Origin of the sequence: uncultured Brachyspira sp. (assembly GCF_944388875.1) — a bacterium.
In the GTDB taxonomy this organism is placed as follows: Bacteria; Spirochaetota; Brachyspiria; order Brachyspirales; family Brachyspiraceae; genus Brachyspira.
Genome location: NZ_CALXKQ010000023.1, coordinates 1 through 43897, shown reverse-complemented (window position 1 = coordinate 43897; position 43897 = coordinate 1). Strand labels below are relative to the sequence as shown.

General features: G+C 27.6%; 62 protein-coding genes. 56 read left to right on the top strand and 6 right to left on the bottom strand.

Annotated elements, in window-relative coordinates; genetic code table 11:
- The first annotated feature begins 301 nt into the window (after positions 1-301).
- The 19 genes from Q0J69_RS11680 to Q0J69_RS11590 all read left to right on the top strand — a co-directional run bounded on the left by Q0J69_RS11680 (position 302) and on the right by Q0J69_RS11590 (position 8178).
- Complete coding sequence (locus Q0J69_RS11680; RefSeq protein ID WP_297207785.1) at positions 302-1246, top strand: hypothetical protein; 945 nt, start codon at positions 302-304, stop codon at positions 1244-1246.
- Complete coding sequence (locus tag Q0J69_RS11675; RefSeq protein WP_297207782.1) at positions 1212-2069, top strand: DnaA/Hda family protein; 858 nt, start codon at positions 1212-1214, stop codon at positions 2067-2069. The genes Q0J69_RS11680 and Q0J69_RS11675 overlap by 35 nt, the downstream gene beginning before the upstream one ends.
- A gap of 22 nt (positions 2070-2091) precedes the next feature.
- Complete coding sequence (locus tag Q0J69_RS11670; RefSeq protein ID WP_297207780.1) at positions 2092-2442, top strand: hypothetical protein; 351 nt, start codon at positions 2092-2094, stop codon at positions 2440-2442.
- Between the two features lie 45 nt (positions 2443-2487).
- The gene (locus Q0J69_RS11665) at positions 2488-2814 is read left to right on the top strand and encodes a hypothetical protein (RefSeq protein ID WP_297207776.1); all 327 of its coding nucleotides are present in this window, start codon (positions 2488-2490) and stop codon (positions 2812-2814) included.
- Positions 2815-2862: 48 nt separating this feature from the next.
- Complete coding sequence (locus tag Q0J69_RS11660) at positions 2863-3114, top strand: hypothetical protein (RefSeq protein ID WP_297207774.1); 252 nt, start codon at positions 2863-2865, stop codon at positions 3112-3114.
- A 13-nt stretch (positions 3115-3127) separates the two neighbouring features.
- Positions 3128-3535: a DUF4406 domain-containing protein gene (locus Q0J69_RS11655; protein WP_297207771.1), complete on the top strand. Its 408-nt coding sequence runs from the start codon at positions 3128-3130 to the stop codon at positions 3533-3535.
- The gene (locus Q0J69_RS11650) at positions 3528-3818 is read left to right on the top strand and encodes a nucleotide modification associated domain-containing protein (protein ID WP_297207768.1); all 291 of its coding nucleotides are present in this window, start codon (positions 3528-3530) and stop codon (positions 3816-3818) included. The genes Q0J69_RS11655 and Q0J69_RS11650 overlap by 8 nt, the downstream gene beginning before the upstream one ends.
- A gap of 62 nt (positions 3819-3880) precedes the next feature.
- A complete protein-coding gene (locus Q0J69_RS11645) occupies positions 3881-4150 on the top strand; it encodes an HNH endonuclease signature motif containing protein (protein WP_270003610.1) in 270 nt (89 codons plus the stop codon).
- A gap of 238 nt (positions 4151-4388) precedes the next feature.
- Positions 4389-4556, top strand: a complete 168-nt coding sequence (locus Q0J69_RS11640; RefSeq protein WP_297207760.1) for a hypothetical protein — start codon at positions 4389-4391, stop codon at positions 4554-4556.
- A 13-nt stretch (positions 4557-4569) separates the two neighbouring features.
- Positions 4570-4968, top strand: coding sequence for a hypothetical protein (locus Q0J69_RS11635; RefSeq protein ID WP_297207753.1), 399 nt, complete (start codon positions 4570-4572; stop codon positions 4966-4968).
- A gap of 123 nt (positions 4969-5091) precedes the next feature.
- Positions 5092-5268, top strand: a complete 177-nt coding sequence (locus Q0J69_RS11630; RefSeq protein WP_297207752.1) for a hypothetical protein — start codon at positions 5092-5094, stop codon at positions 5266-5268.
- Positions 5269-5283: 15 nt separating this feature from the next.
- Positions 5284-5514, top strand: coding sequence for a hypothetical protein (locus tag Q0J69_RS11625; protein ID WP_297207750.1), 231 nt, complete (start codon positions 5284-5286; stop codon positions 5512-5514).
- Positions 5511-6248 (top strand): SAM-dependent DNA methyltransferase, encoded by a 738-nt coding sequence (locus Q0J69_RS11620; RefSeq protein ID WP_297207747.1) that lies wholly within the window; start codon positions 5511-5513, stop codon positions 6246-6248. The genes Q0J69_RS11625 and Q0J69_RS11620 overlap by 4 nt, the downstream gene beginning before the upstream one ends.
- Before the next feature lie 10 nt (positions 6249-6258).
- Positions 6259-6447, top strand: coding sequence for a hypothetical protein (locus Q0J69_RS11615; protein WP_297207745.1), 189 nt, complete (start codon positions 6259-6261; stop codon positions 6445-6447).
- Between the two features lie 3 nt (positions 6448-6450).
- The gene (locus Q0J69_RS11610; protein ID WP_297207742.1) at positions 6451-6654 is read left to right on the top strand and encodes a hypothetical protein; all 204 of its coding nucleotides are present in this window, start codon (positions 6451-6453) and stop codon (positions 6652-6654) included.
- 4 nt (positions 6655-6658) lie between these two features.
- A complete protein-coding gene (locus Q0J69_RS11605) occupies positions 6659-6889 on the top strand; it encodes a hypothetical protein (RefSeq protein ID WP_297207739.1) in 231 nt (76 codons plus the stop codon).
- Entirely contained in the window at positions 6886-7053 is a 168-nt protein-coding gene (locus Q0J69_RS11600) for a group-specific protein (protein ID WP_297207735.1), read from the top strand. The genes Q0J69_RS11605 and Q0J69_RS11600 overlap by 4 nt, the downstream gene beginning before the upstream one ends.
- Before the next feature lie 70 nt (positions 7054-7123).
- Positions 7124-8050 carry a site-specific integrase gene (locus Q0J69_RS11595; protein WP_297207733.1) on the top strand — a complete coding sequence of 309 codons (927 nt, stop codon included), beginning with the start codon at positions 7124-7126 and terminating at the stop codon, positions 8048-8050.
- On the top strand, positions 8050-8178 hold the full coding sequence (locus Q0J69_RS11590; protein ID WP_297207730.1) for a hypothetical protein: 129 nt from the start codon (positions 8050-8052) through the stop codon (positions 8176-8178). The genes Q0J69_RS11595 and Q0J69_RS11590 overlap by 1 nt, the downstream gene beginning before the upstream one ends.
- Positions 8179-8232: 54 nt before the next feature.
- On the opposite strand, the gene Q0J69_RS11585 is transcribed toward Q0J69_RS11590, so the two are convergent.
- Positions 8233-9315 carry a DUF3800 domain-containing protein gene (locus Q0J69_RS11585; protein ID WP_297207727.1) on the bottom strand — a complete coding sequence of 361 codons (1083 nt, stop codon included), beginning with the start codon at positions 9313-9315 and terminating at the stop codon, positions 8233-8235.
- 183 nt (positions 9316-9498) lie between these two features.
- Between Q0J69_RS11585 and Q0J69_RS11580 the strand changes: the two genes are divergently transcribed.
- From Q0J69_RS11580 to Q0J69_RS11565, 4 genes are read left to right on the top strand one after another with little or no spacing between them, the layout of a single operon-like run.
- Entirely contained in the window at positions 9499-9687 is a 189-nt protein-coding gene (locus tag Q0J69_RS11580; protein ID WP_297207726.1) for a hypothetical protein, read from the top strand.
- Positions 9688-9690: 3 nt separating this feature from the next.
- On the top strand, positions 9691-10503 hold the full coding sequence (locus tag Q0J69_RS11575) for an ABC-three component system protein (RefSeq protein ID WP_297207723.1): 813 nt from the start codon (positions 9691-9693) through the stop codon (positions 10501-10503).
- Positions 10503-10733: an ABC-three component system middle component 6 gene (locus tag Q0J69_RS11570; RefSeq protein ID WP_297207721.1), complete on the top strand. Its 231-nt coding sequence runs from the start codon at positions 10503-10505 to the stop codon at positions 10731-10733. The genes Q0J69_RS11575 and Q0J69_RS11570 overlap by 1 nt, the downstream gene beginning before the upstream one ends.
- On the top strand, positions 10724-12466 hold the full coding sequence (locus tag Q0J69_RS11565) for a DUF2326 domain-containing protein (protein ID WP_297207719.1): 1743 nt from the start codon (positions 10724-10726) through the stop codon (positions 12464-12466). Before Q0J69_RS11570 ends, Q0J69_RS11565 begins: the two co-directional genes overlap by 10 nt.
- Positions 12467-12518: 52 nt before the next feature.
- Here the strand turns inward: Q0J69_RS11565 and Q0J69_RS11560 are convergent, their stop codons facing one another.
- Positions 12519-12743, bottom strand: a complete 225-nt coding sequence (locus tag Q0J69_RS11560; RefSeq protein WP_297207717.1) for a DUF6290 family protein — start codon at positions 12741-12743, stop codon at positions 12519-12521.
- Positions 12744-13242: 499 nt separating this feature from the next.
- A complete protein-coding gene (locus Q0J69_RS11555; protein WP_297207715.1) occupies positions 13243-13512 on the bottom strand; it encodes a hypothetical protein in 270 nt (89 codons plus the stop codon).
- Positions 13513-13688: 176 nt separating this feature from the next.
- Here Q0J69_RS11555 and Q0J69_RS11550 point away from each other — a divergent pair, with 176 nt between their 5' ends.
- The 4 genes from Q0J69_RS11550 to Q0J69_RS11535 all read left to right on the top strand — a co-directional run bounded on the left by Q0J69_RS11550 (position 13689) and on the right by Q0J69_RS11535 (position 15380).
- Positions 13689-13991 (top strand): hypothetical protein, encoded by a 303-nt coding sequence (locus Q0J69_RS11550; RefSeq protein ID WP_297207713.1) that lies wholly within the window; start codon positions 13689-13691, stop codon positions 13989-13991.
- 163 nt (positions 13992-14154) lie between these two features.
- Positions 14155-14469 carry a hypothetical protein gene (locus Q0J69_RS11545; RefSeq protein WP_297207710.1) on the top strand — a complete coding sequence of 105 codons (315 nt, stop codon included), beginning with the start codon at positions 14155-14157 and terminating at the stop codon, positions 14467-14469.
- Positions 14470-14623: 154 nt separating this feature from the next.
- Positions 14624-14830 carry a hypothetical protein gene (locus Q0J69_RS11540; protein ID WP_297207707.1) on the top strand — a complete coding sequence of 69 codons (207 nt, stop codon included), beginning with the start codon at positions 14624-14626 and terminating at the stop codon, positions 14828-14830.
- A 151-nt stretch (positions 14831-14981) separates the two neighbouring features.
- Positions 14982-15380, top strand: coding sequence for a hypothetical protein (locus Q0J69_RS11535; RefSeq protein ID WP_297207704.1), 399 nt, complete (start codon positions 14982-14984; stop codon positions 15378-15380).
- Positions 15381-15437: 57 nt separating this feature from the next.
- Here the strand turns inward: Q0J69_RS11535 and Q0J69_RS11530 are convergent, their stop codons facing one another.
- Together Q0J69_RS11530 and Q0J69_RS11525 are read right to left on the bottom strand one after the other, a co-directional pair.
- Positions 15438-17210: a terminase large subunit gene (locus tag Q0J69_RS11530; RefSeq protein WP_297207701.1), complete on the bottom strand. Its 1773-nt coding sequence runs from the start codon at positions 17208-17210 to the stop codon at positions 15438-15440.
- 6 nt (positions 17211-17216) lie between these two features.
- Complete coding sequence (locus Q0J69_RS11525; protein WP_297207698.1) at positions 17217-17645, bottom strand: phage terminase small subunit P27 family; 429 nt, start codon at positions 17643-17645, stop codon at positions 17217-17219.
- Positions 17646-17762: 117 nt separating this feature from the next.
- Between Q0J69_RS11525 and Q0J69_RS11520 the strand changes: the two genes are divergently transcribed.
- The 28 genes from Q0J69_RS11520 (at position 17763) to Q0J69_RS11385 (ending at position 40680) form a co-directional block, all read left to right on the top strand.
- The gene (locus Q0J69_RS11520) at positions 17763-18674 is read left to right on the top strand and encodes a site-specific DNA-methyltransferase (protein WP_297207695.1); all 912 of its coding nucleotides are present in this window, start codon (positions 17763-17765) and stop codon (positions 18672-18674) included.
- The gene (locus Q0J69_RS11515; RefSeq protein ID WP_297207692.1) at positions 18658-19647 is read left to right on the top strand and encodes a DNA adenine methylase; all 990 of its coding nucleotides are present in this window, start codon (positions 18658-18660) and stop codon (positions 19645-19647) included. The genes Q0J69_RS11520 and Q0J69_RS11515 overlap by 17 nt, the downstream gene beginning before the upstream one ends.
- A 33-nt stretch (positions 19648-19680) precedes the next feature.
- Positions 19681-20994, top strand: a complete 1314-nt coding sequence (locus tag Q0J69_RS11510; RefSeq protein WP_297207689.1) for a phage portal protein — start codon at positions 19681-19683, stop codon at positions 20992-20994.
- On the top strand, positions 20975-21616 hold the full coding sequence (locus tag Q0J69_RS11505) for an HK97 family phage prohead protease (RefSeq protein ID WP_297207687.1): 642 nt from the start codon (positions 20975-20977) through the stop codon (positions 21614-21616). The genes Q0J69_RS11510 and Q0J69_RS11505 overlap by 20 nt, the downstream gene beginning before the upstream one ends.
- A gap of 19 nt (positions 21617-21635) precedes the next feature.
- Positions 21636-22919: a phage major capsid protein gene (locus tag Q0J69_RS11500; protein ID WP_297207684.1), complete on the top strand. Its 1284-nt coding sequence runs from the start codon at positions 21636-21638 to the stop codon at positions 22917-22919.
- 11 nt (positions 22920-22930) lie between these two features.
- A complete protein-coding gene (locus tag Q0J69_RS11495; protein WP_297207682.1) occupies positions 22931-23293 on the top strand; it encodes a head-tail connector protein in 363 nt (120 codons plus the stop codon).
- On the top strand, positions 23290-23631 hold the full coding sequence (locus Q0J69_RS11490; protein ID WP_297207679.1) for a head-tail adaptor protein: 342 nt from the start codon (positions 23290-23292) through the stop codon (positions 23629-23631). Before Q0J69_RS11495 ends, Q0J69_RS11490 begins: the two co-directional genes overlap by 4 nt.
- Position 23632: 1 nt before the next feature.
- Positions 23633-24103, top strand: coding sequence for an HK97-gp10 family putative phage morphogenesis protein (locus Q0J69_RS11485; RefSeq protein ID WP_297207677.1), 471 nt, complete (start codon positions 23633-23635; stop codon positions 24101-24103).
- Positions 24100-24468: a hypothetical protein gene (locus Q0J69_RS11480; protein WP_297207674.1), complete on the top strand. Its 369-nt coding sequence runs from the start codon at positions 24100-24102 to the stop codon at positions 24466-24468. The genes Q0J69_RS11485 and Q0J69_RS11480 overlap by 4 nt, the downstream gene beginning before the upstream one ends.
- Positions 24469-24481: 13 nt before the next feature.
- Positions 24482-25615 carry a hypothetical protein gene (locus Q0J69_RS11475; RefSeq protein ID WP_297207671.1) on the top strand — a complete coding sequence of 378 codons (1134 nt, stop codon included), beginning with the start codon at positions 24482-24484 and terminating at the stop codon, positions 25613-25615.
- 17 nt (positions 25616-25632) lie between these two features.
- Positions 25633-25995: a hypothetical protein gene (locus Q0J69_RS11470; RefSeq protein WP_297207669.1), complete on the top strand. Its 363-nt coding sequence runs from the start codon at positions 25633-25635 to the stop codon at positions 25993-25995.
- A gap of 23 nt (positions 25996-26018) precedes the next feature.
- Entirely contained in the window at positions 26019-26249 is a 231-nt protein-coding gene (locus Q0J69_RS11465; RefSeq protein WP_297207667.1) for a hypothetical protein, read from the top strand.
- Positions 26250-26253: 4 nt separating this feature from the next.
- Positions 26254-29712 (top strand): phage tail tape measure protein, encoded by a 3459-nt coding sequence (locus Q0J69_RS11460; protein WP_297207664.1) that lies wholly within the window; start codon positions 26254-26256, stop codon positions 29710-29712.
- A complete protein-coding gene (locus tag Q0J69_RS11455) occupies positions 29709-30614 on the top strand; it encodes a hypothetical protein (RefSeq protein WP_297207661.1) in 906 nt (301 codons plus the stop codon). The genes Q0J69_RS11460 and Q0J69_RS11455 overlap by 4 nt, the downstream gene beginning before the upstream one ends.
- Complete coding sequence (locus tag Q0J69_RS11450; RefSeq protein ID WP_297207659.1) at positions 30614-31078, top strand: hypothetical protein; 465 nt, start codon at positions 30614-30616, stop codon at positions 31076-31078. Before Q0J69_RS11455 ends, Q0J69_RS11450 begins: the two co-directional genes overlap by 1 nt.
- Positions 31079-31210: 132 nt before the next feature.
- Positions 31211-32311, top strand: coding sequence for a hypothetical protein (locus Q0J69_RS11445; protein WP_297207656.1), 1101 nt, complete (start codon positions 31211-31213; stop codon positions 32309-32311).
- Positions 32312-32384: 73 nt separating this feature from the next.
- Positions 32385-34328 carry a hypothetical protein gene (locus Q0J69_RS11440; protein ID WP_297207652.1) on the top strand — a complete coding sequence of 648 codons (1944 nt, stop codon included), beginning with the start codon at positions 32385-32387 and terminating at the stop codon, positions 34326-34328.
- Between the two features lie 18 nt (positions 34329-34346).
- The gene (locus Q0J69_RS11435; protein WP_297207649.1) at positions 34347-34541 is read left to right on the top strand and encodes a hypothetical protein; all 195 of its coding nucleotides are present in this window, start codon (positions 34347-34349) and stop codon (positions 34539-34541) included.
- 3 nt (positions 34542-34544) lie between these two features.
- The gene (locus tag Q0J69_RS11430; RefSeq protein WP_297207646.1) at positions 34545-34934 is read left to right on the top strand and encodes a LuxR C-terminal-related transcriptional regulator; all 390 of its coding nucleotides are present in this window, start codon (positions 34545-34547) and stop codon (positions 34932-34934) included.
- A gap of 73 nt (positions 34935-35007) precedes the next feature.
- Positions 35008-35352: a hypothetical protein gene (locus tag Q0J69_RS11425; protein WP_297207644.1), complete on the top strand. Its 345-nt coding sequence runs from the start codon at positions 35008-35010 to the stop codon at positions 35350-35352.
- 3 nt (positions 35353-35355) lie between these two features.
- Complete coding sequence (locus Q0J69_RS11420) at positions 35356-35946, top strand: glycoside hydrolase family 19 protein (protein WP_297207643.1); 591 nt, start codon at positions 35356-35358, stop codon at positions 35944-35946.
- Complete coding sequence (locus Q0J69_RS11415; protein ID WP_297207640.1) at positions 35946-36791, top strand: hypothetical protein; 846 nt, start codon at positions 35946-35948, stop codon at positions 36789-36791. The genes Q0J69_RS11420 and Q0J69_RS11415 overlap by 1 nt, the downstream gene beginning before the upstream one ends.
- A gap of 8 nt (positions 36792-36799) precedes the next feature.
- Entirely contained in the window at positions 36800-37060 is a 261-nt protein-coding gene (locus Q0J69_RS11410; protein WP_297207637.1) for an endonuclease, read from the top strand.
- Positions 37061-37062: 2 nt separating this feature from the next.
- Positions 37063-37611 carry a hypothetical protein gene (locus Q0J69_RS11405; protein ID WP_297207635.1) on the top strand — a complete coding sequence of 183 codons (549 nt, stop codon included), beginning with the start codon at positions 37063-37065 and terminating at the stop codon, positions 37609-37611.
- A gap of 145 nt (positions 37612-37756) precedes the next feature.
- Complete coding sequence (locus Q0J69_RS11400) at positions 37757-39649, top strand: hypothetical protein (protein ID WP_297207632.1); 1893 nt, start codon at positions 37757-37759, stop codon at positions 39647-39649.
- A 10-nt stretch (positions 39650-39659) separates the two neighbouring features.
- Complete coding sequence (locus Q0J69_RS11395) at positions 39660-40169, top strand: hypothetical protein (RefSeq protein ID WP_297207630.1); 510 nt, start codon at positions 39660-39662, stop codon at positions 40167-40169.
- Positions 40162-40371, top strand: a complete 210-nt coding sequence (locus Q0J69_RS11390) for a hypothetical protein (RefSeq protein WP_297207628.1) — start codon at positions 40162-40164, stop codon at positions 40369-40371. Before Q0J69_RS11395 ends, Q0J69_RS11390 begins: the two co-directional genes overlap by 8 nt.
- A gap of 12 nt (positions 40372-40383) precedes the next feature.
- A complete protein-coding gene (locus Q0J69_RS11385) occupies positions 40384-40680 on the top strand; it encodes a hypothetical protein (RefSeq protein WP_297207625.1) in 297 nt (98 codons plus the stop codon).
- A gap of 145 nt (positions 40681-40825) precedes the next feature.
- Here Q0J69_RS11385 and Q0J69_RS11380 read toward each other — a convergent pair whose 3' ends face one another.
- The gene (locus tag Q0J69_RS11380; RefSeq protein WP_297207622.1) at positions 40826-41608 is read right to left on the bottom strand and encodes a 3'-5' exonuclease; all 783 of its coding nucleotides are present in this window, start codon (positions 41606-41608) and stop codon (positions 40826-40828) included.
- A 208-nt stretch (positions 41609-41816) separates the two neighbouring features.
- Between Q0J69_RS11380 and Q0J69_RS11375 the strand changes: the two genes are divergently transcribed.
- Positions 41817-42935, top strand: coding sequence for a tyrosine-type recombinase/integrase (locus tag Q0J69_RS11375; RefSeq protein WP_297207620.1), 1119 nt, complete (start codon positions 41817-41819; stop codon positions 42933-42935).
- Positions 42936-43897 lie beyond the last annotated feature (962 nt).

The following is a 43897-nucleotide window of genomic DNA, read 5'->3' as shown; positions in this document are numbered from 1 at the left end:
AAATAATAATTTTAACGAATTTCAAAAGAATATGGAAAGCGGTACGAGTTTCAAAATTTCCACTAATCGACATAATAAAAAATCTAGTATGCGTAAAAAACATACTAGATTTAAAGCAAAATCAATTTCCAAAAATATCGAAAATAAAAGCAAATAAAAAGTTTTTTCATAACTTTTTTAATATAAATCTGAGCATATCTTTTAACTATCCATCAGTTAAAAAAATAACAAATCAATACATCAAAAATTTATTTAAATCATTTGAAAACAAATCAAAAAAATATTTATGCGGAGCAGTGCTATGACTACAGAAACACCAGAAGTAAAAAGCGAATACTTAATAGCAACGTACGGCGATGCTATGCTTGACAGAGGCTTTACCTCTATACCGAATACATTAATTTATTACAGAAAAAGATTAGGACTTACTGCAAGCGAGTTTGAGTTTATAATTGCTGTAATGAGTTTGAGCTGGAAAAGAGATAAAGAAATCAGAGATAAAGAAATCAATCCTGCAGAAAAAAATTATTACAGACAAAGACAAAGTCTGTATGCTAAAGGCTATTTAACTTTCTCAAGCAAGAATGTTTATATAGGCGACAGATTTGCAGGAACAGGAACGGTATATAATTTCTCAGGATTAAAAAAAGCTATAGAGATGCTTGTTGAAGAAGACAGAGCAATACAAAATATGGATGCACCTGTAGAGCAGAAATATGATGAGCCTAGCTTGTTTAATGAAGACATAAACACAGAACCTTTACAGCCTCCGAAATTAATCAAAGATGAAAAAGAAAAAAGCGAAGAAGAAAAAACTCCTGAGGAAAAAGAAGAGGATAAAAAACAGGAAGAGTTTTTAGAAAAATATAATGAGCTTCATAAAGAACTAATAGGCGTTAAAATAAATCATAAATATCATCAAGTATATACTAGCTTTTTAATTGATATATTCAAAAAACGTGTGCATGATAATTTTGATGAAGCATTGTCTATAGTAAAGTTTAATTTCTTAAAATTATCACTAAATAAAAGATATTCGTTAAAACTTCAGGATTTATTAAAAATGGCTTTATGCCAAAAAAATGAAAATCCAAAAAATAATGATAACAAAGAAAATAAAACACAGGAAGATAACAAAAAATACTCAATACCTCGAGGGCTTGATAAATTAGACTTCTTATTAAATGAATTAGAAAAAGGAGGAAACATAAATGAAGCGTATGCTAAAATTGCAAATTGCGGATAGCAGTTACTGTCTGCAAAGTTATAAAAATCATTTAGAAGAATTGAAAAAAACAGCAAGAGAAGGCAAAGATCCTCTATGCACAAGATGCGATGAGTTTGGATTTGTTATAGGTACTGATTCTAAAACATCTTCTAAAGAAAATCTAATTCCTATTATGTGTCATTGTGTGAGTGATGAAAAAAGTAAGATAGAAAGAAAAATAGAGGACTTAGAAATAATAATAAAAAGATACAATAATGTATTTAATAAATTAGACAATGATATGACATTAAATATTTTTGCAGAAAGGTTTAATAATCAAAAGCTAGTAAGCAGTATAAAAAAATATTTAGAATTAGGAAGTATGAACTCACTGTATATTGAAGGAGAAAGCGGAACAGGTAAAACTACAATGCTTAAAATGTTATGGCAGATATATGCTATTAATAACATTAAAGCATTGTATATGAAGGCATCTAGTTTTGAAGATATGCATAAAAACTTATTTAATAAAAATGCACAGGACAGAGATTTGAAATCAAGTATAGATGCTAAAATAGATAATATAAAATTTGCAGATATTATTATGATAGACGACATTGACAGCGTAGGTTTTCATTATGCAGCCGAAGGCTATTATAAACTATTTGATAAAATCAGAGAATTAGAAAAAACAGTTATTCTTACATCAAATAAAAGCTACAGCGGTTTAATGAACAGCTTAAATATAAAAACAAGAAAAGATAATATTGAGGAAATTAAGGGCAGGCTTACAAGCAGATTAAAGAACTTAAATATTATAGAACTTGAAATGCATAAGTCTAAAGAGCTTATAACAGCATAGTAATAATAGAGGTATCAATAATATGATAAAAACAAAATTATTAAAAAAATCTGCAGTTATGTCAGACGGTAAAAACTATATAAAAATATATGATGAAGGTTTCGGACATTATAAAAAAAGTTATTTAGGTTTTACTGATAATGACATTGTTAATTTAGATTCAGGCAAAAATGAGCTTCATATCTCAAATATAGAAATTACAGACAGGAAAGAAATAACTGATTACGGAAGAAAATCAAGAGAGTGTTTTATAGAAGTGAGACAAGAAAACGGAAGCATATTTGGATATATTCATTTATTAAATGATTATATTGAGATATCACATGATTTTGAATATTCATTAAATGGAGAAATAAAGAAAATAGATTTTTAATAGTCAAAATATTATTTTGATTATTAAAAATATAGGAGAATTAAAATGCTAAAAATGATGGTATTCAGTATTAATACTAAAACCTACTTTGAATTAGGTTGTTTAGAATTAGAAAAGTTTATTAAACATCTTGGTGAGCCTTCTTATGCTAATTTAATAACAAATGAATTAAAAGAATTATTAAATACTTATGAACCTGATTATAAAAGAGATGATTGGAATATACATTTTTCTAATTGGTTAAAAAGTTTGCATAAAGGTGATTATTTATGTATGTATGACGGTTGGATAACTGATTATAAAACTATGAATGAATTAAAAGAAAAGTATATAACACAATTAAAAGATAAAGGCATGTTAATAAACTGTTAACAATGTTGATAACTTGTAAATAAGATGTTGAGAAATTAGGAGGAAGATATGACTATTTTAATAAGAAATAAAGAGGAAATAAATTATATAACTGACTTTGAAGGTATGTATATAAAAGAACCAAGCAAAGATGATAATTTTTATTCTTTATATGTAGATACAAAAAATACAGGATTTTATATTTATAAAAATGAAGATAGAAAAGAAGTGATGGAAGTATTTAATTATATAGCTGATGAAATAGAATACGGCTATAAAATCGGAAAAGAAAAAATATATATAGACTTAAATACTTTTTGAAAGGAGATAAAAAATGAGTCAAAAAGAAAAATTAAAAATATATTTATCAGGAGCTATTAGCGGTAAGGAAAAAATAGAATATCAAAAGGAGTTTTATGATGCTAAAGAAAAAATATTGAAGTGGACAGAAAATAAAGATATACCTGTCGAGGTAATAGTACCCTGCGACTATGATCATTTGAATAAAACAGGGAAATGGGAAGATTATCTTAAAACAGATATAAAACTTCTTGCAGACTGTGATTGGCTTGTAGATATAGAAAACGGAAGTGAAAAAAGTAAAGGAGTTATGCTGGAGAAAATGATTTGCACAGCATTAAATATTAATATGATAGAACTAAGCGAATTTAAATTAATGTATGATACTCTTCTTTATAATAAATATATAGAAGATAGCGAAAAGGAGAAAAAAAATGAATAAAGAGGATTTAATTATTAATGAATGCGAAGAGCTTAAAAAATTGCTGATAGCTAAAAATAAGGATTATGGAAACAGCTATGACAAAACATTAAATGAGTATGGCAGAAATATAGGATTAATACGAATAGAAGATAAATTAAATAGATTAAAAAATCTTCTTTTATTAAAAGAGAAAATAAGAACAGAAGAAAGTATTATTGACACTGTACTTGATATAGCAGGCTACGCAGTTCTTTTTAGTATTTACTTGAAAGAACAGGGCGGTAATAAAGGAGGAAAGTGAGAAACCGCCGCCGAGTAAACTTGTTTGCTCGGGTATATTAGGCGGGTTCGAACATAGCAGCAATGAGAAGTGATGATAAAGCATATAAAAGATACAAAAGCAAAAAATGGCGTGCCTTCAGAGAAAGTTTTTTAAAAGAAAATCCTCTTTGTAAAAACTTTGCTGAGTGCCATAATTTTGCTGAACATGTTGATCATATAAAAAGAATAGAAAGCGAAGATGATCCATTGTTTTATGATAAAAGCAACTTGCAGGCTTTATGTAAGAGATGTCATAGCAGAAAAACTGCAAAAGAAGACGGAGCTTTCGGAAATAAGAAAAAAGACTACTAGGAGTAAACAATGGAAAAAGATAATAGAGAATATATATATATTTAGAAAAAGATACATCAGAAGGAAAAGTATTAATTGATATAAAAAATGTCAACGGTAAAGATATTATATATTTATTATCTGAGTTTATAGACTTTGTAAGTAAAAAAGAAGATATGCCTGCAAATGTCTTTTTGATTATGATAGATAAAGCAATAATGAAAAAAAGAGAATTAGAAAATAAAAAAGGAAATGAACAATGAAAACACAAAATAAAAGATTGTATTACTGTTTTGAATGCAAATTTGCTAAAAGAATAAAAGGTGCTTTAATATGCAGTGTATACAGAGGAATTACTGATATAAGCAATAAAGCCTGCTTAGATTTTGAATTAAAACCTGATTTTATACGCCGTAAAAATAAATAATGGAGCACCAGCAATGAGAGAACTAAACTTTATAGAAAATAATGGGCGTTTTGGCATAACTTTTATGTCTGATGATAAAGCAGAAGCTAACACTGTAATGAATGCTATACAGAGATTTATATTAAAAAATAGTAATAAAGAAATATCAAAGAAGACTGAGCTTAAAAATCAAAAAAAAGATATACAAAAAGAAATTGCTGAAATAGAAAATAAATCTTTTGAAGACACATTAAAAGAAAACAATGAGATAATATCTTTCGGAGAAGATGAAGATGATTCAAATTATAGAATAGATGAGGAGTGTGAAGAAGATCCATTAAGTGTAGATGCAGATAATATAAACAGATGGGACTATGATGCAGACGGTGATAAAGTGGATATTGAAGGCAACAAGTTTCTTTTTGAGGATTAAAAATATAAAGCTAAAAAACGAGTGCCTGTATCTGAAAGATACAGGAGCTTATTACGAGTTTTTTAGCTTTAGCAATAATAAAAGGCAATAAAATGCTTTTTGATTATTAAGGAGTGAATTAATATGTCAAATACAAAATATAAAGAACAATGTATAAATTGCTTTAATAGAAAAGAAAACACTTTCTTTTGTAATATACTTAATAAATATATAGATTTAAGAGATACTAAAAAATGCAGTTTTTATAATAAACTAACATCTATAAAGATTAAAAATATTGATTATAAACCAGTTATTTGATAAATAGGTATAAAAATGAAAGATACTATTATAGTCTTTGATAATACAAAAGAAAATGAAAGCGTTGGAAAAATAAAAGGCTGTTATGATGATGTAATAATAGGATATATGACACTAATATATCAAACTGCTATAAAAAGTAAGAAAAAACCTGAGGATGTTGTTTTGGATATATTGTATAAAGTTAAAGATAATAAAGGAACTTTATATAAATATATGAAAAATAATGAAAGGAATAAAAAATGAAAAAATTAAGATCATCTAAATATAAAAATCTATATAACATATTAAAAGATGTTTCTTATAAACATACTATAGCTAAAGTATTTTATGACTTTATAGCTATGACAGCATTAAATATTGCTATAGAAATAAGTTTTAATATTGAAGATAAGAAAAAAAGAATAGAGCAATTTAAAAAAATCGCTGTTACTTATGATGAAAACGAAATGGAGCTTTTTAATGCATTTAAATTAGAATTAGCAAATGAATATCAGAATAATAGATATCAGGATGTATTAGGAGTTTTATTTCAAGAGCTTGAATTAAAAAATGATTTCAAAGGTCAATTTTTTACGCCTTATGAATTATCATACTGTATGAATAAAATTAATTTTGATAAATCATTATTAGAAAATAAAGATTTTATTCACTGCAATGAACCAGCAGCAGGAAGCGGAGGAATTGTTATAGCTTCATGTCAGATAGCAGAGGAACTAGGCTATAATTATTCAGAAAAATTAATATGGAGTATTAATGATGTAGATTTGATGTGCGTATATATGTCATTCATACAATTAAACTTAATAGGAGCTTCCGCTTTAATACAGCATTGCAATACATTAAGTATGGAAGTTTTTGATAGGTTTTATACACTCGGATATATTTTAAATAGATGCAGTCAAAGACTTCAAATAGAAGAACATTGTAATAAGATGTTAGCAGCAATAAAAGATATGCAGTCTTTATCTAATAACTAGAGGTTATAAAATGATTTGCAGTATATGTAAGAATAATTTTGATGATTTACCAGAAACGACAGTAACTATTGAAGCTAAAACTAAAGAAGGTAAAGAAATAAAATCAAAAGAAAAGAAATTAAATATATGTGAAGATTGTATTTTAAGAATTGCAAAGTCGGGATTACCAACAAGGATTATTTTTGAAGATGAGGATTAATTTATGATTAAAGGTGTTTTTATTCAAAAATATTTAATCAATATAAATTGTATATCAAACATTTATTTTGATGAAAATAAAAGTACTATAAAAATATTTACTTTAGACAGCGGATTGCCTACAACAATAGAATGTGAAACTGAAGATGAATATAATAAATATTATAATATTCTAATATCATTATTTGATTTAGTAAAAGAGATATAAAAAAATGATTAAAGCTGTTATTAATTATAATGATGTAAATGATGAGTTCAGAAGAATGAATGATATTTTAGGAGTAATAAAATATAAATATAAAAATATTAATGTTAGTTATAAAAAACTAAAAAAGAAAAATGAACTGTTTGTAACTATTAATAATGAAAGATTAGAGTGTAATCATAGTTTAGAGTTTTATATGCAGGCAGTAGAAAATATATTGAATAAGGTTATAAAATGATGGTTTATCAAATCGGATCTATATGTTTTGGAATATTCAGTGTTATATGTATTTTTATTAGTATAACATCTAAAAATGACATTGCTAAGGCGTTCTATTTGCTTTGTTTCTTTTTATCAAATATTGCTGCTTTGCTTTGTGATATAGTAATAAAATTAAATTAGAAGTTATAAAAGTTTATATTCTTTTCTATATATAAGGGCTTTTGCCTTTAATTTATGGAAAGGTATAAACATGTCTTCTAAAAAAAAGAATGAATTAATATTAAAAAGGAATAATATAATAAGCCAAGAGCAAGCAGAACTTCTTTACAAACAAGCTAACTATTTAAATATACTTGATTATATGAAGGAAGAGCAGCTTATTAAGCAGATAGATTATGAAACAGAGAAAGAAAACTTTTTTAAGCAATGTTCAAAAACAAAAAGCAATCACACAAAAAGACAGTATAAAAACGGACTTAATAAACTAGAGGAATACTGTAATATGAATAATAAAAATATTTTATTTATTAAAGCAAGAGAAGCTGATGACTTTATAACAGAAGTTAATTCAAGCGAGCTTTCTAATTTAAGTATACGTGCATTAGTTTCTTCCTGTTCCTCTTTCTTTTCTTTTTTAGAAAGAAGATATCCATTTATTAAAAATCCTTTTCGAGGGACAAAAACTCGTCCTCCTGTGAAAAATAAAAAACGTTTGGAAGTACCAACTAAAAAAGAAATTGAATTAATAATTAAAGATATATCAGATCCGCTTATAAAAGTGGCCATCATTTTTATAATGGAATGCGGTGTGCGTGTTGGTGCTTTACCTAAATTAGAAATAAGAAATAATAAATATTATTCATATTCAAAAGGAAAAGAAATAAGCTGGAAAGTTACTGACAAAGTTATAAAAGAATTAAAAAAGAACAATCTTTCTTTTGATAAGCCTTTCAAAAATAAAAGTTCTGAAGTGATAAGAAACATTTTTTATAGGAGTTCAAAGCGTTTATATAAACAAGGCAAAATAAAAGCTGCCTACTCTATACATGATATAAGGCATTATTTTGCTGTTACTCTATACAAACAAACTAAAGACATAGAACTTATTAGACAGGCATTAAATCATAGCAGTATAGCTATAACAGGAATATACTTAAAAAGTTTAGAGGTAGAATAATGAAAAAAAGATTAATAGTTTGCAGATTCACATATAAAGAATATAAGCTATTAAAAAGATTAGCTAAAGAAAATAATATGAGTGTACGTAAGTATATAAAAAAACTTATTTTAGATTATATCAATTAGATACAGTGTTGCGATAATTACTGTTATCGTATTATATAATAATTATAAGTTAGATTATATTTTAAATCTCATACCAAAATCATTTTCAGCAAAAAAATCTAGTAAATTTATATCTCCATTTTCTTTCTTCATATCTTCAATTGGTTTTACATTCTCTATTGATGGATATACCATATGTGTATATTTCCATTCTTTACAAATAGATTTTATTTCATCATTAAATAATTCATTATCAAATTTTTCATTTAAAATATTTCTTACATATGAAAACAAAATTCCAGAAATAATATCACATAATTTAATGGAATAACTTTCTTCACTATTTAAAAATTTAACATTTAATATTTTTAATGGAAGTATAGATTTAAATTTACCATACCCTATTTTAACATTTGGAATTTTTTTATTTGATAAGAATAAAAGTTTATCTTCTTGATTATATATCATATTTGATTGGTCATGGCATACAGTAAATCCATCATTATATTTTTCATTTAAATATAAACATATGCTGACTAATGCATGCATAGATGGATCTAAACTATTAGTAGATTCACTATTTACATATTCATTCAAATCTTCATACATTGTTAAAATTTGGATAAATCTTTTTATATCATCATTTTTACATGTATCAATTAATTTATATAATTCCTCTTCAAAATTTTTAATTGTTTTTTCATCTTTTATTCTTATCATTTTTAAATATTTCATATACATATTATGAAGTATATTTTTATCACAAACTACAGGTAAAGAAAAAAACATTATATTAGAAAATGCTATATGAAATCCTCTATCATAATAATCTATACCATCTCTATACATTTGAGGCTCAATAATGTGATCTAATATTTGTATGAGTAAAAAAAATTCTTTATGTATAATAGAAGTATAAAAATAACTATTCAATGAATTCATTTCTTTTTTTATAAAATTAATTAATTCTTTTTTTCCCTTAGAATTTTTTTTTAATTTAACAAAATGTAATTTTTCTATATCAGAAAAATATTTTTCTAATATATTTTTAGACTCTGTTTCTTCTAAAGTATTTCCTGATAATATATATATAGGCTGTTCTTCATTTAATAACTGAAATCCTGTATTACCAGCTTCATCAAAATATATATTATTCATAATAAGTTCCTTATACCTAATAACTATATTGTAATCTTTAGAATTTTATCTAAATGATTTGTTTAAGATATATTAATTATAAAAAAAGTCAACCTTATTCATACATGTTTTTTATTGAATAAAGTGGACTTTTTCAAATAAATGCTATATACTATAATTATATCAAATAAAAAGGATATCTTTATGCCAAGAGGTGGAGCTAGAAATGGAGCTGGCAGAAAAATACATGGAAGTGAAAAAGCTGATATAAGAGTTATGTTTAGGCTTACCAAAGAGATGTATAATCTTATTAATACTTATGCTCAGAAAGAAAATTTAAGTGTTGGGCAGTATGTACGTAAAGTTACTCTTGCAAAATTAATTAAAGAGTAGATTATGAAAAATAATGATAATAAACAAAAACCAAGATCATATAGTATATTAACATTAAAAAAATTACATGCACTCAGTTTAAATAGATGTTATAATCCAGATTGTAATAAAAATATTTTTATAAATGAAAATGGAAAATATATCAATATTGGTTATATTGCTCATATAATTGCACATTCTGAAAAAGGTCCAAGAGCTAACCCTAATATTTCTGAAAAAGAATTAAAGGATTTTCATAATTTAATTCTTTTGTGCCCTAATTGCCACACTCAAATAGATAAATCACCTGAAAAATATACTATAGATTTATTACATCAATGGAAAACAAAACGAGAATCAGAAGCCATTTCTAAAAAAATTAATGAAAATAATGGGGTACTTGAAATAGCTATAGAACATATTGCTAATATGGATGTAGATAATTTAGATTATGATAATAAGGCAGAAATTTTTGATATAGATAATAAAATATTATATAATAATTTAAAACATAATAAAATATATATAGATGAATACAAAGTATATTATGGAAAGATAGATGCTATATATAAAGAATTAGAAAATTTCAATTCTTTTAAAAAAACAAAATTATTAAGAAAAATTAGACAATTTTATATAGATGAGATAAAGGAAAATTATAATGGAACAAACGATATAAATATTATAAGAGAAAATAGCGATAATATATTTGATAATATAAAAGAAAGAATAGAAAATTGTTTATCCAATGTAGAAGAAGACGATGTATATATTGCTTTACCTATTATTCTTGTAGATGCTTTTATTAGATGTAAAATATTAGAGGAGCCTAAATAATGATAGTGAGTAAAGATATAACTCCAAATAAAAATCTATATTATGTTGGGGCTCTAGTTATAGAAGTATTAAAGAAACAAAATACTGATAAATTGGATATCATAGAGGTATATAAAGAAGTAAATAAAAAAGAAAATATATCTATGTCTTTATTACTTTTTTCTTTTGATTGGTTATTTATGATAGATATTTTAAACATAGAAGATGAAGAGATAAAGATATGTTTATAAAAAAAATACTAATAGAAAAGAATGATGGTGAAATAATAAGAGAAATCCCATTTCATATGGGATTAAATTTAATACTTGATAATACACCAAAAGAAGATAAAACTTCATCTGGAAACGATGTTGGAAAAACTACTTTATTAAAATTAATAGATTTTTGTTTAGGCGGAGATGGAAAAAATATATATAAAGATAATGAATTTGGTGAAACTGATGATGGAACATATACAATCAAAGATTTTCTAATAAAAAACAAAGTATTAATTACATTAATATTGACAGACAACTTAAATGATAATAAATCCAATAATATTATAATAAAACGCAATTTTTTATCAAATAAAGAAAAAATATGTACTATAAACAATAAAGATGTTAGTTATAGTTCTAACAATGATGAATCTAATGCTGGGTTGCTATTAAATAAATTAATATTTAATTATGATTATAACAAACCAAGCTTTAGACAAATTATATCAAAAAATATAAGGTATGAAAAAATAAGACTTGAAAATATAGTAAAAGTATTGCATCCCGCTACAAAATCTACAGAATATGAAGCTTTATATTTATTTTGGTTTGGGATACATTCTAATTTATCACAAGAAAAAGCTCAATTAAAATCACAAAAAGATTTAGAAGAAAAATTGCAATCAAGGTTAGAAAAAGATGGTTCATTGGCTGTTTTAGAACAAAAATTACATTTAAAGAATAAAGAAATTGAAGAAAAAGAAAAGTTGAAAGATAATTTAAATATTAATGAAAATTATAAAGAAGATTTAAATAAATTAGATAATATAAAAAGAAATATTAATCGTTTGAACACAGATATTTCAGCATTAAATATGAGAAAAAATCTAATTATTGAAAGCAAAAATGAACTAGAAAATAATAAAGTAAATATAGATATTGAATATATAAAGTATCTGTATGAGGAAGTTAAAAAATTTATTCCAAATATACATAAAAGTTTTGATGATACACTTAAGTTTCATAATTCTATGATAGTTAATAAAATCAGTTTTATTACAAAAGAACTTCCTGATTTAGAATCCAAAATAATTCATTTGGAATTAGAATTAAATGAACTTTTAGAAGAAGAAAAACATTATACTAATATTTTGAAAAAAAGTTCTACTATAGAGGAATTAAATCTCATTATAAATGAATTAAATATACTTTACGAAGATAGAGGTACATTGGAATCAAAATTATCTATGTGGAAAGATTCTAATTCTAATATTAATGAAATAAATAAAAGATTAAAAGCTATAGAAGAAGAAAATGTTTCTTATAGTGATTTAATATCTAAAAAAATTACAGAGTTTAATGATATTTTTTCTGAAATATCATACAAATTATATGGAGAAAAATTGGTTCTTACTTTAGAAGAAAAGGAAGATAAAAGTAAAGTTAAGAATTATACTATTAATATTATACCATATGAAAATAAACCTTCTGGTTCAGGGAGAAAAATAACACAAATAGAAGCATTTGATTTATCATATATACTATTTGCAGATAAAAATAATATAAAATGTTTACATTTTATATTACTTGATGAAATGGAAAAAGTTCATAATAATCAAATAAATAATTTAGTATTAGATGTATTAAATAATATTAACTGTCAATACATAATATCTGTTTTAAAAGATAAACTACCGCCTGAAATAGATGTAGATAAATATACAACCTTATCATTATCTCAAGATGATAAGCTATTTAAATTCTAAAAATATAATTGTTGCGATAACCTTTATTATCGCAACACCTATAATTAATAAATTATATATTTAATTCTTTTAATACAGCATCTCTAATATATTGAGATACACTGACATTATTCTGTTCTGCTTTTTCTTTTATTAGGAGCTGTTCTTTTTCACTAACACGCATATATAATTTAATGTCAAGTCTATCCTCTATTATTCTTTTTCTGCCTGAACCTTCACGAGCTCCGCCCGTATTTGCTCTAGCACCGCCTCTATTATCTTTTTTCTTTACTTCCATTTTTATTTCCTTTCTTAAATAAAATTATTAATATTGTTATATTAAGACATAATGTAACAATATTAATTATTGCAGTTATTGTTGAAAGCATACTTGACACCTCATATAATTTATATATAATAGTAAGTATGGAAGTTCAGGAGCCAAGCTACCAACTTGACTCCCTTTCGTAATCAATCAAAGGTTTTAATCTTTAATTGATTTAACTACGATTATAATAGCAGACACTAAATTGATAACCGCAGTTATGAAAGTTAGAACTTCCATTTTTACCTCCTTAACTTTAAGGATAATATTATTATATCATTTTTGATGATTTTGTCAATACTTTTTCAACAAAAAAATAATAAATTATTTTAATTTTTTTCTTATTCGAATTATAACTGATTTATATTTGCTTGGCAGGGGGTGGGGAAAATCTCTACAGGCTTTTACTCGGTGCAACGAGTGGGGAGTCTTTTATACATGGCGATAACTTTTTTATTAGGGGGTATGAGCATCATTTTTCTAATTCTTTAATTTTAGTTTCTAATTCATCAATTCTTTTTACAGTTTCTTCTAATTCTGCTACTCTTTTTTCTAATTTTTGCATTTCGCTGCCTTTCTCTTCCCATTCTTTTTTAGCTTTTGCAACACAAGCCTGTACAAAACCACCGAAAGTGGCATTTGAATAATTTAAAGGATCTGCTTTACTATTTTTCACCATTTTAACAATCCATCTATATATATCTTGATTAAAATTAATTGATACACTATTCCTTGAATCCATAATATCTCCTTAAAATTATTATTATAATTATTGTATTTATAAATAATAAAAATTACATTTACACACAATTTAATATTTTGGGTATAAAAAATAAAACTTTTGCAGAAAAGAACTTGCTATCTTTTGGAACAGAGTTATTGTCATCACATAAATAATTAAAAAAAGAGGTAATTAACATGATTAATTTTGATTTTAATAGTATAGTAGAAGGATTAAAAGAATACTACTCAGAGAAAGCTGCTGAATTATTAGCAAAATATTTATTAGAGAATGAGCAAGGTTCATCATTACCAATTATAGCTGTATTAAATGAGGATAATAATGAATATGAAGTATCTATAGGTTATGATATTATCAAAGATTTTTATCAAGAGTTTAATACAGATGGTTTTGTTAAATATTTAGAAGAAAATGAAAATTTGTATGGGGATAATATATTAATTAGTGATGATGATTTAGTAATATGCTATATAGAATAATAATACAATAATTATATTAAACAATGGGCTTTAAAGCCCATTGTTTTTTGCCCTAATTTTTAATTGATGTCTGAAAAAAATAACTTTTTTGCGGAAAAGAACTTGCTATCTTTCCAAACAGAGTTATTGTCATCACATAAATAATTAAAAAGAGGTAAATAAAATGACAACTTTTACATTAGATAGTATTACTAAAAAAATATTAGAAAACACTAATTTTTCTAAAGCTTCATCTGAGGTTATAGCTAATTTTATAATAGAAGATGATTGCTTTACACTTGAAGAAGATTTTTTTTCAAGGGTGTATGATAAAGAAAAAAAGGAACTTATAATTGATGTTAATATACAAGCAATATTAAATGTATTTAAAGAGTTTAATACTAAGCAATTTGCTGATTTTGTTAAAAACAAAAAAAATAAGTTTGATAAAAATAAAATAATGAAAAAAGATACTAATTATATATTGTATAGAATGTAATTTTATAAAAATAAGGGGCTTAACGCCCTTTATTTTTTTGCCTTAATTAAAAAAAATAGTGCGAAAAAAATAACTTTTCTGCGGAAAAGAACTTGCTATCTTTCGGAACAGAGTTATTGTCATCACATAAATGATTAGAAAAGAGGTAAGCAACATGATTAACTTAACATTATTTTTAATTAATTATAAACAAGGATTAGATTTAGTAAAAGAAGAAAAATATAGTTATGCTATAACTCGCTTTGAATCTTTAATTGAAATGCTTGACGATAACAAAGATATTATATCAGATTATAAAGAATTAAGAGAAAGTATTAATAATAATATAGCAGGATGTAAGCTATTTATGAAAGGGCTTTAATAGCAATAAGGGGCATTAAGCCCCTTATTTTTTTGCCTTAATTTTGAGAAATAAGTGTGAAAAAATTATGGTTTCGGAGGAAAAGGACTTGCTATCTTTCGGAACAGAGTTATTGTCATCACATAAATAATTAAAAAAGAGGTAATTAAAAATGAATAAACAATTAGAAAAAGAATTAGCAATAATAAAAAATAATAATGAAGAAGCTACAGTAGAAATAAGAAAATTATTGAACAATAATAATCTATATGTAGATTTAACACAATATAATGCGGCAGTATATATAGAACATTATATAAATGGAAAAAGAAAATATACTGAAATTATAGGGGCTCACATAAAAGATAGTAAAACTATATGCAAATACTCAACATATACAACTTATATAGATGATGAAACAGATCAAGATGTTATATCGCATTATGCAGTATTATTAAGATTATCATCAAATATATTAGAAAGTAAAACTATTAGAAATAAAATTAATAAAATATTAGACAGCTATATGAATAAACTAAAATATGAAATAGACAATTTGAAAGTATCGTAAACCTTTTTTAATTATTTATTAATGCATACTTTATATATAATATATAAAGTATGCAGATTATAAAGTAAATACACCTTCACTTTCATAAATACTTTTCGTATCTTCAAAATGATTTTTAATCACTCTATGAAGAGCCATAATAGAAGCTACAACACCATCAATTCTTTTACGTGATCTTTGCCTATCAGGCTTAGTAGGAAGATAATTATCCCTGCCGTCTGTTCTTACTTCACAGCAGCTTATCATCCAATTAAGAACAGCATTATTACCATGTAAAAGTTTTCGCTCATCTATAGTTTTTTCAAATAAAGAAGTTCCTTCAGATAAACCGCCGACTGCAAAAGATTGTCTTATATCTGTCATTTTTAACCCTTCTTTTTTCAAATGAGTGACTATTTCAATAGCTTTCCAAGGGTCATAGCCTATTTCTATAATTTCAAAATCTTTCGCATCATTTAAGATTGAAGATTCTATTACATCAAAATCTATTATATCACCGCTTGTTAAAGTAATTAAACCTTGCGAAGCCCATAATTCATAAGGTACTCTGTCCTCTTTAGAGCGCTGTCTTATATTTTCTTTAGGCATAAAGAAGCGAGGCAAAAGTATATACGGACCATTATCAATAGAATCAAAACATAAAACATAAGCTGCTATATCTCTTGTAGTTGCTAAATCTAAACCGATGCAGGCTTTTCTGCCTTTTAATTCATTTATATTTATATTTTGATGTAAATAAGATTTAAGCCACCTGTCAGAAGATATCCAAACTTCACTAGCCTGTGTCCAAATATTCAAGTTTTTTGTAAGAATATCTGTTCTCTGAATAGGTTTATCTAGTCCTTCTAAAAGCCTAGATTTTAAGTAACTGTCTTTTACAGAAATATTTATGTTAGGATTAGCTTGAAAAATAATTTTATTTATTAATTCTTCCTGCTTTGAAATATCCTCTTTTTTTGTCAATTTTTCTTTATATTCTGACATAAATACCCAAATATCATTGATGTCGTCAGGCTCATATATTATTGTAAAATATTCATCATTATTTAATGAACCTTTTAATATTTGCTTTGCATATTCATATTCAGAAAAACATACAGAAGATTTATCAAAACCAGCAGTAGTAATTATAAATACAAGCGGCTGCCTTCTAGCTCCCATTCCAGATTCAAGAACATTTAATAATTCATTATCAGGATGTGCATGATATTCATCTACTATAACTAAATGCGGATTTAATCCGTCTTCAGTGTTGCTGTCCTGTCCTAATGGTTTGGATTTTGAGGCAGTATCTTTTTTCTTTGTAATTGTAGAAGTTTGTTTATATGTAATCGCTTCTTTATTAAGAGCTTTTGCTTTTCTTATCTGCCTTTCGCTTTCGCTCCATGCAATTTTCGCTTGATCTTTTTTCGTAGCTATATAATATATTTCGACACCAGCCTCTGCAGGACTGTCGCAGAAAAAGCAATAATTCCCAATTCCAGATGCAAAAGTAGTTTTTCCATTTTTTCTGCTTACCTGAACGTATGCTTTTTTGTAACGTCTGAGTTTATTTTCTTTTCTTCTCCATCCGAATATACTTGCTATTATAAACTGTTCCCAAGGCTCTAGTATAATATTATGATTAGCCCATTCGCCTTTTGTATGTACTAAAGATTGTATGAACATGATAGGACGTTTAGCTTCGTTCTCATCAAAATAAAAAGGATAATCATTATTTTTTGATTTTTCAATATCATCCAAATGCCTTTTTACAGATAAAAAAGCAGCTTGACATACTGGCAGTTCTTTATTTATAACTTTATTGATATATTCTTCATAGGTATACATTTATATTTAACCATTTATCATTTTTTCAAGCGGATCATTCTCTTCTATAGTTTCAGGAATGACAACTTTCTTTTTTGAAGCAGGAGTTAAACCAAACTCAGTAAGCATTTTATGATATGCTGTTATAGCTTTATGATAAGCTAAATATTCGCCCATAGTCTGAGAGTTTTTCCCTTCTAAATATCCAGCGATAGAACCTCCTTCATTAATCATAGCTTGATAGAGATGCATAGCATCACCGTAATGCAGACATAAAAGTTCAAAAGCTGATAAATCAGCAGGTCCGAGCATATTTTTTTCAGCAAAAATAGGTGCAAGTTCTTCCCATTTTTTTAGAGAATACCCACTAAAATATTCTGGCGGATTTGGTGTTATAACGGCTTTTTTGGGCTTATTTTTGGCGTTTTTTGGGGCTTTTTTAGCTTTATCAGGCATTTATACTCCTAATCCTATATTTTAGTTAAAAATCTACATTAATAATAAGTAATATAATATTTTATAACTAGACAAATGTCCGCCTATGGCGTAAAAAAAATAATTCAGGAGCTTTGTATGATCAGAAAAGTTGTAATTGGAAACTGTACTTTAATAAAAGGAAATTGTGAAGAGGTTATGGAAGAATTAGAAAGCGATTCAATAAATGCTGTTGTATCAGATCCTCCCTATCTATATTTAAAACATAAGCTAGACATACCTTTTTGTGAAGATAAAGTATTTGGAGAATGGAAAAGATTATTAAAAAATAATTCTATGATAGCATTTTTCGGAAGAGGAGATGCATTTTTCAGATGGAACTTAATGCTTGACAAATTAGGTTTCAAGTTTAAAGAAACGGCAGTATGGGAAAAAGAAAATGCATCAAATTATCTAAATAATTTTTTAAGAATACATGAGGATATTTCTTTTCGCAGTTTAGGTAATGCTAATTTAAGAAAAGAATATGTTGACTATTTAGAATATCAAATTAACAAAAATAAATTGGATAGAATAATAGATATTTGGAAAGGATTAAGGAGTGCATTAAACAGCAAAGACAAAGATGATGTTATTAAATATATAGAGACAGGCATCAAGGAGTTTAATTATGAAAGCAAAAGAAAATATGAAATAACAGCAAGAAAACATCAAGGTGCAAAAAGAGGAGTTAATTTATTTCAGTCAGTAAAAGTAGGAAAAATAGAAACATCTATTATGCGTTGTAATAGAGAACAGTATCAATATCAGCATCCGACTCAGAAGCCTATTGCTTTAATGGAGCGTTTAGTAAGATTAGTTTCAGATGAAAATAATACAATATTAGATCCATTTATGGGCGGAGGCAGTACAGGAGTTGCATGTATTAATACTAATAGAAAGTTTATAGGAATAGAGCTAGATGATGAATATTTTGATACAGCAGTAAAAAGAATAAGCAAAGCATATCAAGATAAAGAAGAGGAGTTTATTGATGAAAAAGCAGCATAAAATTAAAGCACCTTTTTGTTATTTTGGAGGTAAAAGTGCGGTTGCTGATTTAGTTTGGGAGCTTATTGGCAATGATGTAAAAAGATATTTTGAGCCTTTTGCAGGAAGTTTGGCTGTATTATTAGCTAGGAAAAGAAAGAATAATAAATTATATAATGAAATAGTTAATGATTTAGACTGCTTATTAATTAATGTTTGGAGAGCATTAAAGAAAGCATCAGCTGAAGTAGCTCTTTTATGCTGCGATCCAAGTTCGCAGCTTTTGTATTGGCAGAGAATATGCTATATAGTAAAAAATAAAGACAGTTTATTAGAAAAAATGCTGAAAGATGATGAGTATTATGATGTAAAACTTGCAGCATACTGGATATACTGCAAAAGTTCAGAAATCGGAAGAATGGAAATAGATAAAATTGATGCAGAAGAGGTTTATAAATCAATAGATAATGGAATTACAAAAGGACGCATACAATTATTAAGAGGAAACGGCATTCATTCAAAATGCACTCAATTATACAATCCATACAGCGTAACTAGATGTAAATTAGAAAGACTTAGCCTATGGTTTGCACAAATAGAAAATATATTAGAAAATGTAAAAATAACATGCATGGATTGGAAAAGACTTTTTAATGAAGGCACGCATTGGCAAGATGATTGCGGAAAAAGCAATATAGGAATATTTTTCGATCCTCCATATTCTGATACAAGCAGAAAAAAATCTTTATATAGAATTGACAGTTATGATACAGCAAAAGAAGTCAATGATTTTTGTATAAAAAATGCATATAGAGAAACTTATAAAATAGTTATTGCAGGATATGAAGGAGAACATAATAATCTTGAAGATTACGGATATGTAAAATATTCTTGGAAAGCACGGGGCGGATATAGCAATATGAGCGGAAATAATGATAATAAATTTAAAGAACGTCTTTGGGCTTCAAGTTCTTGTAATAAAATAACAATATAAAACTGATATTTCCTTATATTTTTTTATAATTGTATGCCAATTATAGAAAAAATAAAAAGCGGTATAAAAAAATGGCTGTTTCCTGATTTCAGTCATGTTGACAGCAGTAATTTTTTATCAATTCAAAATGATAAAACTTTATCAGCTGTTAATCCTAATACAGCTTTAACTTTCTCTACAGTATTCGCATGCGTGAGAGTTATAGCCGAAACAATAGCAACTTTACCTCTTTTTGTATATAAAATAAATGGAAATAACAAAATAAAAGCAAAAGATCATTCTTTATATAGCTTATTACATGACTCACCTAATGAAGAATGCACATCAGTGTCATTTATAGAAAGCCTAATCACTCAAATACTTTTGCAAGGCAATGGTTTTGTAGAAGTAGTAAGAGATAATTTCAACAGAGTAACAGAACTTTATCTAATAGATTCTAATAAAATTAAAGTATATAGAGATTCAAACGGCAATAAAATGTTTGAATACTACAATGATGGAGAAATAATCACTTTATCTTCATATCAAGTTATGCATATAGCAGGACTTGGATGGAACGGAGTGATAGGATACAGCCCAATAGCTATGATGCGTAAGCAAATAACTACAGGACTTTATCAGGATAATTTCGCATTAGATTTCTTTTCAAATGGTGTTAAAAAAGTTCCAATTATTTCACATCCGCAGAAATTAAGTCCAGATGCTAAAAAGAACTTAAAAGAAAGTTTCAGAGAGGCTTGGGAGAAAGGTATTGTAGTTCTTGAAGAAGGGATGAAAATAGATCCTATAACGATGAATCTATCTGATGCCCAATTCCTAGAGAGCAGAAGATTTTCAGTAGAAGAAATATGCCGAGTGTTCCGTGTACCTCCTCATTTAATTGGTGATTTAAGCAGAAGTACAAATAATAATATAGAACATCAAAGTATAGAGTTTGTAACACACACAATAAGACCGTGGTGCGTTCGTATAGAAAAAGCATTAAATAGATGTTTATTAAGCGGATTAGAAAGAAAAAAATATAATATAGAGTTTAATTTGGACGGACTTTTGAGAGGAGATACTCTTACAAGGCAGCAAGCGAATCAAATAAAATTAAATAATGGTGTTCTTACTAGAAATGAATGGAGAAGGCAAGAAAACCTTAATGAAGTAGAAGATGAATACGGAGATGAGTATTTCTGTTCTCAGCAAATAAGACCAATAAAAAGTATATATGCCGAAAGCACGCAGAGCGTCGGTGAAGAAACTAAAGAAACTGAAGACAATCAAGACTTTAATATAAATAACAATGATGAAAATAAAAAATTAGAAGAGGAAGAGAAAGATGCCAACAAGCAACAATGAAATTAGAAATATAGATATTAATATTCAAAAAAGCACAGACACCGAAGGTGAATCTCTTAAATTAAGAGGCTATGCTATTGTATATAACTCTTTAAGTGAACCTCTCTATGGAGATTTATTTAGGGAACGTATAAACAAAGGTGCTTTCACTAAATCATTATTAGAAAATGATCAGGTATGTTTATGGGGGCATGACACAAGATATGTTCTAGGCAGAAAAAGTGCTGGAACATTGATTTTAAGAGAAGACGATAAAGGATTATATTTTGAAGTTTCTCTTCCAAATACAACTTGGGCAAGGGATTTGAAAGAAAGCGTGGACAGAGGCGATATAAATCAAATGTCTTTTGGCTTCAAAGTAATGAGAGATAATTGGATTGATGATAAAGAAACATTAAAAGAATACGGAATGCCTATCCGTGAAGTAGAAGAAATCACTTTGCATGAAATATCATTAGTAACATTTCCAGCTTACACTCAAACTAATGTTAGAAATAAAAATGAGTATGAATATATTCCCAAACCGCCTGATAAACCTACATCTACAGTAAATGATGATTTTGATTATAGAAATAAAGAATATGAACAAAAAATAAAATACCTAAAAATAAAAAATAAATAATAACAAGGAGTATCAAGTTATGACACCAGAAGAATTAAGAGCTTTAATAGAAAAACTAAAAAATGAAAATAATTTAGCTTTAACAACTATTGATGAACTTATGAAAAAAAGACAAGTGTATTCTTCTATGAGTATAGAAGAGAGAGAAATTAAAAAAGATGATATATCAAAATTAGATAATGATATAGATACTTTAATGCAGAATATAGAAAACAGAAACAAAGAGATAGAAAGATGTGATAGACTTCTATCGCTTCAAACTAATTCTTCTATGAATAAAAGAAATATAGCTGATAATTTAGACAATTCATCTGCTGATAATAACGAAGCTGAATTAAGAGCTAAAGTTGACAGATGGTTTATATCAGGAGATGATAAAGAAATAAGAGAAACACTTCAGGCAGGAGTTGCTGAAGGCGGCGGATATACTATAGCACCTCAGTATCTAGTACAGCAAATTATAAAAGATTTGGATAATGCAGTTCAAATAAGAAAAAGAGCTAATATTATTCCTGCTATGAACGGATATGCAAGTATAGGAATACCTACGCTTGACAGCGATTTAAATGATCTTGATTGGACAGCTGAAATTGCAGAAGTTACAGAAGATACAAATATGTCTTTTGGAAAAAGAGAAATGAAGGCCAATCAACTTACTAAGTTAGTTAAACTTAGTAAAAGATTAATAACTCAGAGCAATATAGATATTCAAGGTTTTGTTAAGGAGAGAATAGCACATAAATTGGCTTCTACATTAGAGCATAATTATTTATATGGAAACGGACAGGATAAACCTCTTGGAATATTTGCCCAAACTTCAGATAATACAGCAGCTATCCCAACTGACAGAGATATAAAAGTAGGAACTGCAAGTGCTGCTGTAACTTATGATGGTTTAGTAGATGCAGTAAGCGGATTGCAAGGAGGATATCAAAACGGAGCTGTATGGATGCTTAATAAAAAAGCTATTGCGGCATTAAGAAAACTAAAAGATAAGCAGGATCGTCCTATTTGGCAGGAAAGTTTAATAGCGGGACAGCCTAGCATTCTTCTTGGAATACCTGTAGTGCAAAATGACTTTATAGAAGATAAGCTGGAAGCTACAAAATATTTCGGTTTCTTAGCAAACTTAAAATATTATTGGATTATGGACAGCTTGTCTATGGAGCTTCAAGTTTTGCATGAACTATACAGCAAAACAAATCAAGTAGGCTTCCAAGTAGGATATTGGGGAGACGGTGCACCTATTCAAAAATCAGCATTTGTAAGACTGCTTCCAAACGATCAAGCGTATGCAGCTTAAGGCTTTTATATATGAGCAGTGATACTGAAGATATTAATAGCATAGACATTGATGTCGGAAAAGTTGTTGAGGCAGGTGATGATAACAGAGTAGTTACTTTGGCTGAGTTCAAAAAGTTTCTAAACTTGGAAGGCATCGACTATGATGATGATATACTGCAATTGACTTTAGACAGTGCAATCGGATATTGTAATAAAGCTAATGAGACTGAATACAAAAGAACCGATTGTCCTCCTGAAGTCAGATATGCTATTCTTGGACTTGCTGCTCATTATTTTGAAAGCAAAACAGGAGAAGCTAGTCAAAGCGAGGAAACAGCTTTGAAAGGTGTTCACAGATTATTAGCTATAGCAAGGGAAAAGTTTACTTTATGAAAGTTGGAAAATTAGTTCATACTATAACTTTTTATACAACTAAGTATATAGATAATGGAAACGGAACAGGAAATAATGAATTAATAGAATTAAGAAAAGTAAAATGCTCTATTGAAGATATAACATATAAAGATATACAGCAGGGTAAAAGAAAAGATTTAGAAAGAACTTTGAAAGTACATACTCATTATTTCAAAGAGTTTGATACCAAAGGAATGATGGCCAAAATAAACCGTGAAACTGATATTTATGAAGTGATTTATAGAGAGAATGTTTCATATAAAAATATAGAATGCATATTTACAATAAAGAAATTAGTAAATAATAAAAGTAAATAATATGTCAGGTGTAAGCAGAAAAACTTCTATAAGTATAAAAGGACTTGATGAGTTTAGGAAAACTTTAGAAGAGCTAGGAGGTGATTTTAAAAAGGCTATAAAAGCAGGAGCTAGAAAAGCAGGAAATGAAATAGCAAAAGAAGCTAATGCAGAAGCGAAAAGCAGAGGCTGGAGTGAAGATAAATATTATGATGTAAAAGAAAGAAAATCATCAAAAGGAAGCGACACTTCAGTAGCTATAAAAGTTGGTACTTTAGAAAAAAAAGGCGGAGGAGTTCCTCAAAAAAATAAAATAAAATGGTATAAAGAGCAAGGAGACAGATATTATGTACGCTTCCCTGAATATGGGACAATTTATCAGCCTCCTCAGCCTCTTTTAATTCCAATTTTTGAAAATAAAAAACCTGTTATAGAAGAATATATAAAACAGAAATTACAGCAAGCAATAGATAAGGCGAATAAAAAGAAATGATTGAGAATGCTATATACACAATACTTAAAGAATTAACAAAAGATAAAGCACACGGAGTTTATTTAGATTTTGTTAATGATTCAGAAATAGACAAAGAGAAAACATATATAGTTTATTCTTTAACAAGCAGCACACCGCATTATGATTTTGAGTATGGGAGGAATGTTTATCAAATAGCGGTATATTCTAATGATTTGAGCAAAGCATTAAATATACAAAGAGAAATAGGAAAGCATTTCAGCAATTTAAAAACTATTATTGAAGATACAGAAATATGCGGATGTGATGTTTCAAATGAAACACATAACTATACTGAAGGTTTTTATCAAGCTGTAAGCATAGTAAATATATTATATAAATATTAATAAAGGAGATATTATGAGTCAAACACAAGTTCAAGAAAAAAGTACAATAAGATATGGAAGTGCAAAAGTTTTAATTGGAGATAGATTTGATAAACTTACAGATATAGGGGCAGGACGCAATGTTAGTCTAAAAGAAACTATGTCTACAGCAGATGTAGAAAGCGACAATGCAGGAACTGTAGGTACTCTACAGACAGAGCATAAAATTGATGTTTCACTTGATAGTTTAGAAATTAATTTCAAAAAGTATGCTGAGGCAAGGGGCGGTATTGATAATATAAACGAATATGATGGTAAAACAGAAATTATAAAAGAGTATGTGGTAGAATCAGATACATATAAAAGAGGTGAAGAAATAAAAGTTCCATTTAAGAATGCAGACGGAAGCGAAGTAACAATAACTAAAGTAGAAAAGAAAAACTCTATGGGAAATATTCTTATAGAAGAAACAAGCTATGAGAAAATAGGAACTAATGGAATAAAAATTACAGATAGTAAAATATCTCCTAGTACAGATACTTTAATTATAACATATACTAGAATAATGCCTAAAATGGTTCGTATGACAACAGGCGGAAAAAGTTCTACAATCAAACCTAAATGCATAATGCTAGTTAATACTAATGCTGAGGGTAAAGAATTTAGAATATATTTACCTCAGGCTTCAATAGCAGGAGGCTTAGAGTTTACCTTCCCTTCAGATAAAGCACAGGATGTGCTAGTGGGTAAATTGAGTTTTTCAGCAACTACATCAGGCAGTCAGAAAAGCGGAGAACAGCTGGCATGGTATGAAGATGAACAGTCTGTAAGTGATGATGAAGAGGAAATAAAAGATACAGAAGAGGAAACATCAGATGCCGAAGGTGAACCTGATGTTCCATTAACTTTAGAAAGCAATAAACAAAATGTGGATATAAGAGCAGATGGAAATGATACTGTAGTATTAACATCTAATGCAGATGAGATAACACATGCAGTAGAACCTGCTGAGCAATCTTTTTTTGATGTAAGCTATGAAGCTGAAACTAAAACTTTCACTATAACAGGAAAGGCAGAAGGTACAGCTACATTAAAAATCACAGCTAAGAAAGCAGGCAGTGAAGATATTATTAAAGATATATCTATTAATATACAAGCAGCTAATTAAAATATTGGAGTTAATCTATGGACATAGTAATTACAGATTTAGAAGAGTTTAGTAAAAAGAGAGCTGTTTACGCAACGCTTGGAGATTATAAAATAGATGTTAATGATATACCTCTTAAAATAGCTCTTAAAGTAAATAATTATTTTAAGAGCTTGAAAAATGGCGGAGATATTGATCCTGAAATATTGATTGATGAAATAGTCATTCCTCTCATACAAAAACAAAATGCGAATGTAGATAAAGAAAAAATATCAGAAGATTTTAATTATGATCAATTATTAAAATTGATGAATATGGTATTTGATTCTTATCTTCATGCAGGTGCTGATTCACAAGAAACAAAAGAGGCTGATACAAAAAATAAAAAAAAAGAAAACTAATAAAAATAGAATTAATAAAGTTATTGGCACATTTAGCTAGTAGCTACGGCTGGACAGAAGACTGTATGATGGAGATGAGTTTGCAAAGACTTCTGCTCTATTATACAGCTTCTTTAAATTTGCCTTACATAATTGAAGTTCAAGAAGAAACAAAATTAAACAATTCTTCATCTGAAATAAAGCAGGGAAACAAAACTATAAGAAAAGAAAAGCAAGGGCTTTGGGAAATAGAAACAATAATAACGGATAATTAAATAAATGAGCAGCTTAAATGTCAGTATATATGCAGATGCTTCCCAAGCTATTGAAGCATTCGGAAAACTTAAAGATAAAACAACAGACTTAGAAAAAGGGTTTGATAAAATAGGAAAATCTTTTGATAAGTTCGGTTCTTTAGCTGCTAAAAGTTTAACTGTTCCAATAGCAGCAGTGACAACAGCTTTTGCATTAGCTACTAAAAAAGCTACTGATTTTGATAATGGAATGCGTGAGGTTCTTACACTTCTTCCTAAATTAAGCAATGAAGGTTTTGAATCTTTAAAGCAGGAAACTTTGGCTTTCTCTAAAGAGCTTGGAAAAGTACCTGAGGAAGTAGTACCTGCTTTATATCAATCACTTTCTGCAGGAGTTCCACGTGAAAATGTATTTGAGTTCTTAAAAACTGCAGGCGAAGCTGCTATTGCAGGTGTTGCTGAATTAGAAACCTCAGTTGACGGACTTACTTCAGTTACTAATGCTTATGGAACAGAAGTTCTTAATGTTAATAGAGCTTCGGATATAATGTTTCAAACTGTAAAACTAGGAAAAACAGATTTCACACAATTATCAAAATCTTTATTTAATGTCATTCCTACAGCTTCAGCTTTAGGAGTGAAGTTTGAAGAAATAGGAGCTGGTATAGCTGTAATGACTGCACAGGGTACTCCTACCTCTGTGGTAACAACTCAGATTAGACAGACTTTAGTAGAGCTTAATAAAGAAGGTACAGCTGCTGCTATTATATTCCAAGAATTAACAGGCAAAACTTTCAAAGACTTTATAGCAGAAGGCGGTACGCTTCAGGAAGCTCTTCAAATGATGAGCGAAGCCGCTGCTAAAAATAACAAAGATATTTCTAGTATGTTCAGCAGTGTTGAGGCAGGAAATGCTGCTTTAGCATTATCTGGAAAGAATGCAGATAAGTTCAAAGATGCCTTAGATCAGATGAATAATTCAGCAGGTGCTACATCTGAGGCATTCAAAAAAATAGATGACGGTCCAGCAAGACAGTTTGAGAAAATAAAAGCTGAGCTTAGTGCTTTAGTAGTAGAACTTGGAAATACCCTGCTTCCTGTTGTTAATGAGGATTTACTGCCTGTTATAAGAGATAAAGCAGTTCCTATCGCAGAAAAGATGATTCTCACTATTATCTCTTTAATAAAAACATTCAGCAACTTGCCAGCACCTTTGCAGGCGGCAAGTGTAGGCTTTGTTTCTTTAGCAGCAGGCTTTGGTCCTGCATTAAAAGGTATAGTAGGACTTTCAAAAGGAATAACAGAAGCTAAGAAAACTATATCAGATTTTAAAAATGCGGTATCTACATTAAAGACAGCCGCAAGTTCTATTCAAGGATTAAGTACAGCTTGGAAAGCATTAAATACAGTAATGATTGCTACTCCTATTGGAATTATTACGGCAGTTAGTGCAGGTCTTGCAATATTAGCAGTAAATGCTTATAAGACAGGGCAAGAAATAAGAAAATTAAAAAAAGAACTTTATGATAATTCTACTACAGATACATCTGATTTGATGGGATTAAATAGAGAAGCTGATAATATAGCTTTACTATTTAGAGAATATAATAATTTAGCAAAAGCAAAAAATCTTGATGCAGAGGAAACAAAAAGATTAAATGAATTAACAGAAGAACTTACTTCATTATTTCCAAACTTAAAAACAAAAATGCTTGATGCCTACAGCGTTATAGATGCTAGAAAAGCTAAAGATGAAGATTTTATGACTTCAGAGGAAGCTGAAAAACTTGCAAAAGCATCTGAAAATTATAAAAAAGTAACTGAAGAATATAAGAAAGCACAAGAATATTTTGATAAAGGAATATATCAGGATTTAAATGCATTAGATGCGGCAGGTGCAGTTCGTCCAGAGTTATTAGAAGAAGCTAGAAAAGAAGCGGAAAAATGGAAGTCTCAGCAGGATTCATTAAATGCTGAGATTACTAGATTAAATACAAATATTAGAGAAAGAAAAGCTCTTTCAATAGACGGCATTAGTATAACAGATAAAGAAATAGAAGCGAATAATAATTTATCTAAATCTACTAAAGATAAAACAAAAACTTATGAAGATTATTTAGCTTTACTAAAAAAAGCAGAGGCAGAGGAAAACAGAAGAGTAAGCAATCTTCGTAATATGGGAGCTGAAATCAGTGATGCTGAAGCTCTTGAAGCTAAAAAAGACAAAGTAGGTTCTATACTCACAGAAATGAGTACAGTATTAAACTTAAATGCTAATCAAATAAAGTATTTAAGTGATAATTACGGATACGCATTAGACAGTATCAAAACTGATAGATTCTCAGAATTAGTAAAAGAAATAGAAGACAGTATATCCGCTTATGAAAGAGGTGTTGCAGTTGCTGAGGAGTTTGGTGATAAAGTAAGCGAAGCTGAACAGCAGGGACAGAAAAGCGAAATAGTAAGAAGCGGAATAGAGAGCATAACTAATGAATTAGAACTTACAACTGAACAGGTAGAAATATTAAAAGAAAAGTTCGGAGAGCTTTGGAAAACACCTACGCAAAGTTTTGCAGATTATTTTAGTGCTAATTGGCTTCAAATGTTTAATGATACTATAGGGTATGCAAGCGATTTTTATTCTTCTATACAGGAAATGAAAATACAGGCTATAGAATACGAAATAGAAAAAAACGAGGAAAGAAAAGAGGCAGCATTAGAAGCTATAGAAGAAGAAAAAAATGCAAGACTTGAAGCTATAGGAATAATGGAGAACTCGCAAAAGCAGAGTTTATTAAAAGAAATAAAGCAATTACAAAATAGACAGAAAGTTGCTCTAGGACTTTATGAACAAGAGAGAATAAAAGCAGAGCTTGAAGAAAAACAAAAAGAACTAGCTAAAATACAAATAGAAGAAGAAGCCAAAGCCAAACAGATGGAAGTAGAAAAAAACTACAATAATGAGAAGATGAGGCTTGAATATAATTCTCAAATGGAAAGCTGGAAAATGTCTTTAGCTCAGGCAACAGCATCTATAGCACAAGCAGGCATAAGTGCTTTAGCTTCAGCAATGGCAGTTCCTTTCCCTGCAAACTTAGTCGCTTATGCAACTTTGCTTGGAATTATAGCAGCGGGATCTGTTAACTTGGCAACATTATCGCAAGCTAAACCGCAAGAGCCTAAATACTTGGCAAAAGGCGGACTTGTAGAGAGAAGAAACGGAGGAATTAATGCTGTAATCGGAGAGGGAGCAAGCGATGAAGCGGTTATACCCCTTGAAGATAGAATACTTTCAAAAATAGGAAGTCAGATTTTTGAAGCGAGCAAAGCTAAAGATGGCAGTTATTCTGTTGATACAAAAACATCAGAAACTATATTCAATCAGCCTGTTTATTTAATGCTTGACGGCAAAATAGTTGCAAGCACTATGCTTAATTTAAGTAAAAGAGGCGTTAAGGTAGTATCAGAAAGGGGAATATTATGAGGCTATTATGGGATAATATTTTTAATAATTTTGAATATACTTTCTCTAGTGAAGATGATTTTTTCCCTATTTCTAACATGTTTAATTATCAAACTTTTGAAGTTGGAAAATTTGCAAGTGAAAGTGAAGGAAGTTTAACACTATCAGGAAACGGCATTATAAATGAAATAGCTGTATTTAATACTAATGCTGATAAAATAAGATTAGAAATAACTGATACAGAAAATAATACTTTAATATATAATATTAATATTATAAATAAACAGGCTATTCATAATATAGCTGCTGTAGAGTTTATAAAAGTAAAAATAACTTTTATCAAAGAAAATAAAGACGGCAATATACTTGAATGCGGATATTTAATATTAGGCGAAGGAGTAGATTTTCCTCCTCACGATAAAACGAAAACACATACTGTTAATTATACTCATAATCAATATTTTTCTTTAACAGGGCATTATTTTTATAGAAAACTTCCTGCTAAAAGTTATGACACTTGGAAAGTATCTTTTCCGTATCTCACTAATGATGACAGAAAAAAAATAATAAACTTTTTTGATATTAGTAATTTTGAACCTTTTGCACTTCAAGTTTGGATAGAAGAAACAATAAGTCCTGATGAGATTATAGAAAATGGTAATTCGGAAATAGAAACAGCAAGATATAATATAAGCAAATACGGATTGTCTAAATATGCTAGCAGAACAAATACAATTACAGAAACAATAGAAAAAAGAATTATTACCAAAACAAATATTACTGATAATTCTAATTCAACACTGCCAAAATATTACATGAAGTCAGGGCTTTATGTATGTACTAATGAAGAGATAACTTTTAAGAAAGGAAAGAATGATTTATATCAGTATTCTACAGAGCTTACATTTAGAGAGGTTAAATAATGTTTGAACTTGTTTATGAGCCTTCCTGCCTACCTCTTACTATTGAAGATGCATATAAAAGACAGAACGAATTATTAAAACATACAAGATTTCTGCATACTGCATTCGAGGGTATAAAAATAGATTTCTCTAATAAAAGCAGCATGCCGTTTATAAGGAAAGGTTCTATATGTATGTTTTGCTATTCAATATATGAAGCTAAAAAGCATATAGTGTTACACGGGAAAGATAATACCAATAATGACAGCAATAAATACATACTATTAAAATTAATTAATAACGGCAGAAACCTAGATGCCCAAATAGTAAGCAGTTTAGACTGCTATTATAATGAAGAGCTTGGCGGATTTTATTTAATTAATAGTGAAGGAATAAGCAAATATATTCCATTGGTAATAACCGCCTTTGGCAATGGATATTATGAAATAGATTATTTTGATATGTATAATAATGAAGTTTATTAAAAATAAAGCGAGAACGAGGCATTCCCACAGGGACACAGGCGTGAAAGCAAATTTATTTGCTTTATGATTATAGCCGAGTTTGAGCATAGCAATAATAGATTATTTTGATATGTATAATAATGAGGTATATTAATGTTTAAGTTAATTAAAGAAGCTGAAGAAAATCCAAGCAATTTACTAGACAGCTATAGACAGCAGAATATTATTATGCAGAAAATGCGTATGCTTCATACAGCTTTTGACGGCATAAAATTAAATCATTGGAATGATACAGACAGAGAATTGCCTGACATTTTAGCAGGCAGCATTTGCGAGTTTGAAGGCAGATTATTTGCAACAAATGAAAATATAAAGCTACACGACAGTGTCCCTTTGGGAGCTGATAAAGAAGATTTGAGATTTATAAAACTTGTTATAGTAAGAGATGCTGATAATAAAGATAATGATTATTTAAGAGCTGAAATAGCAGGCGGATATAGTTCAACAGTAAGTGATGGATTTCCAAGTTATGATTATGAAAACAGAGGCTTTTATGTAAAAGATGAAAATAATATCATAAAAGAGAAATATTTAAGATTGTCAATGAAATATGATGCTAATTTAGGCGGCTATGTAGAGAAAAAATATTGGAATATTAATGACTTTCAAAGAAAAGGAGTAACATTAAAAAGAAAAACAGTAACCTTCGAAGCTGGAGAACATGAGTTTAATTTTCCTGATGATGTAAATAGCATAACAATACATATAACATCTGGAGGAGGAGGCGGATATTATGGTATAGGATTTAATGCAGGAACACTGCCAAAAGAAGGCGGTGATTCACAAATAATATTAAATAATGAAATAATAACAACCTGCAAAGGCGGAGGTATAGGTAAAAAAATAGGAAGCGGTGCTTTTGACTACACAGGAGGAAAAGGCGGTACAGCTAGCGGATATGGAAAATTAATAAACGGCAATGATGCTCTTGGTATTAGCGGAGCGGTATTTTCGAATAATACAACTTTGGCAAGCGGAGGAAATGGAGGAAATGGTTCTTCTACAGGAGTAACTTCTGCAGGAGGCGGAAGCGGAAGTGCTGCTATAGCAGATATAACAAGAGGAATGCTTAAAGGAAGTTCTGCAATAAAAATTGTAGTTGGTGCTGGAGGAACTGGCGGATTATACAATGGAAAAACAGACGGAGAAAACGGACAGGACGGCTCAGCAGTTATAGAATATATGCAGAAATAGGTTATACAGAAAGAAACGACCAAGTAGGGAGTATAACAATAATAAATATATGCAGAAATAGTGAGTTTATAAAATGATAAAATCATTTGCAAACATTATAGAACTTGATATTTCTAATCCTGATATCAAATTAATATTTGCACCTTTCGGAGGTGTATGGGCTGCAAGTATTAATGAAATATATTCTCAGTATTTATCTTCTTATTTTACTGAGTTAGTAAATATTCAAGAAGATGAATTATATAATTTGTTTAGTATAGGTTCTATAAGTGTGGATAATGACAGAGGATATATAGAAGTTTTTTCTTTAGAAGCACTTTATAAACAAAATAAATCTTATTATCAATATACAGAAAATAAAATAAATTATATAGCTGTACATTTTAATAACTTTGAAACACCTTACAGCAAAAAAAATATTATTATAAATATAAAAAGATTATTCTCTACACGTGAATGGTTAGATGGCAATAATAGTTTAATAACTGAATTAAACAATATATATATAGAGCCTAGAGTTGAAGAAATAGATACTGCGGATATAGAAGGCGATTCGCTTGCATTTGATACTATTCAAACAAATGAAATGTCTGTTACTTTAAGAAATGATGACGGACTTTTTGATGATTTTTCTAATTTATACGGCAATAGATTTTTGGTAAGGCAGATATTTGATAGCAGCGATTTTTCAGATTCTAAAATTATATTCTCTGGTTTTATTCAAAAGCCTGAATATGCTTTTTTAGAAACTGTAACAATAACAGCTTCAGATATAAGAGCTTCTTTTTCTGCTGAGCTTCCTAAAAATGTTTTTAGTGAAAAAGAATACCCAGATTTAAAGAACTTCCCTGAAAATGTGCAAAGCGGTGAAGATACTGTTGATACCTGCAGAACTTTAGCAGCAGGACATGGCATTATAGTAAAATTAAAGCCTATAAAATACTATACACCTGATATATTAAATCCTGATTTGATTCCTGAAGTAGTTTTTGAAATATGCGACACTTCAAGGCATGCTATAGAAAGTATTGTTAATAGGAATGATCCGCTTGATGAAAATAAATTAAAACCTCATATATATTTTATAGAAACACCAGAAAGCGAAAGTGAAATAATAGAACGTGAAAATGGTGCCGAAGGCACGCATCCTGCGAAGGTTATAAGCGGAGAATTGGAGATATTTATTCCAGAGTTCAAAGATTATCAAGATGACAAAGGGGAACAAAGAGTATGGATTTTAGATAAAGAAAGAGGACAGTTAATTTTCAGAGGACACAAACAAGTACATTCTATAACTGATACTAATGACAATTTATATGAGATATATGCAGAAATAGATATTCCTCCTTATAAATCTTTAACTCTTATTAGAGAGATTTTAGAAGATTATGAGAACATAGCATACATAAAAGAAAATTATAATATAGAAAATTGGCAGATTGAAGAAGAGCGTTCAAGAGAAATAGCTGTTTTGCTTGATAATGATAATAAAAAGACTACACTTGATTTAATAGGAGAACTTTCATTTTTAGAGCAAGGAAGATTAGAAATAGACAACAATAAAATAGATTTTCGCAGTACAAGATTTCGCAGCAATGAAGCTAAATATAAAATAAAACAGTACTGTATGGGCAGAGTTGATAAAACAGCAGAAAGCGATGAGTATTTATCAAGCTGCAGCATTAAATATGATTTATTAAAATCAACATATAAAAATACTGATTTTGAAGAGGAGGCTAAAAAAAGGCATAGGATAAATGCACATGAGGAGTTTGAAACTTTATTAAAAAGAAAAGAAGATGCAGTGAGCTTATCTAATGAAATAATGAAAAGCAGATATCTATTAAAAGAGTATTATACATTTGAATATTATGAAACTTTAGATTTTCTAAAGTTATTTGATATAGTAGAGTTTGAATATAAAAGAGAAAACGGCACTTATTATATAAAGCCTTGTAAGTGTGAAATACTTAAACTCAATATATTTGATAATGTTATAAAATTAAGGCAGTTATAGTTTTTTAGGGGGGAGATTATGATTACAAGTTTAGGAGTTATTGCAATAGATAATATGTCGGTAGAAGATATAGCATACAGCAATAATTATACAGAGTATATTGAATTGAAAAATGATATAGATTCTGCGAAAAAAAAATTAAATATTAAAAATATTTGCAATACTGATGATGCTGTAAGAATAGCAGAATATATAAATAATTTATGGAGATAAAAAATGAAAAAAAATACTAATACTTGTAATTTATGCAGTAAGAGAGATAAATGCATGCAGTTGTGCAGTGATATGAAAAAAATAATAAGAAATAAAAAAAATAATAATGATATTTATTCTGATGCTACATTTAATGCATTTGAAATAGATCTGTCAAATGTTATATATACTTTTGGGCTGTCAAAATTAGAAGAGAGAGACAGCAAGAGAATAATAATAGCATTGCTAAAAAAAGATCAAAGAGAAATGCTTTCTCTATTGTCAAAAGGATATACACAAAAAGAAATAGCAGAAGAATTAAAAATGTCTCAGAGTAATGTTTCTCAAAAATTAAATAATATAAAAAAAGAACTTCAAGAATCAATGATACAAATAATGCCGTATATTTTATAATTTTTTCTCTAGGCAATGAATTATCCTTATATTTTTTTATATAAGTGTATGAATATAGATATAAGGATAAAACATGCCAAAAGAAAGTATAACAGAATTAAGTAAAAAAGAAACTTCATTAATAGAAAAATATATAAAACTAAAAAATGAAGATAAAAAAAATAAAGAGAATATTGAGGCTTTAAAAGATGATGTTCTTAAAATATTAAAAGAACATGAAGGAAAAATCGTGCATAACGGATATAACATATCAATGCATGAGAATACATCATATCAATATAGCGAAGCTATAGTGAATATAGAAACAGAGATTAAAGTATTAAAGCAAAGAGAGGTTGCTCTTCAAATAGCTAAAGAAAAAAGCAAGAGCGAATATGTAAAAGTATACGAATTACAAAGCAAAAATAAAGAGGATTAATTTATGTTAAATGAAAATATTTTAAATGAAATAGGAATAAATAAGAAATGGCTAGCACCATTAAATAATGCTTTTCAAAAATACAATATTACGGATAAAAAAGAAACAGCTATGTTCTTGGCACAAACTACACATGAAAGTAATAACTATAAAAGGCTTGAAGAGAGCTTCAGATATACTCCTCAAAGGCTTTTTGATGTTTTCAAAAAAAGAGTAGGAAGTTTGGAAAATGCTAAACAGCTTTGTCTTCAAGGAGCTGAGGCTATAGGCAATTTTGTTTACGGAGGACGTTTGGGTAATGGCCAAGATGAAGGCTATAAATACAGAGGAAGAGGCATCATTCAGCTTACTGGAAAAAATAATTATAAAAACTACGGTAAAAAAATAAATGCTGATTTAGTTAATAATCCAGACTTGGCAAAAGAGCCTAATAATGCAATAGAAATTGCTTTATTATTTTGGCAGGAAAAAGGCTGCGGTTTGCTTGCCCATCAAGGCGATGTAAAAGGAGTTACTAAACTTATTAACGGCGGATACAACGGACTTGATGACAGAGAAGAAAGATATCAAAACATATTAAAGGTATTAATGTAATGGATTTATATACTTTTATTTCAATAATAGCAGGTTTAATATGTTTTATTCTTTTGCTAAGATTTTTATATCATATTTTTGGAAATCTAAAAGAAAAGATGAAAGATATTAATATTGAAGCTAAACACAAAGACGGGCATCAATTTAATATTAATTCTAATTTTGATAATAATGTAAAAGAGGTAAAAAAAGAAATCTTAAATAGTGATTCCATAAATGAAGATAAACTTCTTAATAATCTTAACATAAAAGTTCCTACTCAAAAAGAATATGATTATAAAGAAGCAATAAAGAAATATAAAGCTGAAATATATAATTTGAAGAATAAATATATTAATAAAACAATATACATAGCATTCTTGTATATTGTACTAAATTGGGAAGCATATACACGTAAGATTTTTAGAAAAGTAATTTTTAAAAATGGTATTGGAAAGTATGAAGGACAAAAATATTCTGATTATAAGCAAGAATATATTAATAATATTGTACTTTCTTTTAATCAATTATTACAAAAAAGTGAAATCAAAAGTCTTAAAAATAAAGAACTTAAAATTATACTTGATACTAATATGCTTTTATTTAATGCTGAACTTAATAGAATATTTGATGATATCAAAAATAGACATATAGATGCTGAAACAAATAGGATAAAAGTAACTACTCTTTCAATATGTAATTATAAAAATAATAAAGAACTAATTGAAAATGATTTAAAAAGTATAAATGATTTTAATGAGACTTTACGTGAAATTGAAGACAGCATATTAAATAAAGATATTAAAGAATTAAAAGAGTTTATTTTAGGTAATTTTTTAAGTATGTTAAAAAATAATTTTAAATAGGATTTTATATGAGTTTTATAGAAAAGCATAATGCTAATAAAAAATTAAGTATCTATACAAGCATAGTTACTTTTATTTTAGGTGTTGTTTGGGTTAGTGTTAATCTTATCTGGAGAGGTAGAACAGTTGCTAAAGAAGAAGCTATTGCTGTTGTAATAATTTTTCTTGGTCTTAATGCTGTTAGTTTTGGAAGCGATTTAAGAGGCTTTTTGAAGATATTAAGAAACAATAATATTAATGATGATAAAAAAAATAATGAAAAGGAGTAAGAATGATTACATCGACAATGTTTTTTAGTTTTTTTAGAACTAAATTAGGAAAGTCAATAATAGCAGCTGTTATTATTGCTTTAGTATGTTTTGTATGCTTTTCAGTTATAGCATATAAAGATAATGCTATAAGGCAAAAAGAAAAAGAGATAGCACAGTATCAGGAGAATATTAAGGGCTTGGAGCTTCAAGCTCAGACGCTTCAAAATGAGATACTGTTTATTAAAGAAAATGAAAAGTTCCAAAATAGTTTTAGTAATTCTGATGCTATGATTAAAAGCATAGACAAAGAAAAGCTGACAAGGACAGAATATGAAACATTTAATAGCATATCTAATAATTTTTATAAGTATTTTAATAGTATTAACATCATGTCAGGCACAAATAAAATATGTCAAAACACCGCTTTCTACGCCTCCAGAAATCTTTATTATAAAGTCCGTAACAAATCGGCAGGATTTAATGAGAAGATATCAGGAAAGTATTATAAAAATAGGAGAATGGCAGATTTGGTACAACGCACAAGTAGGCACAAATTATTACTTATATAAAAAATAAAATAATATGTATACAGCTGCTTTTACTTTCGTGTAAAAACATCTATGTTTTATAGAAACGACAGCCGAGCAGCTGTTAAATAAATTTAACAGCTGATTATTGCGAGGCTGGAGTGATAACAATAATAGGAGTTTTATTATGCTTGAAAAACCTACAGAATATCAAGAAGTACCTGCACAGCAGGGTGAAGAAACTGTATATGCTGAAGATATTAATCAAATAATATCAAATATAGAAAAAATAAAAGGCGGACAAGCTAATGAAGCTCCTATTTCTAATATAAAAGATTTACATTCTAGTATAAATGAGTTAAAAGAAAGAATTGATGGTTTAGGAAACGGAGAATCCTCACAGCTTCCATCATCAGCTGATAAAATAGCTTTTAATAATGATAATGCTAATTTGGATTTTTCAGCAGGCTATGATTTTCCTCCTTTCAAAAATGAGCTTAAAGAAAGTTATGAAATAAAATTAATAACTGATTACTCTTTTAATGAATGTTCTCATATAGATGATATACAAGATATACATACTCTTATATTAGAAAAAAATATGAATAAATATATTTTAAAAGGAAATCTAAAATACAATAATAAAAGCAGTTCTTCATCAATGAACTTTTATTTAATATCAATAAATAATAATAATGATTTAGGATATGTAATAAGCGAAATACTGCAGTTTCTAAGCGTTGAGAAAAATGCTAAAGAAAATGAAATAACTATAGAGAATATTCAAAACTTAAAATATAGTTTCAGCATTTTTGTAGGCATACCTATTTTTACTATAAAAAGCGATATTAATTTTGATATTAAAGAATATGACATTGCAATTAATATAGAAATATCAGATATAAAAAATAATCAGGATTTTATTCCTACAGTACATAGCAGTTTTATTAATTTATTAACACTGAAGAATATAAACAATAAAGCTGTAATAACAGGAGAGATAAAAAAAGAAGTAGTTTCTGTTTTATTAATGCTCTTTTCTTATTCCGCTTTGGAAAATTATTTTGATATAAAAACTGATCAAAATGACAGCTATTATATAGAAGCTAATAACATGATAACTTCTAATAAAAATAAGCCTCTTAAATATTATATAAGAAAATTAATAACAGATGGTGCAGAGTTATCACCTAAATTTGCAAATATAACTATGACTTATTATTATTTAGAGATAAAGCATACAGACGGCAGCAATATAGAATATGAGGAAATACTAACATTTAATCTGACAGCTCCTAAAAATGCTGATGTTCAAAAAATAGAAAAAGATAAGAATATTCAAAATGCTGTAGAAATATTAAACAGCAAAATAATTGATATATTAAATTATCTTGGACTTAATTCAGAAGAACATCAAACAGGCTCTATATTTACTTTTGAAAAAACTACTTTGTATTTAGAAAATATTGCAAGTTTAAATGCAGACATTATAGAAGACATAAATAATTTATCATTAGTGTCAAATGATGACGGTTCTTTAAATATTAAAGGAAGTATGCAGATTAATGCTGAAGGTATGGGAGTTATAAGAGTTAATAAAAAACTCAAATTAGATAAAAGAAAGTTAATAGCAATGTCATATAAAGATATACAAATTATATATAAATATCAAGATGATTATTTATATATAATTATCATGGCAAGCAAAGTTCAGAACACAACATTTAATTTAGAAAGCATAAAAATATATGACAGCAATATAATATGTCCTGCTGATTCCTCTTATATAAAACTCAGCGGAAATAACATTTCTGATGATTTTGGCATATATTTAGAAAACGGAGTTTATAAGTTAAAAGGTTCTTTCACTTCATCATCAAACAGTATGCAGTTTTTTATCAATTTAAGCATACAAGAGTTTTTTGAGAATGCCAAAACATATAATTATGATTTATATAATATAGAAGTTCAAGCATCAGAACCGCTGTATTCTATGATTACAATTTCAGGTGTAACGCCTAATCAAGAGTATTTACTGAATATAGAATGTCCTCTTCAGCCTAGTATTTTACAGCAGTAAAGGTTTTATTATGCAAAGACAGTTTGATACACTATTTAAACACAATATTCTCAATAATAAAGAACATTATAATTTTTGTCCTCAATGCAATATTCTTTATGAAAATAAAATGATTTGCAAATGCGGAGAGTTAATACATTTTGTGCGTATTGATAAAAATATAGCAAATATAATTTCAGAGTTAAATAAAAAAGGTTATAAAACAAGTCAATGCTGTGAAGGGCATATTGAAGATAGCTATTTTCATCCGTATATATATTTCAGCTATTTATGTGATATTAATGTTTATGATATGTCAAAAAAAATATCTGAACTTATAGAAAAAGAAAATCTTCAAATTGAGACTGTTTATATTTTTAATAATCAAAATAGTCAGATAGGAACGTTATTTGAAGTGAAAGAAAGCAAAATAATAGAATTGAAAAACAACAGAGAAAAAATAAAAGAGCTGTTTATTAACAGTTTTGAAATAATAGCAGAAAAATTAGAAGTTTATAAATTAAGGAGTAAACATGTTTAAATTAATTTTAATTTTTTTAATAGGTATTATGGTGCTATTTAGTTTCATTGTAATAGTAAAATACTATAATAAGTTTATGAATGAAAAAGAAGGAACATTTAAAGAGAGATTAAAAGCTCTTATTAAAGAGAAAACATCAATATTTTATTTTATTAAATTAGCTTATGCATGCTTGATGTTTTTTATAGCTATTATTTCATAAAAGGTTTATTAAATGATAAAAATAGAAGAATGCATAAAGTTCATAGAAAATAAAATTAAAGATAATCAAAACGTAGAACAAATAGAATATTATGAGGCTGTCAAATATCATTTAGAAAGTTATAAAAGTCTTAATAATACTGTAATTGAAAGTATAGACAAACTTAATGACATGATAGAAGAATGTAAATACGGACATATACAGTTTGAAAAGCCTTCAGATGAAGAAGTTGAGATTATTTTAGATGCTTTGGAAAATAAAAGAGAAAATGAAATAAGAAAAACAGGAAGATTGACAATAGAGCAATAAAATATTTTTTCTCCCTAAATAATAAAATGTTTTAAGGCGGAGCTTAAAAAGTTCCGCCATATTTTTATGTATTATTTATTTTAAAAATATAATTTATGAGTTTTTAGAAATTAATACAACTTATATTAAACTTTTTATAATATAATCAATCAATATGAAGGTCAAAAGAATTATTCATTTTCGTTATTTTCAATTTTATTTTTTTTGGAGTATATTTTTTGTAGAACTTATTAAATCCTCCCCATTTTTCAAGTATATCTTTTTGTAAACATCCGTATATAGCACTGCATAATTTACAATCATCTATAGCTCTATGCAAATTATCTATACTAATGTTATAATATGATGCAACTGTTGCTTGCTTATAATTCTCTAAATCTTTTAATACTCTTTTGGCTATATACATAACATCAATAAAATCATTCTTTAATAAAAGTTCTTCATTACTAACTTCATATAAAGCATCATATAAAAACTTTATATCAAATGAAACGTTATAACCAACTAGTATGTCATCTCCTATGAAATCATAAAATTGTTTTATAGCCTCATTTATTGTAGGGGCATTTTTTACCATTTTGTTAGTAATATTTGTGTATGAACTTATAAAACTAGGAATGTGATCTACTTTTACTAAAGTTGAGAAACTATCTGTTTCTTTATTATCTCTATATTTAATAGCTCCTATTTCTATTATCTTATCTTCTCTAGGTTTTAATCCTGTAGTCTCAATATCTATTATAGTATAATTAGCAGGAAAATCCCTTAATAATTTACCTGTTTCTCTAGGTTTATCATATTCAAAAGTAATTTCTATTTGATCGTTACTATTAACTTTTTCAACATTTGATTTTTTAGAGAAAGTAAAACTATATAAAAAACTAGCTATAACTATTATAAAAATAAATATCATAAATGCTATTAACATATAACCCTCACTTATATTGTTTACTAAAAATTTAATAAAATAAAATGACTTTGTCAATAATTATATAAAAATATTTAATCTTAAATGATTGAAGACGATAATATTACTGCTCAGAAATATATTAAAAAACAGTTCTAAAAACTTTTTTATTTGCAAAAGCCTGTCTATTAATGGCAGGCTTATTAAAATAATAAAGGAGCTGTTTTTTATGAAAACACTAGACTATCTAAAATTATATGACAATAATAATTCTAATTTAATCATTCAATATCTTGAATATATAAAACTCTATAAATCAAAAGCAACTATACAAACTTATGCTCATTCTTTAAAAAACTTCTATGATTTTCTTTATCATTATTATAATATCGGACAGTCTAAATATATACAATTATACAATACCCCTGTTATGTATAATAAAATAGATAGAAAATGCATTGAAGACTATATCGCTTATCAAGTTAATAAAAATCTTAGTGCCGATGTTATTCACTGCAGAATTATGGCTGTAAAAAATTATTTTAAGTATTTGCTTAAATTAAAAAAGATAAGTACAGAAACTTTTTTTGATATTTTTGATGAACTTAAAACTCCGAAGATAATCGTAAAAAATCAGCTATTAATAAAAGCAGATGAAACGATTAGCATTACAAAAAAGATAAAAGAAAAATCAGAAAGTTTTGCAGATGAGAGAAATATATTCATGCTTTTGCTGATGTCTAACACAGGCATACGCCGTAAAGAGCTTGCCTGCATAGACATCGAAAATATAAACCTATCTAATAATACCATAACTATTTATAAAACAAAAGGGGATAAACCAAGAATTATCTCTTTTTCTAATTCTATAAAATCGAAACTATTTGAATATTTAAAATTAAGAAAATCTGTATTAAAACAAAGAAACAAAATACATAATATGCTATTTATTAAAATAAACGGCGAGCCTTTGAGCATAAATACTATAAGCACAATAATGCAATTCATCTCTAAAAAAACAAATATAAAAGTTACATGTCATTCATTACGCAGAGGCTTTGCAACCGACATGGCAGAAAACGGAACTGATATTTATGTTATATCAAAAATGCTAGGACATCAAAATATAAATACAACCGTGTCAAGATATATTTATGTCTTGGCTGGTATGATAAAAGAAGCTATGGAAAATCACCCATTTTCTAAGTTTCAAAATAGTACGAAAAAAGACTGTATTAAAAAAGACATTAAAACAAATATGCTTGAAGAATGGAAAGACTTAACTGGCAGAATGAATGAAATATTAAACAGTTTTGAAAAAATCGAAAAGGATTTTAATAGGGCTTAAAAGATGGGCTGTAATCTCTGCCAAGATTACAGCCTGCGGGCTAATTTCAGGATTAGTTAAAACTATAATACTGTTTAGTTAATATAAAAAATATTAGAAAATATCAGTCTGCAAAACATAAAAAAATTGCATATATATAGGTTCAACTATCATTTTGTTAAGTAGTACTTAATAATGTGGTGGGTAGTACAGTCCACTTTATTAAGTTATATTTAATAAAGTGGTTGGTAGTACAGCCCACTTTATTAAGTTATATTTAATAAAGTGGGGTATGAGTTTAAAGATATTTAAAGACATGTTAAAGATTAACCTAATGATTATTTAAAGACTTTAAACTGACTAACTGACTTATGCAGATTTTTATTTTTTGAATAATGGCGAAATAAAAAAATATTTGAAAGCTGTTGCAATAATATAATGCAAATCGCAGCTTGAAGTATTTATTACAATGCCTTTATTTGAAGCGTAGAGCCTTATTTTTAGGGACTTTTTTATCTAGGTATACATTTATATATACTTTACTAAAAATCACTCTTTACAGCAGTATTTTAAATTTTTAAAAAAAATGTTTTTTTGTTGACTTTAAAATTATTTTGTGTATATTAGTTAACGCAAGACAAATTATAAAATGCATCAAAAAAACAAAAGCCTGAGAAACTTTTGTAAGCATTATAAGGACATAAAAATGAAAGATGATAGAAGTATAATACTATCTTCAAAAGAGTTGTATACTCAGAAGAAAAATAAAAGTAATAGTTCTTTAATTTTAATAAGCTCGAAATGCGGTACAAGTGTGAACAACTATCTCTCAAATAGTTTATGTCCTGCTTGTATTTTGTCTTGCAATAAAAATAAAGCCTTGTACCGCTTTCTATATATTTTTTTGATTTTCAAATTCGTTGAAATTATTATTTATCAAATACATATTAATTATACTATTTTTTCATTATTATAAATATATT

What these genes read in the sequence shown, in the direction of transcription:
- Q0J69_RS11600 (WP_297207735.1), top strand. Translation starts at nt 6,886, where the DNA reads ATGATGGTTTATCAAATCGGATCTATATGTTTTGGAATATTCAGTGTT.
- Q0J69_RS11400 (WP_297207632.1), top strand. Translation starts at nt 37,757, where the DNA reads ATGCTTGAAAAACCTACAGAATATCAAGAAGTACCTGCACAGCAGGGT.
- Q0J69_RS11580 (WP_297207726.1), top strand. Translation starts at nt 9,499, where the DNA reads ATGCCAAGAGGTGGAGCTAGAAATGGAGCTGGCAGAAAAATACATGGA.
- Q0J69_RS11380 (WP_297207622.1), bottom strand. Translation starts at nt 41,608, where the DNA reads ATGTTAATAGCATTTATGATATTTATTTTTATAATAGTTATAGCTAGT.
- Q0J69_RS11490 (WP_297207679.1), top strand. Translation starts at nt 23,290, where the DNA reads ATGAAAGTTGGAAAATTAGTTCATACTATAACTTTTTATACAACTAAG.
- Q0J69_RS11430 (WP_297207646.1), top strand. Translation starts at nt 34,545, where the DNA reads ATGAAAAAAAATACTAATACTTGTAATTTATGCAGTAAGAGAGATAAA.
- Q0J69_RS11655 (WP_297207771.1), top strand. Translation starts at nt 3,128, where the DNA reads ATGAGTCAAAAAGAAAAATTAAAAATATATTTATCAGGAGCTATTAGC.
- Q0J69_RS11420 (WP_297207643.1), top strand. Translation starts at nt 35,356, where the DNA reads ATGTTAAATGAAAATATTTTAAATGAAATAGGAATAAATAAGAAATGG.
- Q0J69_RS11450 (WP_297207659.1), top strand. Translation starts at nt 30,614, where the DNA reads ATGTTTGAACTTGTTTATGAGCCTTCCTGCCTACCTCTTACTATTGAA.
- Q0J69_RS11535 (WP_297207704.1), top strand. Translation starts at nt 14,982, where the DNA reads ATGAATAAACAATTAGAAAAAGAATTAGCAATAATAAAAAATAATAAT.
- Q0J69_RS11445 (WP_297207656.1), top strand. Translation starts at nt 31,211, where the DNA reads ATGTTTAAGTTAATTAAAGAAGCTGAAGAAAATCCAAGCAATTTACTA.
- Q0J69_RS11530 (WP_297207701.1), bottom strand. Translation starts at nt 17,210, where the DNA reads ATGTATACCTATGAAGAATATATCAATAAAGTTATAAATAAAGAACTG.
- Q0J69_RS11645 (WP_270003610.1), top strand. Translation starts at nt 3,881, where the DNA reads ATGAGAAGTGATGATAAAGCATATAAAAGATACAAAAGCAAAAAATGG.
- Q0J69_RS11635 (WP_297207753.1), top strand. Translation starts at nt 4,570, where the DNA reads ATGAGAGAACTAAACTTTATAGAAAATAATGGGCGTTTTGGCATAACT.
- Q0J69_RS11520 (WP_297207695.1), top strand. Translation starts at nt 17,763, where the DNA reads ATGATCAGAAAAGTTGTAATTGGAAACTGTACTTTAATAAAAGGAAAT.
- Q0J69_RS11585 (WP_297207727.1), bottom strand. Translation starts at nt 9,315, where the DNA reads ATGAATAATATATATTTTGATGAAGCTGGTAATACAGGATTTCAGTTA.
- Q0J69_RS11415 (WP_297207640.1), top strand. Translation starts at nt 35,946, where the DNA reads ATGGATTTATATACTTTTATTTCAATAATAGCAGGTTTAATATGTTTT.
- Q0J69_RS11540 (WP_297207707.1), top strand. Translation starts at nt 14,624, where the DNA reads ATGATTAACTTAACATTATTTTTAATTAATTATAAACAAGGATTAGAT.
- Q0J69_RS11440 (WP_297207652.1), top strand. Translation starts at nt 32,385, where the DNA reads ATGATAAAATCATTTGCAAACATTATAGAACTTGATATTTCTAATCCT.
- Q0J69_RS11590 (WP_297207730.1), top strand. Translation starts at nt 8,050, where the DNA reads ATGAAAAAAAGATTAATAGTTTGCAGATTCACATATAAAGAATATAAG.
- Q0J69_RS11605 (WP_297207739.1), top strand. Translation starts at nt 6,659, where the DNA reads ATGATTAAAGCTGTTATTAATTATAATGATGTAAATGATGAGTTCAGA.
- Q0J69_RS11495 (WP_297207682.1), top strand. Translation starts at nt 22,931, where the DNA reads ATGAGCAGTGATACTGAAGATATTAATAGCATAGACATTGATGTCGGA.
- Q0J69_RS11625 (WP_297207750.1), top strand. Translation starts at nt 5,284, where the DNA reads ATGAAAGATACTATTATAGTCTTTGATAATACAAAAGAAAATGAAAGC.
- Q0J69_RS11630 (WP_297207752.1), top strand. Translation starts at nt 5,092, where the DNA reads ATGTCAAATACAAAATATAAAGAACAATGTATAAATTGCTTTAATAGA.
- Q0J69_RS11570 (WP_297207721.1), top strand. Translation starts at nt 10,503, where the DNA reads ATGATAGTGAGTAAAGATATAACTCCAAATAAAAATCTATATTATGTT.
- Q0J69_RS11620 (WP_297207747.1), top strand. Translation starts at nt 5,511, where the DNA reads ATGAAAAAATTAAGATCATCTAAATATAAAAATCTATATAACATATTA.
- Q0J69_RS11435 (WP_297207649.1), top strand. Translation starts at nt 34,347, where the DNA reads ATGATTACAAGTTTAGGAGTTATTGCAATAGATAATATGTCGGTAGAA.
- Q0J69_RS11410 (WP_297207637.1), top strand. Translation starts at nt 36,800, where the DNA reads ATGAGTTTTATAGAAAAGCATAATGCTAATAAAAAATTAAGTATCTAT.
- Q0J69_RS11455 (WP_297207661.1), top strand. Translation starts at nt 29,709, where the DNA reads ATGAGGCTATTATGGGATAATATTTTTAATAATTTTGAATATACTTTC.
- Q0J69_RS11515 (WP_297207692.1), top strand. Translation starts at nt 18,658, where the DNA reads ATGAAAAAGCAGCATAAAATTAAAGCACCTTTTTGTTATTTTGGAGGT.
- Q0J69_RS11660 (WP_297207774.1), top strand. Translation starts at nt 2,863, where the DNA reads ATGACTATTTTAATAAGAAATAAAGAGGAAATAAATTATATAACTGAC.
- Q0J69_RS11485 (WP_297207677.1), top strand. Translation starts at nt 23,633, where the DNA reads ATGTCAGGTGTAAGCAGAAAAACTTCTATAAGTATAAAAGGACTTGAT.
- Q0J69_RS11425 (WP_297207644.1), top strand. Translation starts at nt 35,008, where the DNA reads ATGCCAAAAGAAAGTATAACAGAATTAAGTAAAAAAGAAACTTCATTA.
- Q0J69_RS11615 (WP_297207745.1), top strand. Translation starts at nt 6,259, where the DNA reads ATGATTTGCAGTATATGTAAGAATAATTTTGATGATTTACCAGAAACG.
- Q0J69_RS11640 (WP_297207760.1), top strand. Translation starts at nt 4,389, where the DNA reads ATGAAAACACAAAATAAAAGATTGTATTACTGTTTTGAATGCAAATTT.
- Q0J69_RS11480 (WP_297207674.1), top strand. Translation starts at nt 24,100, where the DNA reads ATGATTGAGAATGCTATATACACAATACTTAAAGAATTAACAAAAGAT.
- Q0J69_RS11675 (WP_297207782.1), top strand. Translation starts at nt 1,212, where the DNA reads ATGAAGCGTATGCTAAAATTGCAAATTGCGGATAGCAGTTACTGTCTG.
- Q0J69_RS11665 (WP_297207776.1), top strand. Translation starts at nt 2,488, where the DNA reads ATGCTAAAAATGATGGTATTCAGTATTAATACTAAAACCTACTTTGAA.
- Q0J69_RS11375 (WP_297207620.1), top strand. Translation starts at nt 41,817, where the DNA reads ATGAAAACACTAGACTATCTAAAATTATATGACAATAATAATTCTAAT.
- Q0J69_RS11505 (WP_297207687.1), top strand. Translation starts at nt 20,975, where the DNA reads ATGCCAACAAGCAACAATGAAATTAGAAATATAGATATTAATATTCAA.
- Q0J69_RS11610 (WP_297207742.1), top strand. Translation starts at nt 6,451, where the DNA reads ATGATTAAAGGTGTTTTTATTCAAAAATATTTAATCAATATAAATTGT.
- Q0J69_RS11500 (WP_297207684.1), top strand. Translation starts at nt 21,636, where the DNA reads ATGACACCAGAAGAATTAAGAGCTTTAATAGAAAAACTAAAAAATGAA.
- Q0J69_RS11475 (WP_297207671.1), top strand. Translation starts at nt 24,482, where the DNA reads ATGAGTCAAACACAAGTTCAAGAAAAAAGTACAATAAGATATGGAAGT.
- Q0J69_RS11550 (WP_297207713.1), top strand. Translation starts at nt 13,689, where the DNA reads ATGATTAATTTTGATTTTAATAGTATAGTAGAAGGATTAAAAGAATAC.
- Q0J69_RS11405 (WP_297207635.1), top strand. Translation starts at nt 37,063, where the DNA reads ATGATTACATCGACAATGTTTTTTAGTTTTTTTAGAACTAAATTAGGA.
- Q0J69_RS11525 (WP_297207698.1), bottom strand. Translation starts at nt 17,645, where the DNA reads ATGCCTGATAAAGCTAAAAAAGCCCCAAAAAACGCCAAAAATAAGCCC.
- Q0J69_RS11555 (WP_297207715.1), bottom strand. Translation starts at nt 13,512, where the DNA reads ATGGATTCAAGGAATAGTGTATCAATTAATTTTAATCAAGATATATAT.
- Q0J69_RS11385 (WP_297207625.1), top strand. Translation starts at nt 40,384, where the DNA reads ATGATAAAAATAGAAGAATGCATAAAGTTCATAGAAAATAAAATTAAA.
- Q0J69_RS11560 (WP_297207717.1), bottom strand. Translation starts at nt 12,743, where the DNA reads ATGGAAGTAAAGAAAAAAGATAATAGAGGCGGTGCTAGAGCAAATACG.
- Q0J69_RS11595 (WP_297207733.1), top strand. Translation starts at nt 7,124, where the DNA reads ATGTCTTCTAAAAAAAAGAATGAATTAATATTAAAAAGGAATAATATA.
- Q0J69_RS11680 (WP_297207785.1), top strand. Translation starts at nt 302, where the DNA reads ATGACTACAGAAACACCAGAAGTAAAAAGCGAATACTTAATAGCAACG.
- Q0J69_RS11650 (WP_297207768.1), top strand. Translation starts at nt 3,528, where the DNA reads ATGAATAAAGAGGATTTAATTATTAATGAATGCGAAGAGCTTAAAAAA.
- Q0J69_RS11565 (WP_297207719.1), top strand. Translation starts at nt 10,724, where the DNA reads ATGTTTATAAAAAAAATACTAATAGAAAAGAATGATGGTGAAATAATA.
- Q0J69_RS11460 (WP_297207664.1), top strand. Translation starts at nt 26,254, where the DNA reads ATGAGCAGCTTAAATGTCAGTATATATGCAGATGCTTCCCAAGCTATT.
- Q0J69_RS11575 (WP_297207723.1), top strand. Translation starts at nt 9,691, where the DNA reads ATGAAAAATAATGATAATAAACAAAAACCAAGATCATATAGTATATTA.
- Q0J69_RS11395 (WP_297207630.1), top strand. Translation starts at nt 39,660, where the DNA reads ATGCAAAGACAGTTTGATACACTATTTAAACACAATATTCTCAATAAT.
- Q0J69_RS11510 (WP_297207689.1), top strand. Translation starts at nt 19,681, where the DNA reads ATGCCAATTATAGAAAAAATAAAAAGCGGTATAAAAAAATGGCTGTTT.
- Q0J69_RS11470 (WP_297207669.1), top strand. Translation starts at nt 25,633, where the DNA reads ATGGACATAGTAATTACAGATTTAGAAGAGTTTAGTAAAAAGAGAGCT.
- Q0J69_RS11545 (WP_297207710.1), top strand. Translation starts at nt 14,155, where the DNA reads ATGACAACTTTTACATTAGATAGTATTACTAAAAAAATATTAGAAAAC.
- Q0J69_RS11670 (WP_297207780.1), top strand. Translation starts at nt 2,092, where the DNA reads ATGATAAAAACAAAATTATTAAAAAAATCTGCAGTTATGTCAGACGGT.
- Q0J69_RS11390 (WP_297207628.1), top strand. Translation starts at nt 40,162, where the DNA reads ATGTTTAAATTAATTTTAATTTTTTTAATAGGTATTATGGTGCTATTT.